The organism is Vibrio orientalis CIP 102891 = ATCC 33934, assembly GCF_000176235.1.
GTDB lineage: Bacteria > Pseudomonadota > Gammaproteobacteria > Enterobacterales > Vibrionaceae > Vibrio > Vibrio orientalis.
Genome location: NZ_ACZV01000003.1, coordinates 1 through 57204 on the forward strand (window position 1 = coordinate 1; position 57204 = coordinate 57204).

Genomic DNA, 57204 nt, shown 5'->3' on the forward strand with positions numbered 1-57204 from the left:
GTGTTGTATGGTTAAGCCTCACGGGCAATTAGTACAGGTTAGCTCAATGCCTCGCAGCACTTACACACCCTGCCTATCAACGTTCTAGTCTCGAACAACCCTTTAGGACCCTCAAGGGGTCAGGGAAGACTCATCTCAGGGCTCGCTTCCCGCTTAGATGCTTTCAGCGGTTATCGATTCCGAACTTAGCTACCGGGCAATGCGTCTGGCGACACAACCCGAACACCAGAGGTTCGTCCACTCCGGTCCTCTCGTACTAGGAGCAGCCCCCTTCAATCTTCCAACGCCCACGGCAGATAGGGACCGAACTGTCTCACGACGTTCTAAACCCAGCTCGCGTACCACTTTAAATGGCGAACAGCCATACCCTTGGGACCGACTTCAGCCCCAGGATGTGATGAGCCGACATCGAGGTGCCAAACACCGCCGTCGATATGAACTCTTGGGCGGTATCAGCCTGTTATCCCCGGAGTACCTTTTATCCGTTGAGCGATGGCCCTTCCATACAGAACCACCGGATCACTATGACCTGCTTTCGCACCTGCTCGAATTGTCATTCTCGCAGTCAAGCGGGCTTATGCCATTGCACTAACCACACGATGTCCAACCGTGTTTAGCCCACCTTCGTGCTCCTCCGTTACTCTTTGGGAGGAGACCGCCCCAGTCAAACTACCCACCAGGCACTGTCCACAACCCCGATTCAGGGGTCAATGTTAGAACATCAACACTACAAGGGTGGTATTTCAAGGACGGCTCCAACGATACTGGCGTACCGTCTTCAAAGCCTCCCACCTATCCTACACATGTAGGGTCAATGTTCAGTGCCAAGCTGTAGTAAAGGTTCACGGGGTCTTTCCGTCTAGCCGCGGGTACACTGCATCTTCACAGCGATTTCAATTTCACTGAGTCTCGGGTGGAGACAGCGTGGCCATCATTACGCCATTCGTGCAGGTCGGAACTTACCCGACAAGGAATTTCGCTACCTTAGGACCGTTATAGTTACGGCCGCCGTTTACCGGGGCTTCGATCAAGAGCTTCGACCGAAGTCTAACCCCATCAATTAACCTTCCGGCACCGGGCAGGCGTCACACCGTATACGTCATCTTACGATTTTGCACAGTGCTGTGTTTTTAATAAACAGTTGCAGCCACCTGGTATCTGCGACTCTCGTTAGCTCCATCCGCAAGGGACTTCACCGACAAGAGCGTACCTTCTCCCGAAGTTACGGTACCATTTTGCCTAGTTCCTTCACCCGAGTTCTCTCAAGCGCCTTGGTATTCTCTACCCGACCACCTGTGTCGGTTTGGGGTACGATTCCTTATAATCTGAAGCTTAGAGGCTTTTCCTGGAAGCATGGCATCAATGACTTCACACCCGTAGGTGCTCGACGTCGTGTCTCAGCCTTAAAAAGAGCCGGATTTACCTAACTCTTAAGCCTACGCACTTGAACCTGGACAACCGTCGCCAGGCCCACCTAGCCTTCTCCGTCCCCCCATCGCAATTATAAGAAGTACGGGAATATTAACCCGTTTCCCATCGACTACGCCTTTCGGCCTCGCCTTAGGGGTCGACTTACCCTGCCCCGATTAACGTTGGACAGGAACCCTTGGTCTTCCGGCGAGGGGGTTTTTCACCCCCTTTATCGTTACTCATGTCAGCATTCGCACTTCTGATACCTCCAGCATGCTTTACAACACACCTTCAACGGCTTACAGAACGCTCCCCTACCCAATGTAGTAAACTACATTGCCGCAGCTTCGGTTTATTACTTAGCCCCGTTATATCTTCCGCGCAGGCCGACTCGACTAGTGAGCTATTACGCTTTCTTTAAATGATGGCTGCTTCTAAGCCAACATCCTAGCTGTCTAAGCCTTCCCACATCGTTTCCCACTTAGTAATAATTTGGGACCTTAGCTGGCGGTCTGGGTTGTTTCCCTCTCCACGACGGACGTTAGCACCCGCCGTGTGTCTCCCGGATAGTACTTACTGGTATTCGGAGTTTGCAAAGGGTTGGTAAGTCGGGATGACCCCCTAGCCTTAACAGTGCTCTACCCCCAGTAGTATTCGTCCGAGGCTCTACCTAAATAGATTTCGGGGAGAACCAGCTATCTCCAGGTTTGATTGGCCTTTCACCCCTAGCCACAAGTCATCCGCTAATTTTTCAACATTAGTCGGTTCGGTCCTCCAGTTGATGTTACTCAACCTTCAACCTGCCCATGGCTAGATCACCTGGTTTCGGGTCTATATCCAGCAACTCGACGCCCAGTTAAGACTCGATTTCTCTACGGCTCCCCTAGATGGTTAACCTTGCTACTGAATATAAGTCGCTGACCCATTATACAAAAGGTACGCAGTCACACCACGAAGGTGCTCCTACTGCTTGTACGTACACGGTTTCAGGTTCTATTTCACTCCCCTCACAGGGGTTCTTTTCGCCTTTCCCTCACGGTACTGGTTCACTATCGGTCAGTCAGTAGTATTTAGCCTTGGAGGATGGTCCCCCCATATTCAGACAGGATATCACGTGTCCCGCCCTACTCGATTTCACTGAATGTGCGTTGTCGACTACGGGGCTATCACCCTGTATCGCCGGACTTTCCAGACCGTTCGTCTAACGCATATAAAGCTTAAGGGCTAGTCCAATTTCGCTCGCCGCTACTTTCGGAATCTCGGTTGATTTCTTTTCCTCGGGGTACTTAGATGTTTCAGTTCCCCCGGTTCGCCTCATTAACCTATGTATTCAGTTAATGATACATGCTTATGCACGTGGGTTTCCCCATTCGGAAATCCCAGACTCAAGTGGTTTTTACTACCTAATCTGGGCTTATCGCAAGTTAATACGTCCTTCATCGCCTCTGACTGCCAAGGCATCCACCGTGTACGCTTAGTCACTTAACCATACAACCCCAAAGAGTTTCGCGAAGCGAATCTTGAGGATGTTGTTAAACAACCAAAGTTGTCTGCATTTTTATACATGTGCAGACTCGATTTTGCCGGACTCAATTTTGAATAGTCACTTAACAGTGACATTCCCAAGAACACTTGAATGTGTTGTATTGGTGTTTGTCATAAAGACAAACATTGAGAACTTTACAATCAACAATACATTGTTGATTTGTCAGCTTTCCAAATTGTTAAAGAGCTAATCACTTCCGAAGAAGTAACCATTTTTAAAAACTCTCAAGAGAGAATGTTTAAAGATGGTATCCCGTAGGGGAGTCGAACCCCTGTTACCGCCGTGAAAGGGCGGTGTCCTAGGCCTCTAGACGAACGGGACACTAAAAAGGGCTCTTAATAAGACATATCAATCTGTGTGGACACTCATCGTGAGTAATCATCGTATAAGGAGGTGATCCAGCCCCAGGTTCCCCTAGGGCTACCTTGTTACGACTTCACCCCAGTCATGAACCACAAAGTGGTAAGCGTTCTCCCGAAGGTTAAACTACCTACTTCTTTTGCAGCCCACTCCCATGGTGTGACGGGCGGTGTGTACAAGGCCCGGGAACGTATTCACCGTGGCATTCTGATCCACGATTACTAGCGATTCCGACTTCATGGAGTCGAGTTGCAGACTCCAATCCGGACTACGACGCACTTTTTGGGATTCGCTCACTTTCGCAAGTTGGCTGCCCTCTGTATGCGCCATTGTAGCACGTGTGTAGCCCTACTCGTAAGGGCCATGATGACTTGACGTCGTCCCCACCTTCCTCCGGTTTATCACCGGCAGTCTCCCTGGAGTTCCCGACATTACTCGCTGGCAAACAAGGATAAGGGTTGCGCTCGTTGCGGGACTTAACCCAACATTTCACAACACGAGCTGACGACAGCCATGCAGCACCTGTCTCAGAGTTCCCGAAGGCACACCAGAATCTCTTCCGGCTTCTCTGGATGTCAAGAGTAGGTAAGGTTCTTCGCGTTGCATCGAATTAAACCACATGCTCCACCGCTTGTGCGGGCCCCCGTCAATTCATTTGAGTTTTAATCTTGCGACCGTACTCCCCAGGCGGTCTACTTAACGCGTTAGCTCCGAAAGCCACGGCTCAAGGCCACAACCTCCAAGTAGACATCGTTTACGGCGTGGACTACCAGGGTATCTAATCCTGTTTGCTCCCCACGCTTTCGCATCTGAGTGTCAGTATCTGTCCAGGGGGCCGCCTTCGCCACCGGTATTCCTTCAGATCTCTACGCATTTCACCGCTACACCTGAAATTCTACCCCCCTCTACAGTACTCTAGTCCACCAGTTTCAAATGCAATTCCGAGGTTGAGCCCCGGGCTTTCACATCTGACTTAATGAACCACCTGCATGCGCTTTACGCCCAGTAATTCCGATTAACGCTCGCACCCTCCGTATTACCGCGGCTGCTGGCACGGAGTTAGCCGGTGCTTCTTCTGCAGCTAACGTCAAGTGAGGCCGCTATTAACGACTCCACCTTCCTCACTGCTGAAAGTACTTTACAACCCGAAGGCCTTCTTCATACACGCGGCATGGCTGCATCAGGCTTGCGCCCATTGTGCAATATTCCCCACTGCTGCCTCCCGTAGGAGTCTGGACCGTGTCTCAGTTCCAGTGTGGCTGATCATCCTCTCAGACCAGCTAGGGATCGTCGCCTTGGTGAGCCCTTACCTCACCAACTAGCTAATCCCACCTGGGCATATCCTGACGCGAGAGGCCCGAAGGTCCCCCTCTTTGGCCCGAAGGCATTATGCGGTATTAGCCATCGTTTCCAATGGTTATCCCCCACATCAGGGCAATTTCCCAGGCATTACTCACCCGTCCGCCGCTCGACGCCCTTAACGTTCCCCGAAGGTTCAGTTAAGTCGTTTCCGCTCGACTTGCATGTGTTAGGCCTGCCGCCAGCGTTCAATCTGAGCCATGATCAAACTCTTCAATTTAAGATTTTGTTCGGCTCAATGAATACTGACTTCAAAACTACTAATGTAATTTTAAAGCTATTATCGTTCCAACAGAACGATAATGAATTGACTGTGCCAAGTCCGAAGACTCGTTTGGTCACTTCGTTTCATTGAAACCTAATTTGATACCGAGGTATCTAATTGGATTATCATCAACGAGTGCCCACACAGATTGATAGGTCTATATTTTTAAAGAGCTTCTCTTCTCTGTGACTTACATCACTTCGGAAGAGGCGGCCATTGTAGCGAGTTAAGTTTTAGTGTCAACCACTTTTTTTAAACTTTTTCTCAAGCGTTTCCGCTTAGCTACTTAACCATGCCAACCTTGCTTGAACCCTTGTGAGCCCTTGCCCTGTCGACGAGGTGGCATTATAGAGATCGCGCTCACATTGGCAAGCGTTATTTTGAAAAAATTGCAAAAACAACGATTAACAGACCAACTTTCATCCAAAGCCTTATTTATCCAACTTTACCCCTAGAAAGCAAACATAATACCCACAGACTTATCCACATTTGCTATTTAAAGATACAAAAAGGGCCGCTTTCGCGGCCCTTCTCTTTCTATATATAAGCAAACAAATCAGATTCCCGAACCATCTTGCTCGCTATTATCTTCATGAAGACCACATTCACGCTTCAAACCAAAGAAGCGGGTTTCTTCTTCCGCCATTCCCGGCTCCCACTTCTTCGTAGTATGCGTATCCCCCACCGACAGATAACCTTCATCCCATAGTGGATGATATGAAAGACCGTTCTCTTCTAAATAGTAGTGAACATCTTTATTACTCCAGTCGATCACTGGTAAGAACTTGAACACACCATTTTGTACCGAGAGAATTGGTAAGTTGGTACGCGATTTAGATTGCTCACGGCGCAAACCCGAAAACCACGTGCCTGCTTCTAGCTCATCTAAAGCACGGCGCATCGGTTCCACTTTATTAATCTTATTGTACTTCTCTATACCATCGATACCTTGCTCCCACAATTTACCGTAACGCGCCTCTTGCCAGTGAGCACTTTCCGCAGAGCGGTACACTTTTAAGTTCAGTGTTAGTTGTTCACTTAACTGGTCAATGAAGCGGTACGTCTCTGGAAACAAGTAACCTGTATCCGTCAAGATAACTGGGATATCTGGTTTCTGCTGAGTGACAAGATGTAGCATTACCGCAGCTTGAACCCCAAAGCTCGATGACACTACAAACGTACCTTCTAGGTTTTCGAGTGCCCAAGCCACTCTTTGCTGGGCCGTTAGCTGTTCTAACTCTGCATTAATTTCTGCAAGACGGAGGATCTGCTCCGTCTTAGTTAATGAGAGGAGTTCTGCTAACTTCGGTTTGGAAGCGACAGAATCAAGCATGTAAATCCCTCTTCGATACTTTTACTTCTTGGATGATGCCAGCTCGGATTGTGAAATCACCAAATCCTTCGTCAGCTTCACGCTCTTTAGCCCAGCGACCAACAAGCTGATCAATTTCTTCAAGTATCTGCTTGTCCGTGATGTTCTCTTTATACATCTTCGGAATACGCGTACCCGCTCGATTCCCACCTAAATGAAGGTTGTAACGACCTGGAGCTTTACCCACTAAACCAATTTCAGCCAACATTGCACGGCCACAACCATTTGGACAGCCCGTGACACGTAGAATAATGTTCTCTTCTTGTGGCAAACCGTGTTTCTCAAGAATACCCTCAACATCAGTGACAAACTCAGGTAAGAAACGTTCCGCTTCTGCCATTGCTAGAGGACATGTTGGGAATGCCACACACGCCATTGAGCTTTTGCGCTGTTCACTAACACTGTCGTCAATCAAGCCATGCTCACGAGCAATCTTCTCTATCTTAGCTTTCTGGCTCTTAGCCACACCAGCAACAATTAAGTTTTGGTTTGCCGTCATACGGAAATCACCTTTATGGATCTTGGCAATTTCAGCAACACCGGTTTTCAGTGGCTTGCCCGGGAAATCCAGTAGGCGGCCGTTTTCAATAAACAGAGCTAGGTGATGTTTACCATCAATGCCTTCTACCCAACCGATGCGGTCACCACGGTCAGTAAACTCGTATGCTCGGCTATCAGCAAACTTCACATCAGCACGCTTTTCTACTTCCGCTTTAAATACATCAATACCAACACGGTCTAATGTGTATTTAGTTTTAGCATTCTTACGGTTTGAACGGTTACCCCAGTCGCGCTGAGTTGTTACCACCGCGGCAGCAACTTCTAACGTTTTTTCTAATGGGACAAAACCAAAGTCATCTGCACGACGAGCATAAGTAGAAGTATCACCGTGAGTCATTGCTAGGCCGCCACCGACTAAGACGTTAAAGCCCACAAGCTTGCCATTCTCACCAATCGCAACGAAGTTTAGATCGTTAGCATGCACATCGACATCATTCTGTGGCGGGATCACAACGGTCGTTTTAAACTTACGAGGTAAATAGGTCTTACCTAGAATTGGTTCGTCATCGTCGGTTGTTTCTACCTTTTCACCATCTAACCAAATTTCTGCATACGCTTTAGTCTTAGGTAATAGATGCTCACTGATCTTTTTCGCCCATTCGTAAGCTTCTTGGTGCAGCTCAGATTCAACTGGGTTAGTGGTACACAGAACATTTCGGTTAACATCACCCGCTGTCGCGATAGAGTCGATACCGATGCTATTCAGTGTTTGGTGCATTAACTTGATGTTTGGCTTCAGTACACCATGAAACTGGAACGTTTGACGAGTTGTAAGGCGAATACTGCCATACAGAGATTGCTCTGTTGCAAACTTATCAATCGCTAGCCACTGCTTTGGCGTGATAATGCCACCTGGCATACGCGCTCGAAGCATCACGTTATGCAGAGGCTCTAGTTTTTGCTTAGCACGTTCGTTGCGAATATCACGGTCATCTTGTTGATACATGCCATGGAAACGAATTAGCTGAAAGTTATCTGCAGTAAAGCCACCCGTAATTTTGTCCTGAAGATCTTGCTCAATCGTTCCGCGAAGGAAATTACTTTGGGTTTTTAGACGTTCGTTATCGGAAAGCTTTCCTAACTCTTGGTCTAACACCACCTGCTTATTATTGTCAGTAGAAAAAGTCATTAGTACACATCCCTTTGGTAACGTTTCGCTTTACGTAACTCATTGATAAATTCTTCGGCATCATCGCGCGACATCTTGCCTTGTTGTTCCGCGACAATTACTAATGCTTCATGGACATCTTTAGCCATTCGAGTCGCATCACCACATACATAGAGGTACGCACCCTCTTGGATCCACTGCCACACTTGTTCTGCATTTTCTAAGATGCGATGTTGTACATAGACTTTTTCAGATTGGTCACGACTAAACGCAACATCTAAACGGTTAAGCACACCTGACTTCAGGTACTTTTGCCATTCAACTTGATATAGGAAATCTTGAGTAAAGGTACGATCACCAAAGAACAGCCAGTTCTTTCCTTCAGCATCACGATTATCACGCTCTTGAATAAAGCTACGGAATGGAGCGATCCCCGTTCCCGGACCAATCATGATTATTGGCGTATTATCATCTTGTGGTAGCTTGAAGTTATTGTTGTTTTCAACAAACACTTTCACTTCACCGCCTTCTTCTAGACGTTGAGATAAGAAACTTGAGGCGCCGCCAAAACGTTTTTCATCACCTTTATCAAATTCTACTAAGCCAACTGTTAAATGAACTTCTTCATCAACTTCTGTTTGGCTAGATGCAATCGAATATAGACGTGGCGTTAAACGACGGAGTAAACCCACTAACTCATCAGCGGAAAGTTTGCTCTTCTTCTCTGCAAGCACATCAACAACTTGAGTATTGCCTGCATATTCGCGAAGCTTATCTTTATCTTCCACCAGCTTCTCTAGCTTTTTACTACCCGATAATTCAGCAAACTTAGTCACAAACTGAGGGTTCGCTGCGGTAATTTCAAACTTGCTGACGAGAGCACTGTGAATTGAAAGGCTCTCACCATCAACTTCAACACTCTCTACACCAGAAAGGCCGACTTTATTAAGGATGGCATTGGCCAGTTCAGAGCTGTTTTCAAACCAAACACCCAACGCATCACCGGGTTGATACGTTAGTCCTGACTCATCTAAGTCAATTTCAACGTGGCGAACATCTTTGCCTGAATCACGACCAGTGATTTTTTGGCTCGTCAGCAAAGTGGCCGTATATGGGTTCTGCTTATTATAAGGAGAGTGACCAGGAGCCGCTTGCCCAACAGGTAATTGAACCACTTCAGCTTCAGCACCTGAAGAAAGTGCCTCTTTTACTTTATCTAGCGCTTTCGCACGCCACTCAGCAGCGGGAGCTTCATAATCCACATCAAGATCAATGCGATCAATAAATGGTGTTGCACCTTGCTTTGCTAAGAACGCATCAAAATCTTTACCAGTCTGACAGAAAAACTCATAGCTCGAGTCACCTAAGCCAATAACACCATATTGAAGGTTTGGTAGCTTCGGTGCTTTCTTTGATTGCAAGAACTCATGCAATTCAATTGCATTATCCGGGGCTTCGCCTTCACCATTGGTTGAAGCGACAAAAATAACATGTGTTTCTTTTGCGAGGTTCTTACCCTTGTAATCACTGGCATCAAAAATCTCAACGGCAATACCTTGAGCTTTTGCTTCTTGCTCAAGCGCTTCCGCCACGCCTTTTGCGTTGCCCGTTTGAGAAGCAAAGATAATTGACAGTTTACCTGCTGGCTTAGCGGCTACTGCTGCCGCTGCCTGATTAATCGGCGCAGATGCCGCCGCTGGTTGAGTTTGTGCTAACCCCCAAAAATAACCACTTACCCACGCAAGCTGTTGTGTTGATAAATCTGCCACAGTTTGCTGTAGCGAGCTTAGCTGCTGATCATTCAACGGCGCTGCGATTGACGGTAGTTCTTGTGGTGTGTTTCCTTGAGAGGACACATTCTTGTTTAAAGACATGGTCTCGACATCCCTATTCATTGCGTGATGATAGATTAACCACTCTCTTTAATAACAAGAAAGAATAGAAGTGAATGTTTTATAACTTTTTGAATTAAAGAATGGAGAAAGTTTCGCCAACCGTGGCTATTTCGCTTCAACACGAACCTGTTTAAAGCCTACTGCCATTGCTGATTTTGAAGCGAGGTCGAGGTCAACATAGTGGCACTCTTCCCCATGCGCGTCTGTCAGGAGCACAAACCCGCCTCGGGCATGACGAAATTCCACGATCCAACTCCCTTCTTGAGCTGAAGGTTCAATAATGGCTTCAATGAGTTGCTGCTCTCGATAAAGGTTTCGAAGTTCAGTAATCGTCATGAGATTCCTTTCTCTGGGGCTAAATACACTATTCCTTACTAAGCATGGTCAATCAGAAAAAAAATGCTAAATGAAATGAGCAGATATAATGAATAGATATAAAAAAACGCCGCTTTAGAAAGCGGCGTTTTAAGCTATTCAGTATCGCAATTAAAATGCGAATTCAGCACCAAGGAAGAAACCATTCGCAAAAATAAATGGCTTACCTAGATCTGAATTTTCATCTGCTGTGAAGATATCTTTAGATTCTAAGTCGATTACACGGTAGCCACCACGAATCGCTAACGTATTTGAACCCAGCGGCAAACGGTACTGCACACCCGCCATTAAATCGGTACTCTTGATGCCACTACTATCACCGAAGTTCATCTCACCGATAATATCGACGTTGGTATTCGGTACCGTTAGCTCAGCATAGCCATACCAAGCCCAAATCGTTTCATCGAAAGTACGCTGCTCACCAGTCACAGCCTCAACATATTTGGTATTGCCTAAATCACTAACCGTAATACCGGCATCAAAGTGCATCAAATCATGCTCAAGGATTCGGTAGTAAAGCGTCACATCTAGCTTATCAAATGCCATGTAATCAGCATCAACCGAACCATAACGGATACGTGCATCTGGCACATACTTAACATCATGCTCAATCGCTGCATAAACGGTTGGCGTGGTAGTGCTATCACGTTTCGCTTCATTGACTTCAGTGCTTGGCCACCACATCTCTGCGCCTAACTTAGTCGTTAGTGATGATTCAGCGAAGGCTGATGTAGAAATAACAGCAGCTAATGCAGCGACGGTTTTCAAACCCATGAGGTGAACTCTCCAAATATTTGCGTCAAGCAGCGTGACCAGACAAGCTGTTGATGGCTAGATAAATATGAAATTGCTCAAATTCTATCATATTCAATCGTCTAGCCAGCAAAATTTATCTTAGCAGATGCAATTATCTCGGTTGAGCGACATGGTTTTTGAAAAACCAGATACCCAGAGCAATAACAATAAGCCACGGGATCAGTTTAATCACAGCGCCAATCATCCCGAGCAGCAACATAACAACCAATGAAAAAGCCACACCAGCAAATACCGTTACCATAGTTACGCCAGTAACCAATAGTGTCGCCACAAATACCAAAATAAAGATCAGTTCAAACATATGATTCTCCTTAGTTCTCACTCAATCTACTTTCAGGATGTATGCCAACTCCAAAAACATTCATAACTAACTGAATTTTAAACAATAAAAAAGAGCGCCAATAAATAGCGCTCTTTTTTATCATTTAGATTGGTAAATTTAACCAAGCTTAGTGGTATTTTTTACACATCTAACTCTTTTGGTATTTTAGCCAATGCCGCTTCAACGACCTCGATACCCGAACCTGGTTTATGAGCATTTTCACTAATGTAACGACGCCATTGACGTGCACCCGGCATGTTTTGGAACAAGCCAAGCATATGGCGAGTGATATGACCTAAGTAAGCTCCATTCGATAGCTGTTGCTCAATATATGGATACATCTCTTCAACCACTTGAGTGCGCTTTTTAACTGGCTTATCTAAACCAAAGATTTGCTGATCGACCTCAGCAAGAATATATGGGTTTTGATACGCTTCACGACCAACCATTACTCCGTCTAAGTGCTGCAAGTGCTCTTTAGTCTCTGCTAGCGTTTTGACACCACCATTAACGGCAATCGCTAAGTGAGAGAAATCTTTCTTTAGCTGGTAGGCGCGTGGGTAGTCCAGTGGTGGGATTTCACGGTTCTCTTTCGGACTAAGACCAGAAAGCCAAGCTTTACGAGCATGGATAGTGAATTGCTCACAACCACCTTTCTCAGAAACGATAGAAACAAAGTCGGTCAGAAATTCATACGAATCCTGATCATCAATACCAATACGTGTTTTAACAGTTACCGGAACATCAACTACATCACGCATTGCAGCAACACAATCTGCCACCAGCTGAGGTTCACCCATTAGACAAGCACCGAAGCGACCGTTTTGTACACGGTCAGATGGGCAACCAACGTTGAGGTTAATCTCATCATAGCCACGCTCCGCCGCCAATTTGGCACAAGTCGCCAAATCCTTTGGGTTTGAACCACCTAACTGAAGCGCAACTGGATGCTCTTCTTGGTTGTACGCTAGGAAGTCACCTTTACCATGAATGATCGCACCTGTGGTGACCATCTCTGTATAAAGCAGAGTTTCGTTAGTCAGTAGACGATGGAAGTAACGGCAATGACGATCCGTCCAGTCGAGCATAGGGGCGATTGAAAAGCGGTTAGCCGCAAATTTACTAGTATTATCAGGTTTCATAAGGTGAGTCTCGCTGTACAGTGAGCATCGTGGTCAAAACAGAATCCGCGATTATACACACAGAATAGAAAACATTCAGGAAAAAGAGTCTAAGCCTATTTGTCGTTCAATTTCCTGAGCAGAACCCTCGACACCCTATCTATTAACCTTCTGATCCTACAATAAAAACAGCAGGTATAGCTTTTAACCACCAGTAACCCTAAAGCTAGGTGAACTCAAAAATCAAAATTAAGCCATTGATTTATAAGGCCATATAACTGAGCGCTAGTACAACAGGTCTGCTTTAGAACTATTTGGCCTACTGGTAACCAAAAGCCCCCAAACTTGAACTTAGAGCAAGTTAAAGTTTATGACGATTGTTCTACGCATTTCACGTACCACAGGACTTATTGATAACTAACGGAATTATTAAGTGCTCAATGCATAAAAAATTACTATCCTAACAGAACGCGAAGTTAGTGATGCAGTAAAGGAACTACCGCAATGCTCAAGGAACAGAATGACAAACCAGTAGTGCTGGTTGTTGATGATATACCCGACAACATACACACCCTATCAGGCGTGTTGTCTGACAACTATAGAATTAAAGCGGCAACCTCTGGAACTAAAGCCATTCAAATTGCTAATAGCAAACCGCAACCTCATCTTATTTTGCTCGATATTATGATGCCTGAAATGGATGGTTATGAGGTATGTGCTCAGCTGAAATCAAATCCAATGACCGCAGATATCCCGATCATTTTTGTCACTGCCAAAGCTGAAGTAGTGGATGAACAAAAAGGTTTTGAGATCGGTGCGGTTGATTACATTACAAAACCGATTAGCCCACCGATTGTACAGGCGCGAGTGAAAACTCATATTGCACTATATGACCAAAGTCTATCCCTCGCCAATCAGGTTCGTGAACGTACGGCACAATTAGAAAGTAGCCGCCTTGAGGTAATTCAACGCTTAGGCCGCGCGGCAGAATACAAAGACAACGAAACAGGTATGCATGTCATACGTATGAGTCACTACTCAAAAATTTTGGCTCAACAACTTGATGTGAGTGAGCGCTGGATTGAACTGGTCTTTCAAGCCTCTCCGATGCATGATATCGGCAAAATTGGCATTCCTGACGCGGTATTACGCAAGCCAGGAAAACTCGACAAAGACGAGTGGGAAGTGATGCAAACTCATGTCCAGATCGGCGCAGACATCATCAATAATGGCGACTCACTGCTACTGCAAATGGCACAAGAGATCGCCCTTTACCACCATGAGAAGTGGGATGGCAATGGTTATCCACATGGCTTAAAAGGTGAAGAGATCCCTCTCAGTGCTCGAATTGTCGCTATTGCTGATGTCTTTGACGCCCTCACCAGTGAGCGTCCATATAAGAAAGCTTGGCCAACCGAAAAAGCCATTGCGCTACTCGAAGAAGAAGCTGGTTCGCACTTTGACCCGACCTTAGTGCCGATTTTTATCGCTCAGCTAGACCAACTACTCGAAATAAAAGAGTCATTTAAAGACGAATTTTGATTTCCCCTATTGAGGTAAGAATGGACTCCGTAAACAACTACTCTTTCGATTCAAAACGCATCCTAGTTGGTTTTATCCTCGCTTCTTTGCTACTGCTTGGTGCAGGAACGATGGGATGGATGAGCTTAAATAATCGCTTTGAGACAATTGACCATTACGCAGGCAATGCTCAGTTACTCTCAACACTAGATAGCATCAAAGTTATCGAACAAAGCTATATTCGTCTTGCCGAGCCTCAGTTGGTGGAAAAGATGGCAAACAACGTAAGCCGAGCAAAGCAGCTTGCGGAAACTGCAGTCAATAACGGAACTCCTGCTTCAACGCCGACCGCTATCGCTCAATACCAGCAGCAGTTTGAACAGTATGTCGATCTTAGTCAGCAAACTCTCCAAGCTAGGCAATCTTTATCAGTCGTAGGAGAAAAAACCGAAAGCTTGGTTCAACAACTGCAAATCGATCACGAGGAGTATATTGAGTCCGGCATCACTGATATCGATCAGCTACGTAGCAAGGTGGATCATGAATCCGACAATGCCATTCAAGCCCATTGGTTAGTGAGTTTGATTGCGAACTCACAGTCACAACAGAAAGCTTACATGGTGACGAACAAGCAAGAGACGTTAAATGCCGCACAGTTTGAGTTAAACAAAGCAGGAAAGTTAGTATCTCAACTAGAACAGCAACTTAATGATGAGCAATCACAAAAGATACTGGCGCTGATAAAAAATTCGAAGAATCGCTACCGTTCAGCGCTGGTGCAACTGCGTAATTGGAGTAACCTCTCTAAGCCATTGCAAGCGAATATCTCTGCGCAAATCGAACGTTCAAGTAACGAGTTACTTCGAGTCTCCATTGAACTCAGAACGCATTTACAAGAGAGGTTAAAAGTCAGTCAACAAGCGGTGTCGACCCTACAAGCAACCATCAGCGATAAATTGTCGATAAGCTCAAACCTATTACTACTGCGCACCGACATCAACAATGCTCAACAAAGCGATAAAGACTATGCCATCGCTCAAGAATCACTGCGCCAAACCACATTGAAACAAGAGGTGCAAAACAACCTTTACGCCGCTCTTCGATTACTTGAAGCGCTGTATGAACAAGTCATCACTCAGGACGAGCAGCTGCAAATTGATACCCTGAGCCAAACTACACAAGACTATCTGAGCTTATTTACTCACTTAACGGCCCTACGTAGTGAAAAGTCGCAACTTGAGTTAGCACTCACTCAAAGCCATCAAGATATTATCAACGCCATTCAGCCAGGCTTTGAAAGCCAACTGGTCGCAGTGGAGGAGTCTGGCAATATCACCACCAACCTAGCGATAGGTGGAGGGATTTTCTTATTTACCCTATTACTGCTCGGATTGCTGGCCAATAAGTCTCATGCGGCCCTAGAGAGATTTGCCGAAAAGCTTGCGGTTGCACGTGACGAAGCCAATTCAGCCAACACCGCGAAATCAGATTTTTTGGCCAATATGAGCCACGAAATCCGTACCCCGATGAACGCGATTATTGGCATGAGTTACTTGGCGCTAAAAACAGATTTAACCAAAGCGCAGCGCAATTATATCCATAAGGTAAAATTGTCTGCTGACTCTCTACTTGGCCTGATTAACGACATTCTCGACTTCTCTAAGATTGAAGCTGGAAAACTCGATATTGAAAATGTCGACTTTCACCTCGAGAACGTACTCGACAACATCACTAACCTTGTTGGACTGAGAGCATCTGAACGCGGGCTTGAGTTACTTATCCATATTGAACGTGACGTACCGACAACCTTAGTCGGTGACCCACTCCGCCTTGGGCAAGTACTGATTAATCTCGCCAACAATGCGGTCAAGTTTACCGAAAAAGGTGAGATAAAGATTTCAGTGCGCGTTGCCAAAAGGCAGGGGGATGACGTCGAACTGGAGTTCAGTGTCGAAGACAGCGGCATTGGCATGACAAAAGAGCAAACGGACAAACTGTTTAGCAAGTTTACTCAAGCCGATAGTTCAACCACCCGTAAGTATGGCGGTACCGGTCTTGGGCTCGCCATCAGTAAAGAGCTTAGCCAATTAATGGGCGGCGATATACGCGTGGAGAGCGAGTTTGGCCAAGGCTCCCGCTTCTCCTTTTCTATTGCGACCAAAGTCAGCCATGCATTAAAGCAAGATAACGTCAGCATGCCCGTTGAGCTGGGTAAATTAAAAGTACTTATCGTCGATGACAATGCCAGCGCTCGAATCATCGTCGAAGACATTTTGCACTCGCTACAATTTGAGGCGCAGAGTGTCAGTAATGTCGATGATGCCCTGAACGCACTAGAGACCGCTAGTCAACAACAAAGTCCTTACGATTTACTGATTTCTGACTGGCAGATGCCGGGCAAAGATGGCATCGATTTAGTCGAGTCGGTCTATCAACGATTTACAGAGAACCACCAGCCTAAAATCCTCATGCTCACTGCCTATGGACGAGAAGACCTCAACGACGCATTTACTCATCGTGGATTAACCACACCAAGCATCCTTGATAAGCCAGTCACCGCTTCTCATCTATTTGATGCGGTTATTGCTCTCTATGGAGTGGCTAATACCCGAATCAGCCGAAGTGAAGCGCAAGAGCAACACCAGTTAGCCAATGTACAGCAGCTTGCTGGCGCACACTTACTGTTGGTCGAAGACAATGCGATAAACCAAGAACTGGCGGTTGAACTGCTCCAAGGACAACAAATTAAAGTTACCATTGCAGTAAATGGTCAAGAGGCGGTCGATTACTATAAACAGCATGACTTTGATGGCATTTTGATGGATTGCCAGATGCCGATTATGGATGGCTACGAAGCCACTCAATTTATCAGACAAACTCTCGACGACCAGATGATGCCAATTATCGCTATGACCGCTAATGTTATGGAACGCGATAAAGTCAAAGCGCAAAATGCAGGAATGAACGATATTATTGCTAAGCCGATTGATGTTGGCAGCATGTTCAGTACCCTCGCAAAATGGGTCACGCCTAAAACACCACTGGCTGCCGTTGCCCAAACCAGTCAGCCACAAGAAACATTGCCTGAGATTGAGGGTATTGATATCCAATCGGGGCTTGCCCGTACTAGCGGTAATACTAATCTATATAAAAAGTTACTGATGCGTTTTGCTGATACCTATATAGATAGCTCAGCAGTCAACCATGCACTGACCAATGATGATTTAGCCGCGAGAAAGCGCAACATACACTCCTTAAAAGGTGTTGCTGGCAATATTGGTGCAGGCAGTGTTCACCAGTTAAGTGCGCAGCTAGAACAAGACCTCGACAATGTGGCTCTTCGACAAGAGCTGCTTAGCGCACTCAGCCAATTAGTCACTCGCATCGAAACTACGCTATTAACTGTGCAAGCCACGCCGCAAGCTCAGAGCACAAAAGCGCACAATTATGAGCCAGACACCTATCAAGAGCTCTTTAATGCTATTGAGCAAAGTGACACATTAGCCGTCACTATCATTAATGGACTGGAATCTGGTGGTCAAATCGGTTTGTCCGCTGGTGAACTTTCGGCACTTAGCCAAGCATTAGAAGAATTTGATTTTGAAAGAGGATTAGAGATCTTAGCCACAAGCCAAAGGTGAGTTATTAGCATTTTACGCTAAGTAGGTATCGTTTTTTTTGTAGATAAGGTAACTTATACGCCTTAAGTTACCTTCAGTTCTATTCATTTCCAGAATGAGTAACTTACTGACACAGCTATTAGATATTACCAAATGAGGAACGATAAACCTCGATAAATGGTATATTATTAAAAATGTCCATTGGTAATGGTGATAAGTTTGGACCTGCAGTTAGTAAAACAAATAGAAGAGATATGCACTGCCCGTGGCGTAAGGCTCACGACTCAACGAAAACGTGTGTTTGAGCTGATTTGTGCGAGCCCGAAAGCATCCAGTGCTTATGAGCTATTAGAAGAATTGAAGCTGAGTGAACCTCAAGCAAAGCCTCCGACGGTTTATCGTGCATTGGACTTTTTGCTCGAACAGGGATTCATCCATCGCGTTGAATCGACCAATAGCTACATCCAATGCTGTTCTTGCAACGCTCATAAACATTATTCGCATCTATTGATATGCGATAAATGCAGTAACGTTATTGAACTACAAGATGATAGTTTGGTAGCCTTGTTGGCAGATAATGCAGAGAAGCACGGCTTTACCATCATTAATCACGTGATTGAATCACACGGTATTTGTCAGTCATGCTCCTCTGACAAAGCGAACTAAAGATATAGAAGAAGATTATGCGCGCTGAATTTGTAAACCCGTTTTTAGCATCATTGATGAATGTTTTAAAAACGATGGCTTCACTGGAATTGAAGCCACAGAAACCTCGTGTAAAGAAAGATGAAATTGCACGTGGGGATGTATCAGGTTTAATAGGGATGGTTGGCACGCAAAGCCGTGGCTCGATGTCTATTACCTTCGATGAGAGTCTTGCTCTAGAGATCATGCAAAACATGCTAGGTGAACGCCCTAACGGTTTAAATGATGAAGTGACCGATATGGTTGGTGAAATCACCAACATGGTGACAGGCGGTGCGAAACGTATCCTTGCGGAAAGTGGTTTTGATTTTGATATGGCAACTCCTGTTGTTGTATCAGGTAAAGGCCATACCATTCGCCACAAATGTGAAGGCTCGATCATCATCATGCCTTTCTCATCTCAGTGGGGTAATGCATTCATCGAGATTTGTTTCGAATAAACGAATGCTTTGATTGAATCAGATATAAAAAACGCTTCCTAAGGAAGCGTTTTTTATTTTTAGCTAATGATGCCACGCTCTTGTAGCGCAACAAGGCAGTCATCAACTAATGCCCCAATGCTTTTTTCACCCGCCAATAAGTCTATTTCCGGGTTAAGTGGCACCTCATACTCAGAGTCGATACCAGTGAAGTTGGTAATTTCTCCTGCTCGAGCTTTCTTATATAGTCCTTTCGGGTCACGCTGCTCACACACATCAAGCGACGTATTAACAAACACCTCGAGAAACTCACTTTCTGGCAGCATTTCTCGCACCAGTTGTCTCTCTGCGCGGTGCGGTGAGATAAACGCCGATAATACAATCAGACCCGCATCGGCCATTAATTTAGCCAACTCACCAATACGGCGGATGTTCTCACGGCGATCTTGTTCAGAGAAGCCAAGATCACTACATAACCCATGACGAACGTTATCGCCATCTAATAGATAGGTATGATAGCCCGACTTCGCTAAGCGAGTTTCCAGTGCACCGGCAACCGTTGATTTGCCAGCACCCGATAATCCAGTAAACCAAAGCACGACTGGCTTTTGATTTTTAAGCCCAGCACGAAAAGCTTTGTCGATTGCATGTTGATGCCACACTACGTTTTCGTCTTTAACGGGAGTCTCCGTCGTCATAATTGCGTCCTTTTAAAACGGGAAGAAGATCGGGATTAGCGTTAACACCAACACGGAGTAAACAATTGAAAGAGGAATCCCGATTCGAACATAGTCCGTTATTTTATAATTGCCCACGCTATAGACCAGCAAGTTGGTCTGATAGCCGTAAGGAGAGATAAAACTTGCGCTGGCACCAAACAGTACTGCCATGATAAAAGGCATCGGGTCGACACCATAACCTACCGCCATGCTGTAGCCGATGGGAAAGGCCAAGGCTGCTGCGGCATTGTTGGTCACAAGCTCAGTTAGAATAAGCGTTAACAAGTAAGTCGCGACCAGTGCACCAAATACCCCCCAGCCGTTAAAGCCTTCAATAAACATCTGACCCAAACTGACGGATAAGCCAGTCGATAACATAAGCTGAGCGATTGAAAGGGCAGAGCCGACGATCACAACAATATCAACCGGGAAACGTCGACGTAATTCACCAAGTTGAATCACACCACTAAATAAAGCCGCCAGTAAAAAGACCGATAGACCTTTAATGAGTGGCACCATATCCAGTAATGCCAATGCAATCACACTCGCAAAGCCCACTAGCACCAGCGAGGATTTATTGGCATCCAAACGAGCACTGGAATCTAAATCATTGATTAAGACAAACTCTTTGCGATGTGCTTGCTTCTCTTGTTCAAAGCGCTTACCCGGTACCAGCACCAAGGTATCGCCCGCATTCAAGGTGATGTTACCTAACCCACCTTGTAAGCGTTCATGACCACGTCGAATCGCGACTACAACCGCATCAAAACGATCACGGAAATGGCTAGACTTTAAGGTTTTATTACAAAAACTGGCCGATGAGCTCACCACTACTTCAACAAAACCCTGACCATTTAAGTGGTGCTGACCAAATAGCGTTAGACCTTGAATTTCTTGCAGCGTCGCGACACTTTCAATATCACCACAGAACAGTAATCTATCTCGAGCTTGCAAGATAAAGTCAGGCTCGACTGATGGCATAGTTTCACCATCGCGGACCACCTCAGCCAAGAACAGTTTTCGTAATGCACGTAAGTTATTTTCACTAATGCTACGGCCAACTAGTGGAGATCCCGGCTCTACCCTCGCCTCTAAGAAATACGGCAGATCGTCCTGACTTTGATCGTCATAATTCGGCAATAGATAGCTCAAAGGGATCAAGATCAACAGGCCGCCGACCAATACAGACAGACCGATCATGGTCGGAGCAAAAAAGCTCAAACTTGGTAAGCCTGCATCTTCAACAAAGCTATTAATGATCAAGTTGGTGGAGGTCCCGATCAAAGTTAAGGTACCACCAAGAATAGCGGTGTATGAGAGCGGAATTAATAGCTTTGACGGTGCATGTTGTTGATTGCGCTTAATCGCACTAATCAAAGAAACAACCACTGCGGTATTGTTAGTAAATGAAGAAAGTAATGCGGTAGATAAACCCAATTTAGCGACAACAGTGCCTAAACAACCAGTGGACAAAGAGCGGCCTACCCAGCTAATTAGGCGGGTTTTTTCTAGCGCTGCTGACGCTAAGATCAGCAGCACTAAAGTAAGTAAGGAAGAGTTAGTGAAATTGGTTGCAACTTCACTAACGTCTATCATCCCAGCAAGAAAGGCAATAAATGCAGCGCCAGCAAAGATATGACTCGGCTTTATTCGCGTTGTCAGTAAGCAAGTCACTATGCCGAGTAAAATTGCCAGTACAAATCCTTGCTGCCACATAATGCTTCCTCGAAACTCTGAGTGTTTACTTAAGCAATTGACTGATATCTTTCGCTTCCCAGTGCGGGAAGTGCTTACGAACCAAAGCATTCAGCTCAAGTTCAAACGCAGAAATATCGGCCGTATTAGTTTCGACACTAGATAGGCTCTCACGCACCAGACCAGCACCGACAGTCACGTTGGTTAGGCGGTCAATGATGATAAAGCCCCCTGTATCTTGGCTCGCAAGATAGTTATCCAGTGCCACAGACTCTGTTAGTGTCCACTCACACAGTCCAATACCATTGAGTGGTAATTCAACCGCACTGTGACTCGAAAGGTTGTTGATATCGTATTGATGACGAATTGCTTCAACGCGACCAACAGTTTTTTTGCCCGCGATCTTGATGTCATACTCACGCCCCGGCTGCAGCGCTTGCTCTGTCATCCATACCACATCCGCAAGCAGGTGATTGCTCGACTCTACCTGTGCACTCTCTAGCACAATCAAGTCACCACGGCTGATATCAATCTCATCTTCGAGCGTCAGCGTTACCGCTAGACCCGCTTGAGCCTGATCTAAGTCACCATCAAATGTGACAATACGAGCCACTTTCGATCTCTTTCCAGAAGGTAGCGCTTTGACTTCATCCCCGACTTTGACTGAACCTGACGCAATCGTGCCAGCAAAGCCACGGAAGTCGAGGTTTGGTCGATTGACGTATTGAACAGGGAAGCGGAACTCACCCACCTCTTTGTCCTGGTCGACATCAACGTTCTCAAGGATCTCGAGTAATGACGGTCCTTCAAACCAGCTTAGGTTTTGACTCGCTTCAACCACGTTATCGCCCTCAAGCGCAGACAATGGCAAAATCTGAATGTCCGTTTCACCTTGTAGGTTTTTCGAAAATTCTAAATACTCGTCACGAATCTGTTCAAAACGCTCTTGTGAATAATCAACAAGATCCATTTTGTTTACCGCGACAACAAAGTGCTTCAGACCTAATAGATTTGAGATAAACGAGTGACGACGCGTTTGATCAAGTACCCCTTTACGCGCATCAATCAAGATCACAGCAAGATCACAAGTTGAAGCACCTGTCGCCATGTTACGTGTGTATTGCTCGTGTCCAGGCGTATCCGCAATAATGAACTTACGCTTTTGCGTCGAGAAGTAACGGTATGCGACGTCAATGGTAATACCTTGTTCACGCTCTGCTTGCAGACCATCAACCAACAGTGCCAAATCTGGACGCTCACCGGTTGTACCCACACGTTGGCTGTCATTGTGAACTGCCGCTAGCTGATCTTCATAAATTTGCTTAGAGTCATGCAGTAAGCGACCAATCAGTGTACTTTTCCCATCATCTACTGAACCACAAGTTAGGAATCTAAGTAGTGATTTGTATTGATGCTGTGTTAGGTATCCTTCAATACCAAGCTCTTCGAGTTGAGCTTCAACTACGCTATTCATTTTCTTTCCTTAGATCCTTGTTAGAAATAACCTTGACGCTTTTTCAGTTCCATCGATCCTGACTGATCGTGGTCGATCGCTCGTCCTTGACGCTCACTCGATGTCGCAACGAGCATCTCTTCAATAATGCCGGTCAGGGTATTCGCTTCTGACTCAATCGCACCCGTTAGTGGGTAGCAGCCAAGAGTTCGGAATCGCACACTTTTCTCTTCGATTTTCTCACCCGGTTGAAGTTCCATACGCTCATCATCGACCATGATCAGCATGCCATCACGATCGACAACAGGGCGTTTATCTGCAAGGTAAAGCGGGACAATTTCGATGTTCTCTAGGTAGATGTATTGCCAGATATCCAGCTCAGTCCAGTTTGACAATGGGAATACACGGATACTTTCACCCTTGTTGATCTGACCGTTATAAGTTTTCCATAACTCTGGACGCTGGTTCTTCGGATCCCAAGTATGATTTTTATCGCGGAATGAATAGACACGCTCTTTAGCTCGAGACTTCTCTTCATCGCGGCGCGCGCCGCCAAATGCAGCATCAAAACCATACTTGTTAAGCGCCTGCTTTAGGCCTTGCGTTTTCATGATGTCAGTGTGCTTTGATGAGCCATGCACAAATGGACTACAACCCATTGCTAGACCTTCTGGGTTCTTATGAACCAAAAGCTCAAAGCCATATTTTTCTGCCGTACGAGCGCGGAATTCAATCATTTCTTTGAATTTCCAATCGGTATCTACGTGCAGTAACGGGAATGGAATCTTACCTGGGTAAAATGCTTTACGAGCAAGATGCAGCATCACCGATGAATCTTTACCTATCGAGTACATCATCACTGGGTTATCAAACTCAGCAGCAACTTCACGGATGATATGAATACTCTCCGCTTCTAGCTGCTTTAGGTGGGTTAAACGTTCTTGGTCCATGTTAGTGCTTCCTTTAAGGCTCATCATGAGCTTCGACTAATCAAATAATGAGTTATGCAAATTGGCGTTGTTGAGATTGTTGCTGTGGCTGTGGCGTGAACCACGCCAGCTTCTCTGACAGTGACACCACTTCACCAATGACGATAAGAGACGGCGATTGCGCGTCTTTAGCAAGTTCAGCAAGTTGAGAGAGCTGACCTTTAAAAATTCTTTGAGTTGCTTGAGTGCCACGCTCAATAATGGCGATCGGCGTCTGTGGGTTACGGCCATGCTCAATCAACTGGTTTTCAATGTATTCGGACTTCATTAGCCCCATATAAATCACCAGTGTTTGATTGCCACGGGCAAGGGTCGACCAATCCATTTGATCACTTTCTGCTTTTAAGTGGCCGGTAATGAACATCGCAGACTGAGCATAATCACGGTGAGTCAATGGAATGCCTGCGTATGCGGTCGCACCCGCTGCTGCGGTAATGCCTGGAATGACTTGAAATGAGATACCAGCATCGGCGAGCACTTCAAGCTCTTCACCACCGCGGCCGAAAATGAACGGATCACCACCTTTAATGCGAACTACGCGATGACCTTGCTTAGCAAAGTCGACTAATAGCTGGTTGGTTTTCTCTTGCGGAACACTATGGTGACCAGCTCGCTTACCGACACAAACTAAAATGGTGTCGCTGGGTACTAGCGCCATTATCTCGTCCGAGACAAGGTAGTCATAGAGAACCACATCGGCTTGCTGCAAAAAGCGAATCGCTTTGAGTGTCAGTAGTTCAACATCACCCGGCCCTGAACCGACAAGCGCGACCTCACCTGGCCCAAGGAGACTCTGCCCTATTGAATTCAGATCCGTTCGATTGCTGCGCTGTGCGTGCTGACTACTCAGTGGGAATTGAGAGATCGTATCCTTGCTCGCCATAATGTCACCCTTTCCATTTCTCTTTGGGCATTATGGCGTTGTAGTTATATTACCGGAAATTCTAAAATTTCATTTTTTATATCAATTTCTGATAAGGGAATTTGTTATAAGTGATTACGAATTGATCATTTTTGAGAGACCCTAGGCAGAACGCCATAAAGTAATTGGTCAAGATCACACTTTACTATTCACTGAAGTCATTGTTTCATTCCGTTTTGTTACATTAAGCGACGTCTAACTTAACGCTATCGGAGCTTAAAAATGAAAGTAGCAGTGAAACCTCTGTCTCTTGCTGTACTAGGTGGTATGTTGACTATGGCTGGCCCAGCTATGGCAGATACAATCAAACTACGTATTGTCGAAACGACTGACATTCACACTAACGTCATGGATTACGACTACTACAAGGACAAACCGTCACAAAAAATTGGTCTAACTCGTGCCGCTACTCTAGTTAAGCAAGCTCGTGCGGAAGTCGAAAACAGCGTTCTTGTTGACAATGGTGACCTTATCCAAGGTAGTCCAATGGGCGACTACATGGCAGATAAAGGCATTGAAGCGGGTGAAGTACACCCAGTTTACAAAGCAATGAACCAGCTAAACTACGATGTCGGTAACATTGGTAACCATGAATTTAACTACGGCCTTGAGTTCCTAGCTGAAACTATCAACGACGCAGACTTCCCATACATCAGTGCTAACGTTTTCGATAAGAAAACCGGTAAGCACTACTTCAAGCCATACATCATCAAATCACACACCTTTAAAGATGTAGACGGCGTTGAGCATGAAATTAAAGTGGGTTACATCGGTTTTGTACCACCACAAATCATGGTTTGGGATAAGAAGAACCTTGAAGGTAAAGTCTTCGCTAAAGACATTAAAGAGTCGGCAGAAGAACTTGTTCCTCAAATGAAGAAAGAAGGCGCTGACGTAATCGTTGCGATCCCTCACTCTGGCGTAGCCTCTGACCCATATAAGCACGGCGCTGAAAACTCGACTTACTACCTTGCAGAAGTTGAAGGCATCGATGCGATTGCGTTTGGTCACTCACACGCCGTATTCCCAGGGAAAGGCTTTGACAACATTCAAGGCGTAGATAACCAAAAAGGTACTATCAATGGTGTGGCATCAGTAATGCCGGGTCGCTGGGGTAGTCACGTCGGTGTTATCGATCTTGAACTAAAAGAGAAAGATGGCAAGTGGACTGTGGTTGACGGTCAATCTGAAGCTCGCCCTATTTTTGACAAGGCTAACAAGAAACCTCTAGCGGAAGCAGACGCTGATATGGTTAAAGCACTAGAAGCTGACCATAAAGGCACACGTGAATTCGTTAACCAGCCAATTGGTAAAGCTAATGATGTGATGTACAGCTTTTTAGCACTGGTTCAAGACGACCCAACAGTACAAATCGTTAACCTAGCACAAAAAGATTATGTTGAGCGCTTCATCCAAGGCGACCCTGACCTATCTGATATCCCAGTGCTTTCTGCTGCCGCGCCATTTAAAGCGGGTGGCCGTAAAAATGATCCAGCAAACTTCACTGAAGTTGAATCTGGTCAGCTTACCTTCCGTAACGCAGCCGACCTTTACCTATACCCGAACACGCTCGTTGCAATGAAGGTAACCGGTAAAGAAGTGAAGGAGTGGCTAGAATGTACTGCAGGTCAATTTAAGCAAATCGACGTTAACAGCACTGAGCCTCAAAGCCTGATCGACTGGGATGGCTTCCGTACTTATAACTTCGACGTTATTGACGGCCTGAACTACCAAATCGATGTGACCAAGCCAGCGAAGTACGATGGTGACTGTAAGCTAGTTAACGATGATGCTGAGCGTATTGTTAATCTGACTTACCAAGGTAAGCCAATCGATATCAAGCAGGACTTCATCATCGCAACGAACAACTACCGTGCATACAGCAACAAGTTCCCAGGCACTGGTTCTGAGTTTGTCGCTTTCGATTCACCTGATGAAAACCGTTCTGTTGTGGCATCTTACATTACTCGTGTAAGTAATGAGAAAGGCGAATTCACTCCTAGCGCAGACAACAACTGGACATTTGCACCAATCAAATCAGATAAGAAGTTAGACATTCGCTTTGAGACTTCACCAAGTGAGAAAGCAGCTAAGTTCATTGACGAGAAAGGTCAATATCCAATGAAACGTGTCGCGACTGACGACGTGGGCTTTGCGGTATACCAGATCGACCTGCAGAAATAATATGATTTGCTAAATGAGTCAAAGCCGCAATTTCGATTGCGGCTTTTTTGTCTTCTCTCCTCGCTCACACCCAGATAAAGATTTGCGCTACACTCTTGGCTATCACTTTTATCCATGTAACTTGATCATGTTTGACGCTTTCCAACAGCAGTTGGCTAATAACGGCTTTACCCAACCAGAAATTACGCAGCTATCTGACAGTGCACACTTTATTGAGCTTCCTACTCGCCATATTTTGCTTCATCAAGGCGAAGTCGCCTCTGAAATACACTTTCTTATTCAAGGTATCTGCCACTCGGCCTATTTAACCGATAAAGGCAAAGAATTTAGCAAAGAGTTCTATTGGGAAAATGACTGGATAATTGGTTTTGAAAGCCTCATCAAACAGCAACCATCACCTTATTTACTTGAATCTCTTACACCGTGTTCAATTCTGTCACTGCCGATTGAAACATTGCGTGTTTGGCGCGAGGAAAAACACAGTATTTATCTTAAATTGCTCGAAACTCAACTGATGTACAAAGAAAACAAAGAGCGTTTTATGCTGCTCTATAGCGCTGAAGAACGTTATGAACTGTTCGGCCAGCACTACCCCGAGCTACTTGAGCGATTAAATGATTACCAAATTGCGGCGTATTTAGGTATCACTCCCATCAGCCTTAGTCGGATCAAAAATCGCCAGTAAAGTTAACAATTGTTAATGCAGCCGAAGTAGTGACTTGCTAGATTCGCTTTATCACTTCTTGAAGACGAAACCGTATGATCACTTGGCAACTTACCCCTTTTTCAGATTTAACCACCAATCAGCTTTATCAACTTATCAAGCTCAGAGTTAATGTATTTGTCGTTGAACAAACCTGCCCTTACCCTGAGCTTGATGACAAAGACCACCAAACCGGCGTCTACCATCTATTAGGTTACCAAGGTGAAGAGTTGATAGCCTGCGCTCGCTTACTGCCAAGCGGCATCAGCTACCCATCGGTCAGTATTGGTCGTGTAGCAACTGCCCAAGCTAAACGCGGTGGCGGACTCGGTCATCAACTGCTACAACAGGCGCTGCAAGGGTGTGAATTATTGTGGCCTGGTGAGAGCATCGAAATTGGCGCACAAGAGCACCTCGCTAGTTTCTACGCCAAACATGGCTTCGTCCAAACGTCAGCAATGTATCTTGAAGACGACATACCGCATATCGATATGAAGTTGGATAAGTAATACGATGCGTTCAGCCACCTACTCTGCAATCCTACTTTTAGTATTCGGTAACCTGGCTGCGTCGTTATCCGACGTGGCGGTAAAATTACTTCATGGAGAGGTGTCTGCGTTTCAATATATTTTTATTCGTCAGTTATTATCGACATTGGTTATTGCGCCATTTTGGTGGCGACAGAGCAAACAAAAACGCGCACTGACACACCCCAAAATAAACCTATTACGGGCTCATCTGATCATCATAGGTAGCGGCTGTATGGTCGTCGCAATTACCCATCTAACATTAGCGACGGCCAACGCAGTATTCTATGCTGCGCCCCTAGTCATGCTGCCGTTATCTGCTCTATTGCTGAAAGAAAAGCCTAGCTTGCGTCGTGTCGTAGCGACACTGTTTGGCTTTCTAGGAGTGATGGTCGTGTTAAGACCCACAGAATTTCATTGGGCTGCAATGTTTGCACTCGGCACAACACTGACCTTAGTATTATTCAACATAACTGCGCGTAAGCTGCCAGCAAGCCAAAGTGTTGTTAGCACACTGTTTTGGACATCGCTGCTTTCTTTGCCGGTATCGGTGCTATTAGCCGCCTTCCATTGGACAACAATAACACTCAATCAAATCCTACTTATTTTAACCAGTGCGGGGCTGATACTGGCCTATAATGGACTGGCTGTAATGGCTTATCAACGCGCTCCAGCGAATAACATTGCTGTGGCTGAAAATTCGGGACTAATATTTGTTGCGCTGTTTGGCATAGCTTGGTTTAACGAAGTGCCTAACTGGCTAACGACATTAGGGATAGTGATGATCATACTCCCCCTAATGCCTTGGAAGGGATTGCTCGATGGTCTAAAACATCGTGGTGGTTACTTACTACGACCAAAGCCACCATCAGATAAACGGAAAAACATAACCGATTGATTATTTTTCTCTAGCTGTAGGATATCAAGCTGACCACTATCTTCGAGCTTAAATCGTACCAACTGGCCCTGCTTAATTCGGCTAAGGGGCTTATCTGAACCTTCGACTTTAACCAGAGCATTCAAGTCAGACATCGCTAAGCCATTGTTACGGAAAACCTGTGCCAGCGTATCACCACTTTTCACTTCATACTCTTTCCAAGCATCTGAAGCCAACGACTGTTGTTGGGCATTTTTTTGTTCGCTTAAGCTACGAGTATTGATATTCACTTCAACTCGCTGAGATGGCGTGGCAGTTTCCTCTTGTTGTTGAGGTTCTGGTAGAGGGATGACAAGCAATATTAGCAACAGAGGAACCAACACCGTCAGTGCACGTTGGTGCAGTTTTGGCAACATATTCCATTTGGTCAACACTTGCTGTTTAATCTGTTGCCAATCAATCGAGCTGAACTTTTGTTTCGCTAGATCTAGGTAATCCACTTGTTGCTTCTTTTTCTTTCTGCGATTCATCGCACCTTCTCTCCAAACGGGCTGCGCTACCAGTATAAAAAATCAAGACCTTATGAGTATAGGAATTTTCGCACGAGCAGGTCATTACTCGCCAAAAATTGACAAATAGCATGCTGAAAGTCGATCTAAATCTCACATTACAGCTACCCACCGCGTATCCGCCCACTGGCATTTCATCAAGCGGCCATTACTGGTATCCTTTACCCTTTATACACCATATAAAGAGAGACACCATGTCTGAAGTTAAATTTGAGACTGTAGAGCAGAAAGCAAGCTACGGTATCGGTCTACAAATGGGTCAGCAGCTAGCTGGTTCTGGTCTTGAAGGTCTAAACGTTGACGCTATCGCTGCAGGTATCGCAACAGCACTAGTTGGTGAGCAACCAGCTATCGAAATCGACGAAATCAACAACGCACTACAAGAGCTACACACTCGCGTAGAAGCGGCACGTCAAGAAGCAGCTAAAGCAGCAGCAGCTGACGGCGAAGCGTTCCTAACAGACAACGCTCTACGTCCAGAAGTGACGGTACTTGAGTCTGGTCTTCAGTACGAAATCATCACTGAAGGTACTGGTGAGATCCCAACTTCAGACAAGCAAGTACGTGTTCACTACCACGGTGAGCTAACAGACGGTACTGTATTCGACAGCTCTGTTTCACGTGGTCAACCTGCTGAGTTCCCAGTAACTGGCGTAATCAAAGGTTGGGTTGAAGCACTTCAACTAATGCCTGTAGGTTCTAAGTGGAAACTATACATCCCTCAAGATCTAGCATACGGTGAGCGCGGCGCGGGTGCTGCTATCCCTCCATTTGCTGCTCTAGTGTTCGAAGTAGAACTACTAGACATTCTTTAATCCATAGCGATTAATCATAAATAAAGCGGCGATACTTAGGTATCGCCGTTTTTATTTATAGAATTAACATGTCCATAGCATTTCACGCACCATTAGGTATATGATTCCGAATGATATTAAACAAATTATAAGGAAATGATATGCAAAAACGCGTCCTAGTCACTACTGCACTAGCTATCGCCCTAGTAGGATGTCAGTCGACAAGTGAGCAATCACAAACAGAAACGACTTCTACCAGTTCAGCATACAGTTCACTTGCAACAGCTGCTCTCACAGGAGCTCTCAGCGCTTGGGGCCAACAAGGTGCTGCTAATACAGATCTTGCAGGGCAAATCCAAACAGCAACCAATGTCACATCAGACCAAGCCATTGGTGGTGTGGGTTCTCTATTAGCACTAGCGCAGAACTCTTTAGGCTCAAGTCAGAATCAAGAACTAGGCTCTTTGATCCCAGGCTATGATGTTCTCGAAAGCACTGGCTTATCTAAAATGATCACCGACAGCGGCGCGGTAGAGAGTGCATTTTCAGCTTTAGGTATGGATCCTGCGCTAGTGAGTTCGTTTGCACCTTTAATCATCAATGCGCTTCAAGCTCAAGGTGCAAGCAGTGCACTAACTTCTGCGCTATCTGGAATTTGGCGATAAGGAAAGCGGGTAATTTCATTGAGAAGAGGTCGATAAGAATATCGGCCTTTTTAATGGAAAAGTGGAATTACAGACACAAAAAAGCCGAGCTAATGCTCGGCTTTCTTTGTTCTTACGAACTGAGATTACTCAGCAGCTTCTTCAGCAGCTGGACGATCTACAAGCTCAATGTAAGCCATTGGAGCTTTATCGCCAGTACGGAAACCAGCTTTTAGGATACGAGTGTAACCGCCCTGACGAGCAGCAAAACGTGGACCTAGTTCGTTAAACAGTTTTGCAACTACTTCGTTGTCACGAGTACGTGCAAATGCTAGACGACGGTTAGCAACGCTGTCAGTCTTAGCTAGTGTAATCAAAGGCTCAACTACGCGACGTAGCTCTTTTGCTTTTGGCAGTGTAGTCTTGATAACTTCATGACGTACTAGAGAGCTAGCCATGTTGCTAAACATCGCTTTACGATGTGAGCTATTGCGGTTGAGTTGACGACCACTCTTACGATGGCGCATGACCTAATCCTTCTAACTTTATCGATTAATCTTCAGCGATAGACGCTGGTGGCCAGTTTTCTAGGCGCATGCCCAGAGACAGACCACGTGATGCAAGTACGTCTTTAATCTCAGTAAGAGATTTTTTACCAAGGTTAGGCGTTTTAAGTAGCTCAACCTCAGTACGCTGTACAAGATCACCGATGTAGTGAATCGCTTCTGCTTTCAGACAGTTAGCAGAGCGAACTGTTAGTTCAAGATCGTCTACAGGACGCAGTAGGATCGGATCGAATTCTGGCTTCTCTTCCTTCTCCTCAGGTACACGTACATCACGAAGATCTACGAACGCATCCAATTGTTCAGCTAGGATAGTAGCTGCACGACGGATTGCTTCCTCAGGGTCTAGAGTACCGTTCGTTTCCATATCGATAACAAGCTTGTCTAGGTCTGTACGCTGCTCTACACGAGCTGCTTCAACAGAGTAAGCAATCTTGTCTACTGGGCTGTACGTAGCGTCAACCAGTAGGCGACCAATTGGACGCTCATCTTCTTCAGTATGGATACGAGCCGAAGCTGGAACATAACCACGACCACGTTCAACTTTGATACGCATAGCGATCTCAGCGTTGTCATCCGTTAGGTGACAAATAACGTGTTCAGGGTTAGCGATCTCTACATCACCATCATGGGTGATGTCACCTGCAACCACAGGGCCCGAGCCTGATTTATTCAAAGTAATGAACACTTCATCTTTGCCTTCGGCAACGCGTACAGCTAGACCTTTAAGGTTTAGTAGGATTTCAAGAATATCTTCTTGAACGCCTTCTTTAGTGCTGTACTCATGAAGTACGCCTTCAATTTCTACTTCTGTTACAGCACAACCTGGCATAGAAGATAGAAGAATTCGGCGAAGTGCATTACCAAGAGTATGGCCAAAACCACGCTCTAATGGCTCAAGAGTTACTTTTGCGTGAGTCGTGCTAACTTGTTCGATGTCAACAAGACGTGGCTTAAGAAATTCTGTTACAGAACCCTGCATTGTGTCCTCTCTTTAGTTTAACCTTACTTAGAGTAAAGCTCGACGATCAATTGTTCGTTGATGTCAGCAGATAGATCTGAACGCTCAGGCATACGCTTGAACGTAGCTTCCATCTTACCAGCATCTACTTCAATCCAAGTTGGTTTTTCACGTTGTTCAGCAACTTCTAGAGCCGCTTTAATACGAGATTGCTGTTTAGCTTTCTCGCGGATAGAAACAACGTCATTAGCCGCAACTTTGAAAGAAGGAATGTTTACAACTTTACCGTTAACTAGGATAGCTTTGTGGCTAACTAGCTGACGTGCTTCTGCGCGAGTTGCGCCAAAGCCCATGCGGTAAACTACGTTATCAAGACGACCTTCAAGAAGCTGAAGCAGGTTTTCACCTGTGTTGCCTTTAAGACGTGCAGCTTCTTTGTAGTAGTTACGGAATTGTTTTTCTAGAACGCCGTACATACGACGAACTTTTTGCTTCTCACGAAGCTGAACGCCATACTCAGATAGACGACCGCGACGAGCGCCGTGTACACCTGGTGCGTTATCAATTTTACACTTGGTATCGATCGCGCGTACACCAGACTTAAGGAATAAGTCAGTACCTTCGCGACGGCTAAGCTTCAGCTTAGGACCCAAATATCTTGCCATGATCTTTCTCCAGTAATCTAAAAAACGTTATACGCGACGTTTCTTAGGTGGACGACAACCGTTATGAGGGATTGGTGTAGCATCAACAATGTTTGTGATGCGGAAACCAGCAGCGTTCAGTGCGCGAACAGTAGATTCACGACCTGGACCTGGACCCTTAACCATAACTTCCAAGTTCTTTAGACCGTACTCTTTAGCCATTTCAGCACAACGCTCTGCTGCAACCTGTGCTGCGAACGGAGTAGACTTACGAGAGCCACGGAAACCTGAACCACCTGCAGTAGCCCAAGCTAGTGCGTTACCTTGACGGTCAGTAATGGTTACGATTGTGTTATTGAAAGAAGCATGGATGTGCGCAACACCGTCTGCAACTTGTTTGCGAACGCGTTTACGCGCGCGAGTTGGTTGTTTAGCCATTGTACTCTACCTTCCCGACTATTTCTTGATCGGCTTACGCGGACCCTTACGGGTGCGAGCATTGGTTTTAGTACGCTGTCCACGTAGTGGTAGACTGCGACGATGACGAAGACCACGGTAACAGCCAAGGTCCATAAGACGCTTGATGTTCATTGATACTTCACGACGTAGATCACCCTCTACAGTGTATTTAGCTACACCATCACGCAGTTGATCGATCTGTTCTTCAGATAGTTCACTGATCTTAACATCTTCAGCAATACCCACTTCAGCTAGGATAGCTTGAGAGCGAGTCTTACCGATGCCGTAGATTGACGTTAGTGCAATCACAGCATGTTTTTGATCAGGAATGTTAATGCCTGCTATACGGGCCATTATTCACTCCTAGTGTTTCATAAAAGAATTAGCCGCAGCAAAGCCCGTGATGGATACGCTGCGGGATACTACTTCTTTTGCACGCAAAAGGTAGGCCGAGGAATATACTCGACACTACCTTATATTACAAGTAAAAATTTCTGCTAATTAGCCTTGGCGCTGCTTGTGCTTTGGCTCACTGCAAATCACGCGAACAACACCGTTACGCTTGATAACTTTACAGTTACGGCAGATTTTTTTAACGGAAGCACGAACTTTCATTGCTAAACTCCGTAAATGAAATCTGAGTCTACCGCCGAATTAACGGCCATAGCCTTTCAGATTTGCTTTCTTCAACACAGAATCATACTGTTGAGACATCAGATGAGTCTGTACCTGTGCCATAAAGTCCATGATAACAACAACTACGATTAGTAGTGATGTACCGCCGAAGTAGAAACGTACGTTCCACGCGACCATCATAAACTCTGGAATCAGACAGATAAAGGTAATGTAAAGCGCACCAGCAAGGGTTAAACGCGTCATCACTTTATCAATGTACTTAGCTGTCTGTTCACCTGGGCGGATGCCGGGTACGAATGCACCGGACTTCTTCAAGTTATCCGCTGTTTCACGCGGGTTGAAAACCAACGCCGTGTAAAAGAAACAGAAGAAAATAATCGCTGCTGCATAAAGCATTACATACAGAGGTTGACCTGGGCTAAGAGCCAAAGACACGTCAGTTAACCAACCGAACGCGCTGCTCTCACCGTTCTGACCAAACCACTGAGCCAGTGTTCCTGGGAACAGGATAATGCTTGAAGCAAAGATTGCTGGAATAACACCTGCCATATTAATCTTAAGTGGCAAGTGAGTGCTTTGCGCAGCAAATACCTTACGACCTTGTTGACGCTTTGCGTAGTTAACAACGATTCGACGCTGACCACGCTCCATGAAAACAACGAAGTAGATAACTGCGAAAGCTAGTACAGCAATCAACAGCAGAAGAAGTACATGCAATTCACCTTGACGCGCTTGCTCGATTGTTTGACCGATTGCAGAAGGCAATCCAGCAACAATACCTGCAAAGATTAGTAACGAAATACCGTTACCAATTCCACGCTCTGTAATTTGTTCACCTAACCACATTAGGAACATGGTGCCGGTTACTAAACTTACGGTCGCAATTAGCGTAAACATGGTTTGGTTGATAACAACCAGATTATCGACCATGTTTGGTAGGCCTGTTGCGATACCAATAGCTTGGAATGTTGCAAGTACAAGCGTGCCGTAGCGTGTATATTGGCTGATCTTACGACGGCCTGCTTCACCCTCTTTTTTGAGTTCAGCTAACGCTGGATGAACTACAGTTAGCAGTTGGACAACAATAGATGCCGAAATATACGGCATGATGCCCAACGCTAATATAGATGCACGCTCAAGAGCACCACCGGAGAACATGTTAAACATTTCTACGATGGTACCTTTTTGCTGTTCGAACAAATCGGCAAGTACAGCAGCGTCAATACCAGGGATCGGCACAAAAGAGCCTGCTCGGAATACTAAAAGTGCACCAATTACGAATAATAAGCGCGACTTTAGTTCACTTAAGCCGCTCTGAGCACTACGAAAATCTTGACCTGGTTTCTTAGCCATCTGTACCTCGTTCCTCGAGATTATTCCTCGATTTTACCGCCTGCAGCTTCGATTGCAGCTTTAGCGCCTTTAGTCACACGTAGACCTTTAACAGTCACTGCTTTGTTAATTTCACCAGATAGAACAACTTTTACAAATTCGATGTTCTTAGTGATAACGTTAGCAGCTTTAAGGCTGTTTAGATCTACTACGTCACCAGTTACTTTCGCTAGCTCAGCTAGACGAACTTCAGCAGACACTAGGCTCTTACGAGAAGTGAAACCGAATTTTGGTAGACGTTGTTTTAGAGGCATCTGACCGCCTTCAAAACCTGGACGAACTGAACCGCCAGAACGTGACTTTTGACCTTTGTGGCCACGGCCACCAGTCTTACCTAGGCCAGAACCAATACCGCGACCTACGCGCTTAGCAGTAGTCTTAGCACCAGCAGCTGGTGATAGAGTATTCAAACGCATTCTGATTACTCCTCAACTTTAACCATGTAGTAAACCTTGTTGATCATGCCGCGCACGCACGGAGTATCTTCAAGTTCTACTGTGTGGTTGATTTTACGAAGGCCTAGACCTTTAAGACACGCTTTGTGCTTAGGTAGACGACCAATTGAGCTTTTAGTTTGAGTTACTTTAATAGTTGCCATCGTGTGCTTACTCCGAAATAGATTCAACAGTTAGACCACGTTTAGCAGCAACCATTTCTGGCGACTTCATACCGCTTAGGCCATCGATCGTTGCACGAACGATGTTGATAGGGTTCGTAGAACCGTATGCCTTAGAAAGTACGTTGTGTACACCAGCAACTTCAAGAACTGCACGCATCGCACCACCTGCGATAACACCAGTACCTTCAGCAGCAGGCTGCATGTAAACTTTAGAGCCCGAGTGGCGACCTTTCACCGGGTGGTGAAGAGTGCCTTCGTTAAGCGCGATCGTAGTCATGTTACGACGTGCTTTTTCCATTGCTTTTTGAATCGCTGCAGGTACTTCACGAGCTTTGCCGTAACCGAAACCTACGCGACCGTTACCGTCACCAACTACTGTTAGTGCAGTGAAGCTCATGATTCGACCACCTTTAACCGTCTTAGATACACGGTTAACTGCGATTAGCTTTTCTTGCAAATCATTCGCTTGAACTTGTTGTTCTTTAGCCATCTTCCAACCCTACCTTAGAATTTCAGACCAGCTTCGCGAGCAGATTCTGCTAGCGCCGCTACTCGACCGTGGTATTGGAAACCAGAACGATCAAATGCAACTGATTCTACGCCTTTTTCAAGAGCGCGCTCAGCAACAGCTTTACCTACTGCTTTAGCTGCATCGATGTTACCAGTGTTCTTAACTTGCTCACGGATCGCTTTTTCTACAGTAGAAGCTGCTGCGATAACCTCAGAGCCGTTAGCTGCAATCACCTGTGCGTACACGTGACGAGGAGTACGGTGTACTACTAGGCGAGTTGCACCCAGTTCTGCAATCTTACGACGTGCGCGTGTAGCACGACGGATGCGAGATGCTTTCTTATCCATAGTGATACCTTACTTCTTCTTAGCTTCTTTAGTACGCACATTTTCATCTGCGTAACGAACACCTTTACCTTTGTAAGGCTCAGGCTCACGGTAAGAACGAATGTCAGCCGCAACCTGACCAACAAGTTGTTTGTCACAACCAGTGATCACGATTTCAGTTTGGCTTGGACATTCAGCTTTAATACCCGCTGGCAGCTCGTGCTCAACAGGGTGTGAGAAGCCAAGTGTTAGACCTACAGCGTTGCCTTTAATAGCAGCACGGTAACCAACACCTTTAAGAGTTAGCTTCTTAGTAAAGCCTTCAGTAACACCAACAACCATGTTGTTAACTAGAGCGCGAGCAGTACCTGCTTGTGCCCATGCATTAACAACACCTTCGCGTGGACCGAAAGTAAGATTGCTTTCTTCCTGAGCTACAACTACAGCGTTGTTAAGAACGCGTGATAGTTCGCCTTTAGCACCTTTTACAGTGATTTCTTGGCCGTTTAGTTTCACCTCTACGCCAGCTGGAATAGCGACAGGTGCTTTAGCAACACGAGACATAATCTACTCCTTATTAAGCTACGTAAGCGATGATTTCACCACCAAGACCTGCTTTGCGTGCAGCGCGGTCTGACATAAGACCCTTGGAAGTTGAAACGATAGCAACACCAAGACCACCCATTACAGAAGGAAGATTGTCTTTCTTCTTGTAAACACGTAGACCTGGACGAGAAACACGTTTAAGTTGCTCGATTACTGGTTTAGCTTGGAAGTACTTAAGAGTAACTTCAAGCTCAGGTTTAACTTCGCCTTCAACAGCGAAATCAACGATGTAACCTTCAGCTTTTAGTAGTGCAGCAATTGCAACTTTAAGCTTTGAAGAAGGCATTTTAACAGCAACTTTGTTTGCTGCCTGACCGTTACGAACGCGGGTCAGCATATCCGAAATCGGATCTTGCATGCTCATATGATTTACTCCAAATGATTAAGTGGCAATTACCAGCTAGCCTTACGAAGTCCAGGAATCTCGCCTTTCATGCAAGCTTCACGAACTTTGATACGGCTTAGACCGAACTTACGTAGGTAACCGTGTGGACGACCAGTTTGGTTGCAACGGTTGCGCTGACGTGATGCACTTGAATCACGTGGAAGAGATTGCAGTGTAAGAACTGCGTTCCAACGATCTTCTTCAGATGCGTTTACATCGCTGATGATAGCTTTAAGCGCTGCACGCTTTTCAGCGAACTTAGCTACAAGCTTCGCACGTTTTGCTTCACGTGCTTTCATTGAATTTTTAGCCATAACAGTAACCCTTCACCTTACTTACGGAATGGGAAGTTAAAGGCAGCCAGCAGAGCTCGGCCTTCCTCATCAGTACCAGCAGACGTCGTAATAGTGATGTCTAGACCGCGTACTTTATCAACTTTATCAAAGTCGATTTCCGGGAAGATGATTTGCTCGCGAACGCCCATGCTGTAGTTACCGCGTCCGTCAAAAGACTTAGCGCTAACGCCACGGAAGTCACGTACTCGTGGAAGAGCGATGTTAATCAAACGCTCAAGAAAATCCCACATACGTTCGCCACGCAAGGTTACTTTACAACCGATAGGGTAGCCTTCACGGATTTTGAAACCTGCAACAGATTTACGCGCTTTAGTGATAAGTGGCTTTTGACCAGAGATCGTTGCCATATCAGCAGCTGCGTTTTCTAGCAGTTTCTTATCGTTGATTGCTTCACCAACACCCATGTTTAGGGTGATTTTCTCGATTCTAGGGACTTGCATGACGCTTGTGTAGCTAAACTGTTTGGTCAGTTCAGCGACTACAGACGACTTGTAGTAATCATGCAGTTTCGCCATAGTAGAACTCCAAATTACTTCTATTAGTTAGAAACGATTTCGTTGTTAGATTTAAAGAAACGTACTTTCTTACCATCTTCAAAACGGAAACCGATACGGTCAGCTTTACCAGTAGCTGCGTTGAAAATCGCCACGTTAGAAACGTCGATTGCTGCTTCTTGCTCTACGATACCGCCTTGGATACCCATAGCTGGAACAGGTTTCTGATGTTTCTTAACTAGGTTGATACCTTCAACGATAACTTTACCAGTTGCTAGAACCTTAGTTACTTTACCTTTCTTGCCTTTGTCTTTACCAGCAAGAACGATTACTTCGTCATTACGACGGATTTTAGCTGCCATTTCTACGTGCTCCTTACAGAACTTCTGGAGCCAGTGAAACGATCTTCATGAACTTATCGCCACGAAGTTCGCGTGTCACAGGACCAAAGATACGTGTACCGATTGGTTGCTCAGTGTTGTCGTTCAACAATACGCAAGCGTTTCGGTCGAAGCGAATGACAGAACCGTCAGGACGACGTACGCCTTTACGGGTGCGCACTACCACCGCCTTCAGAACGTCACCTTTCTTAACTTTACCGCGAGGAATTGCTTCCTTAACAGTAACTTTGATAACGTCACCGATATGTGCATAACGGCGGTGAGAGCCACCCAGAACCTTAATACACATTACGCTGCGTGCGCCTGAGTTATCAGCTGCGTCCAGCATACTTTGCATTTGGATCATGTTAGTGCTCCGCTAAATATAAAAAAAACTAGACCCTCTCGGGTCGGGCTGCCTCTTTAAAAGGGACGCGAATTGTACCACCCTTTTTTAAGATTGGGTAGTCAAAAAATAAACGGCTCCAAAAATAATTTTGGAGCCGTTTAATTTCATAGAATTAGCTAAGATTAACCTTTAGCTTTTTCTAGAACTTTTACCAAAGTCCAAGACTTAGTCTTAGACATTGGACGACACTCTGCGATTTCAACGTTGTCGCCTAGGCCACATTCGTTGTTCTCGTCATGTGCGTGTACTTTAGTCGTGCGCTTTACGTATTTACCGTAAATTGGGTGTTTAACCATGCGCTCGATAGCAACTACGATAGACTTGTCCATCTTGTCGCTAACTACACGACCTTGTTGAGTACGTTTTACTTCGCTCATTATGCGCCTGCCTTCTCAGTCAAAACAGTTTTCACACGTGCGATATCACGGCGTACAGCTTTCAGAGTATGAGTTTGCTGTAGCTGACCAGTCGCAGCCTGCATGCGCAGGTTGAACTGTTCACGTAGCAAATTCAATAGCTCAGCGTTAAGCTCTTCAACGCTTTTCTCGCGTAGATCTTGTGCTTTCATCACATCACCTGCTTAGTTACAAATGTAGTTTTGAATGGCAGTTTACGAGCCGCTAGGCGGAACGCTTCACGTGCCAATTCTTCAGGTACACCACCCATTTCGTACATAACCTTACCAGGTTGGATTTGGGCTACCCAGTACTCAACGTTACCTTTACCCTTACCCTGACGAACTTCAAGTGGTTTTTCTGTGATAGGCTTATCTGGGAACACACGGATCCAGATTTTACCTTGACGCTTAACGTGACGTGTCATTGCACGACGTGCCGCTTCGATTTGACGAGCAGTCAGACGACCACGGCCAGTAGCTTTAAGACCGAATTCGCCGAAGCTTACATCAGTACCTTTAGCTAGACCACGGTTACGACCAGTCTGAACCTTACGGAACTTAGTACGTTTAGGTTGTAGCATCTGTCGACTCCTTACTTACGGCCTTTGCGCTGCTTCTTAGGCTTGTCGCCTTTAGGCTCTACAGCGTTAGCTGCTGGCATACCGCCTAGGATCTCACCTTTGAAGATCCAAGTCTTAATGCCGATCACACCGTATTGAGTGTGAGCCGAAGAAGTTGCGTAATCAATGTCAGCACGTAGAGTGTGTAGAGGTACACGACCTTCACGGTACCACTCTGAACGTGCAATTTCAGCGCCGCCTAGACGACCGCTTACTTCTACTTTGATGCCTTTAGCGCCTAGACGCATAGCGTTTTGTACCGCGCGCTTCATAGCACGACGGAACATAACACGACGCTCTAGCTGAGACGCGATGCTATCACCAACAAGCTGTGCATCTAGCTCAGGCTTACGTACTTCAGCGATGTTAATCTGCGCTGGTACACCTGCGATTTTAGCTACAGCTGTGCGTAGTTTTTCTACGTCTTCACCTTTCTTACCGATTACTACGCCTGGACGAGCAGTGTGAATAGTCACACGGATGCTCTTAGCAGGACGCTCGATAACGATGCGTGAAAGTGATGCTTTTTTCAGTTCACTTGTAAGGAACTGACGTACCTTGAAGTCGCCGTCTAGGTTGTCAGCGAAATCTTTGGTGTTAGCAAACCATGTAGCATTCCAAGGCTTAACGATGCCTAGACGAATACCATTTGGATGTACTTTTTGACCCATTGCTTACTCTCCTAGTCTCTTAGCGATCTGCAACAACAACAGTGATGTGGCTAGAACGCTTCAAGATACGATCCGCACGACCTTTAGCACGAGGCATAATACGCTTCATGATCGGGCCTTCATCTACGAAGATTTTTGCGACATTTAGATCGTCGATATCTGCGCCTTCGTTGTGCTCCGCGTTAGCGATAGCTGACTCAAGAACTTTCTTGATCAGTTCAGCAGCTTTTTTGTTGCTGAAAGTCAGGATTTCTAGAGCCTGGTCTACAGATTTACCACGAATTTGATCCGCAACTAAGCGAGCTTTCTGAGGCGAAATGCGAGCAAAGTTATGTTTAGCTAGTGCTTCCATCATCTACTCCTTAACGCTTCTTCGCTTTCTTATCCACGACATGGCCGCGGTAAGTACGAGTTGGTGCGAATTCACCCAGTTTGTGACCGATCATTTCTTCGGTAACGAAAACTGGTACGTGCTGACGACCATTATGGACAGCGATGGTCAAACCAATCATTGATGGGATGATCATTGAACGACGGGACCAAGTCTTAATAGGCTTTTTGTCTCCGCTTTCCACCGCTTTCTCTACCTTCTTCAGCAAGTGTAGGTCAATAAATGGACCTTTCTTGAGAGAACGTGGCATGGCGATTCCTCTTTATATAGATTACTTGTTACGACGACGTACGATGTACTTGTCAGTGCGTTTGTTCTTACGAGTCTTGAAGCCTTTAGTTGGCTGACCCCATGGTGAAACTGGGTGACGACCACCAGAAGTACGGCCTTCACCACCACCGTGTGGGTGGTCTACTGGGTTCATTACCACACCGCGAACGGTTGGACGAACACCGCGCCAGCGGTTAGCACCAGCTTTACCAAGTTCACGTAGCATGTGCTCAGAGTTACCAACTTCACCGATTGTTGCACGGCCTTCAGAAAGTACTTTGCGCATTTCGCCAGAACGTAGACGGATAGTTACGTATGCACCGTCGCGAGCAACGATTTGAGCATATGCACCAGCCGAACGAGCTAGCTGACCACCTTTACCAGGTTTTAGTTCAACGTTGTGTACAGTTGAACCTACTGGGATGTTACGCATTGGTAGAGTGTTACCAGCTTTGATTGGTGCATCAACACCTGACTGGATAGCATCACCTGCGTTAACACCTTTAGGTGCTAGGATGTAACGACGCTCACCGTCTGCGTACAGAACTAGAGCGATGTTAGCGCTACGGTTTGGATCGTATTCAAGACGCTCAACTTTCGCCGGGATACCGTCTTTAGTACGTTTAAAGTCAATTACACGGTAGTGGTGCTTGTGACCACCGCCGATGTGACGTACTGTGATACGACCGTTGTTATTACGACCACCATTCTTAGAGTTTTTCTCTAGAAGAGGTGCGTATGGCTTGCCCTTGTGTAGGTCAGCGTTAACAACTTTAACAACGTGACGACGACCAGGGGAAGTCGGCTTACATTTAACAATAGCCATTCTTAACTACTCCTGTTATTCCGCGCCGCCAACGAAGTCAAGATCTTGACCTTCTTTCAGAGTAACGTACGCTTTCTTAACGTCGCTGCGGCGACCTTGGCGTAGACCCTGACGTTTGGTCTTACCCTTAGTAATAAGAGTATTTACAGACTTAACTTCAACTTCAAATAGCTTTTCTACAGCTGCTTTGATCTCTTTTTTAGTTGCATCTTTAGCTACTTTGAAAACGATAGTGTTCGCTTTCTCAGCTGCCATAGTTGCTTTTTCAGAGATGTGCGGTGCACGTAGAACTTTTAGGATACGCTCTTCAGTGATCATGCTAGCATCTCCTCTACTTGTTTAACTGCATCAGCAGTAATTACAACTTTGTCAAACGCAATTAGAGAAACTGGATCAATACCAGCTACGTCACGAGCGTCAACTTTGTATAGGTTACGAGCAGCTAAGAATAGGTTCTCATCTACTTCGCTAGTCACGATTAAAGCGTCAGTTAGCTCAAGCTCTTTAAGCTTAGCAACTAGTTCTTTAGTCTTTGGTGCTTCTACTGAGAAGTTATCAACAACGATTAGACGCTCTTGACGAACTAGCTCAGAAAGAATGCTCTTCATAGCACCACGGTACATTTTTTTGTTTACTTTTTGGCTGTGATCTTGTGGTTTCGCAGCAAAAGTAACACCACCTGTACGCCAGATTGGGCTACGGATTGTACCAGCGCGCGCACGGCCAGTACCTTTTTGACGCCATGGCTTAGCGCCACCGCCAGAAACTTCTGAACGTGTTTTCTGAGCACGAGTACCTTGACGAGCACCTGCTGCAAACGCAACAACTACTTGGTGTACAAGAGCTTCGTTAAACTCACGTCCGAAAGTAGTTTCGGAAACAGTTAGTGCATCAGCACCTTTAACCATTAGTTCCATTACTTACTCCTGAGACGTTATGCTTTAACAGCTGGTTTAACGATCACGTTACCGCCAGTTGCGCCTGGTACTGCACCTTTAATAAGAAGCAGATTGCGCTCAGCGTCAACACGTACGATCTCTAGGTTTTGAGTCGTTACACGCTCAGCACCCATGTGACCTGCCATTTTCTTGCCTTTAAATACGCGACCTGGAGTTTGACATTGGCCAATAGAACCAGGAGCACGGTGAGACAATGAGTTACCGTGAGTCATATCTTGAGTACGGAAGTTCCAACGCTTAACAGCGCCTTGGAAGCCTTTACCCTTAGATGTACCAGTAACGTCTACTTTCTTAGTATCGTTGAATAGTTCAACTGTTAGCTCAGCGCCAACTGCGAACTCTTCACCGTTTTCCAAACGGAATTCCCAAAGACCACGACCAGCTTCAACACCAGCTTTAGCAAAGTGACCTGCTTCTGGCTTAGATACGCGGTTAGCTTTCTTAGCACCAGTAGTTACCTGGATTGCTGCGTAGCCGTCTGTATCAAGTGTTTTAACTTGAGAAACACGGTTAGCTTCAACCTCAACAACAGTTACTGGGATAGAAACGCCTTCTTCAGTAAATACGCGGGTCATGCCCACTTTACGACCGATTAGACCAATCATTCTTCTAATCTCCCTTAACCTAGGCTAATTTGAACGTCAACGCCCGCAGCAAGGTCTAGACGCATTAGAGCATCAACAGTTTTGTCTGTTGGCTCAACGATGTCGATTAGACGCTTGTGAGTACGAATTTCGTACTGGTCACGTGCTTTCTTGTTAACGTGTGGAGAGATAAGAACTGTGAAACGCTCTTTACGAGTAGGTAGTGGGATTGGACCACGAACCTGTGCGCCAGTGCGCTTAGCTGTTTCAACGATTTCCGCTGTAGAAGCATCGATTAGTTTGTAATCGAAAGCTTTTAGGCGGATACGGATACGTTGGTTCTGCATGAGACAGAGCTCCAATATTAAAAATTACACAAACAATATCGCCACTCAGACTCGTGAAGACGAGAGAATGTACGATTGATTTATGTGAAACCGTAACTTCCAAGATTAGGAAGTATTGTCAGTTAATTTTCGATCAACTACCCCTATATACCAGAATCACGTCTGGGGATAGTTATTCCGAAGAATAAGTAGCTAATTGTATTAACCGCGAACATAAGCTGAGTCTACATTACCTAATAAATACGGAGATTTATTAGCTCCTCTTTCGCTCATTGGTTCACAACTGGATTAACCAGTGGGCTGCATTATACAGATCACAGTTTCACATGCAAGTGCTGTTTGAAAAATAAACGCAAATGGTGAAAAAAGGAAACGGTAGAGTTTAGGTTCTATTTAAGCGAGTCAAAATCTTTGTGAGATTCCCTACTCCCTCATTCTTCGGTCTATGGAATGACATGCCTTAAGGCTCAAAACAAAAAAGCGCAGACTGAGCTAACAGTCTGCGCTTTATAGATAAGGTTGGTGAACCGTTATTCTAGGCGCTGACGTACCGCTTCAAACAGACATACGCCAGATGCGACGGATACGTTCAAGCTAGATACACTACCCGCCATCGGGATCTTGATCAGGTCATCACATGTTTCACGAGTCAGACGACGCATACCGTCCCCTTCTGCACCCATCACAATAGCCAATGGGCCTGTCAGTTTAGCTTGATAGATATCATGGGTCGCTTCACCCGCAGTACCAACAAACCAAATACCCTGTTCTTGCAGTGTACGCATTGTACGAGCTAAGTTAGTCACACGAACTAGAGGTACACTTTCTGCAGCACCACAAGCCACTTTACTTACTGTCGCGGTAATGTTTGCTGATTTGTCTTTCGGTACGATAACCGCAGCAACACCCGCAGCATCGGCATTACGTAAACACGCGCCTAAGTTATGTGGGTCAGTCACACCATCTAGAACAAGTAGTAGTGGCGCCTCATGCTTAGCAAGAATGTCATCGAGATCATTTTCGTTAAGCTGTTTTGCAGGCTTAACACGGGCCATGATGCCTTGGTGATTTGCACCACGTGCTTTGTCATCCAGTGTCTTACGCGTCATCTGTTGAATCGAGACACCACACACTTGTAGCTCATTTAGAATCGGCATTAGACGGTCATCTTGACGACCCTTTAATACAAATGCTTCGATAAAGCGCTCTGGTTCACGCTCTAGTACCGCTTTTACTGCGTGAATACCGTAGATAAATTCGTTACTCATTTAAAAACCTGTTGGGTTAAATTCTTTACTGCGCCGCTTTATTGGTGCGCTTGGTTTTCTTTGGCTTGCTGCCTGGCTTCTTCTTACGAGCCTTAGTCACTTTAGGCTTTTTCGCCGGACCTTTTGACTCTGGCTTTTCAGGTCGCTTGGTCGGCTCTACCTCAGGGCTCGCTTTCGCGCCTCTACCCTTAGTTGCAGCACGCTTTTTCTCTTTGGCTTTTCTCTTCGCCTCTGCCGCTCGCTTCTTGGCGGTCTTTCCTTCGCCGCGTAGCTTACGACTTGTTTCAACTAATTCAAAGTCAATTTGGCGATCATCAAGGTTAACCGCTAGCACTTTCACTTTAACCGCATCACCTAATCGGTAGATTGCGCCAAAGCTTTCACCGATAAGTCTTTGACCAATTGGATCAAACTGGTAGTAATCGTTGGCTAGTGCGGAAATGTGTACCAAACCGTCAATGTGCAAATCCGTCAGTCGCACAAAGAAACCGAAGCCGGTGACATTAGCAATCACCCCATCTAGCTCTTCACCGACATGGTCCTGCATGTATTCACACTTAAGCCAATCGGATACTTCACGGGTTGCGTCATCCGCACGACGTTCAGTGGTTGAACATTGCTCACCGTAAAAATCCATATCATCAAATGAATAGTGGTAGCCACCGGTTGGAGTCCAACGATCTTTCAGCGTGCCATTTTCCTTGGCGATAAGGTATTTGATCGCGCGGTGAAGGAGTAAATCAGGGTAGCGACGAATTGGTGAGGTAAAGTGCGCATAACGCTTTAATGCCAAACCAAAGTGGCCACAGTTATCTGCGTTGTACACGGCCTGCTTCATCGAACGAAGCAGCATGGTTTGGATTAGCTCTTTATCTTGACGTTCAGCAATCAGCTTAACCAGATCCGCGTAGTCTGTTGGTGATGGTTCTAAACCACCATTTAAGTGCAGGCCTAGCTCACCAAGGAAATCACGGAAACCTTGCAAGCGAAGTTCACCTGGAGATTCGTGAATACGGTATAGCGCCGCCTCTTTCGCTTTCTCGACTAAAGACGCAGATGCGATGTTGGCCAGAATCATACACTCTTCGATCAGCTTGTGCGCATCGTTACGAATGACGGGCTCAATGCTGTCGATTTTACGTTCTGCATTGAAGATGAATTTGGTTTCGACAGTTTCAAACTCAATCGCGCCACGATTATCACGCGCATGCTTGAGCACTTTGTACATGTTGTGCAGCTCTTCAAGATGTGGGACCACAGCTTGGTAACGAGTGCGCAGTTCTTCATTCCCTTCTAGAATGTCGTGTACTTTGTTATAGGTTAGACGAGCATGAGAGTTCATCACCGCTTCGTAGTGTTTATAGCCCGACAACTTACCCGTTTCCGAGACCGTCATCTCACACACCATACATAGTCGGTCAACTTGTGGGTTGAGTGAACATAAGCCGTTCGATAACACCTCAGGTAGCATTGGCACCACTTGTGATGGGAAGTAAACCGAGTTACCACGGTTAATCGCTTCCTTATCTAACGCTGAATCTGGGCGAACGTAATAGCTCACATCAGCAATCGCAACCCATAAACGCCAGCCGCCACCTTTCTTCTTCTCACAATAAACCGCATCATCGAAGTCACGAGCATCTTCACCATCAATGGTTACCAGCGGCAAGTCACGTAAATCAACACGACCGACTTTCGCCTCTTCTGGTACTTCTTCACCCAGGCCTTCGATCTGTTTATCAACCGCCTCAGGCCATTCATGTGGGATCTGGTGAGTGCGAATCGCAATCTGTGTTTCCATACCCGGAGCCATGTTCTCACCAAGTACTTCAACCACTTTACCCATCATGCCACGCGAACGTGAACCTCGGTCGGTAATTTCAATCACCACCACATTGCCCATACGAGCGCCTGCACGCAGTTCATTTGGGATCAAAATGTCTTGGCTGATACGTGAATCATCAGGCACAACATACGAATAACCGTACTCCAAGAAGAAGCGCCCCACGATTTGAGTTTGACGCTCTTCTAAAACGCGCACCAATCGCCCTTCCTTACGGCCACGTTTTGAGTTATCTGTTGGCTGCACCAGCACATAGTCACCATGGATGATATTCTTCATCTGGTGATGCGGCAGCACGATGTCATTATCCTTGCCAACACTGCCTTCCGGACGTACCCAGCCGTGGCCATCTTTATGACCAATCACATAGCCTTTGATCATTTCTAGTTTTTCAGGCAATGCATAACACTGGCGACGAGTAAACACGAGCTGACCATCACGCTCCATAGCACGAAGCCGACGACGCAGTCCTTCGTAGTGATCTTCTCCTGAGAGCTTAAGTGCATCAAACAGGTCATTGCGGTTCATCGGAACCCCTGCTTGGCTTAAGAACTCAAGAATATACTCTCGGCTTGGGATCGGATTTTCATAATTTTCCGATTCACGAGCTGCAAATGGGTCATTATGGGTATTGTCTGACATAGGCGCGCCTAATTAAGAAGGAAGGGAATTAAATCTAGTATATCCGAGTCCCCGTTGTAGGCACAGGTAAGTCGAGTTAAATTCCTCATTTTTCCTTACCTTTTTCATAACTTGGCATCTCTTTTAACATTCCTTTATGCCATACGATAAAGATCACAATTCGATGCAAGTGACAGAGCAAACGATTGCAACAGGTAAAGAAAGGGGTATGATTCAGAAAAATTTTACTCCCCCTTTTTACTACAGGTATCCCTATGAGTATCAAGCGCACACTCCTTGCGACCGCTATCGCAAGTCTAGGTCTGTTTTCAATGTCAGTGTCAGCCGCTGAAAAAGCCGATCTAATGATCACAGACGCCATGGTATTAACCATGAACCAAGATAAAACGGTTTATCAAAGCGGTACTGTAGTCATTAAGGACAATAAGATCCTTGCCGTTGGTGATGCATCACTCGAAAAGCAATACGACGCTAAAAAAGTATTGGATGTCGATGGCGATATCGTCATGCCGGGCCTAATTAATACTCATACCCACGTATCGATGACTGTATTCCGCTCACTGGCGGATGACGTGCCAGATCGTCTACACCGTTATATTTTCCCTCTAGAAGCGAAGCTCGTTTCACGTGATATGGTGCGCATTGGCGCCAACCTGGGTAACGTTGAAATGGTTAAGGGTGGTGTCACGACTTACGCTGATATGTACTACTTCGAAGATGAGGTCGCTAAAACCGTCGACCAAATTGGTATGCGCGCAATACTGGGCGAGACAGTGATTAAGTTCCCGGTCGCTGACGCGGCTAACGCAGAGGAAGGCATCAAGTACGCACTTAACTTTATCGAAGAGTACAAAGATCACCCACGTATTACACCCGCATTTGCCCCGCATGCGCCATACACCAACACCACAGAAGTTCTGCAGAAAATAGCAAAACTCTCTCTTGAGCTTGATGTACCTGTGATGATTCACCTTGCAGAATCACACCGCGAAGAAGAGAAAATTGCCGCGCGTGCTGATGGTATGTCACCCGTTCAGTACATGGATAGCATTGGCGCACTAAACAAAAACCTCGTTGGTGCACATATGATCTTAGTGGATGATCAGGACATCGAGCTGGTTAAGAAGTCTGATATGGGTGTTGCACACAACATGAGTGCTAACATCAAATCAGCGAAAGGCGTTTCACCAGCACTGAAGATGTACGACCAAAACGTACGTATTGGTTTGGGTACGGATGGCCCAATGTCAGGCAACACTCTAAGTACCATTGATGAGTTTAACCAAGTGGCAAAAGTACACAAACTGGTTAACCAAGATCGAGCGGCGATGCCTCCAATCAAAGTCATCGATATGGCGACGATGGGCGCTGCAAAAGCACTGCATATGGAAGACAAAATTGGCTCACTAGAAGCTGGCAAACTTGCAGACATTATTGTTGTTGATACCAAAGCGCCAAACATGGTTCCTGTCTACAACCCATATTCAGCGTTAGTTTACTCAGCCAACTCAGGCAATGTTCGTCATACGATTGTAGATGGCAAGATTCTAATGAAAGACCGCAACATGCTAACGGTTGATGAAGATAAGATCCGCGAAGAGGCGTCAGAGTTTACCAAAGTTGTCCGCGAGACAGTTATCGAATCGGGCGAAGTGGTTCAGTAACGATTAACCAATAATAACAATGCCCAGCAAGTGCTGGGCATTTTTGTTTCTAGTGCAACCGACCGAGTGCAGTAAGCCAGTTGTTTTCGATAATTTATATCTTTACCAGAACGTATCGCGTTTCTTTGCTCGTGCAATGATATTCTGTGGCATACGCCTTTCTAGCCCTTGCCTCAAGACACTAATACGTTTGTGGGTTCTTTGGTCAGCAGTGACCGAGTTATATAACCAGCGATAGGCATCTTCGTAATCAAGCGGACTACCGTAGTCACGCAGCAACAACTCAGCAAGATGAATACGCGCATTCAAGTTCCCCATAGCCGCTGCTTCACGCAGATAGGGAATCGCACGTTCTTTGTCTTGCTGTACGATGGTACCACGAGAGTAATAACGACCAATCTGTTCAAGCGCGGCAGGTAAACCTTGATGAGCGGCATTTTCCATATAGTAAAGGCCAAGCTCAACATCCTGCTCCACACATACGCCCCACGCTAGCATGTCACCATACAAAAATTCATACGCAGGTAAGCTAATGCGAGTGGCACGCGCCACGATATCTTCAACTAGCTGACAGCTGTCAGCCTTGACTCGTTCTAAATGTTGGTTGTTATTAATCAGTTTAATTAGTTCAGCTTCGGTATAGATAGGGATTGGCTCACCTATATCCGGCGAATCATTCGCCTGAACAACCGATGCGCTCAACGCCAATACCATCGAAGCCGCTAATTTCCTTAGCTTCATTTTCTGCACTCTTTACTTCGATTTCTTCTCTGCCACCAAATAGACTCATTTGGCAGTCAGTGAGTTATTCGCCACTTAATGCGGCAAGCTTGATACCTGTATCGGCAAGCATTGATAACTCTTTAATCAAAATTGCCGCCTGTTGGCAAATTGTTGCCGTAAGCGCCTAAGATCGCAAGAAAAAAAGCTCAAAAAAAAGCCAGCGATGAACGCTGGCTTTTTTAACTGTCTGAACAATCAGAGATTAAGCACCGTATGGGTGAACCTTGATGATTGTTTCGTTACGGTCAGGACCTGTAGAGATAATGTCTACTGGTACACCCGTTAGTTCTTCGATACGTTTGATGTAATCAAGAGCGGCTTGTGGAAGCGCATCGATTGATTTAGCACCAAATGTTGTCTCAGACCAACCAAGCATTGTTTCGTAGATAGGCGTTGCTTCTTCGAATGACTCTGCAGCCATTGGAGAAACTTCAAGGATAGCGCCATCTTTCATCTTGTAACCAGTACAGATCTTGATCTCTTTAAGACCATCAAGAACGTCTAGTTTAGTTAGACACATACCTGTTAGAGAGTTGATTTGGATTGCACGACGCATTGCGACTGCATCAAACCAACCTGTACGGCGTAGACGACCAGTCGTTGCGCCAAACTCGTGGCCAACATCACCTAGGTGTTTACCAACTGGGTCTTGCTTATCTAGACCGTCGTATAGTTCTGTCGGGAATGGACCTGAACCAACGCGAGTGCAGTATGCCTTAGTAATACCAAGGATGTAACCGATGTGACGAGGACCGAAACCAGAACCTGCAGCAACACCACCAGCAGTCGTGTTAGAAGAAGTTACGTATGGGTAAGTACCGTGGTCGATATCTAGTAGCGTACCTTGAGCACCTTCGAACATGATCTTGTCGCCGCGCTTACGTGCTGCGTCTAGTTCGTCAGTTACGTCCATAACCATTGAAGTTAGTAGATCTGCGTAACCCATGCACTGCTCAAGAACTTCATCGTAGCTAACTGTTTCAGCTTTGTAGAAGTGCTCTAGTTGGAAGTTATGGAATTCCATTACTTCTTTTAGTTTCTCAGCGAACATCTCTTTATCGAAAAGATCGCCAACGCGTAGACCGCGACGAGCAACTTTATCTTCGTAAGCTGGACCGATACCACGACCCGTTGTACCAATAGCTTTCGCGCCACGAGCGATTTCACGCGCGTTGTCGATAGCGATATGGTAAGGAAGAATTAGAGGACAAGCTTCAGAAACGAAAAGACGCTCGCGCACTGGGATACCGCGCTCTTCTAGAGGCTTCATTTCTTTAAGAAGTGCTTCAGGCGATAGTACAACGCCGTTACCGATAACACATTTTACGTTATCGCGTAGGATGCCTGATGGAATTAAGTGAAGAACGGTTTTTTCACCGTCAATTACAAGAGTGTGACCAGCATTGTGACCGCCTTGGTAGCGAACCACATATTTTGCATCTTCAGTTAAAAGGTCAACAATTTTACCTTTACCTTCGTCACCCCATTGGGTGCCCAGAACGACTACGTTATTTCCCATCTTTCCAGTATCTGTTGCTAGTTAAAAATGGATTCTAGCACTGAATCACATTTCTTGCAGTCATTTTTTAAGCATGCAAGCGTAATATGGTGGAAATCCATTGCGGCTATATTTAACACCGAAATAAATCAGTTAGTTAAGTTTAAGCTATGGAAGGTTGTACTGCCTTGAGGTTATTCGTCAGCATATATTTTAACGCTGAATTGGCCATCAACGTCGATCCCAGCCCGGTACATTCCCGAACTGTTCATTGCGAAATGAAGCTCACCTTGTGCATCAATTGCAATCAGGCCACCCTCACCGCCCATCTGTTTCAGTTCACCTTGAATAACGCTCTCACAAGCAGCGTGCACATCTTGTTTTAGATAGCGCATTCTTGCGGCAACATCACCAGCCACGGTTTTACGAATAAAGTACTCGCCCATTCCAGTGGTTGAAACGGCAACATTTCCATTTTCAGCATAGGTACCCGCACCAATAATCGACGAATCCCCCACTCGGCCATATTTCTTGTTGGTCACGCCGCCCGTACTGGTCGCAGCAGCAAGGTTACCCTGCTGGTCGAGTGCTACCGCGCCCACAGTGCCGTATTTTTTATCATCTGGGTATTTAGACTCCGACAAAGCAAACAGCCCCTTCTCTTTCATCGACAAAAGCTGGTCATAACGGCGGTCAGTAAAGAAATAGTCTTGCTCGGTAAACTGGTAGCCATGTTCAAAAGCAAACTCTTCAGCGCCTTCCCCTACCAACAAGACATGATTGCTCTTGTTCATCACATCACGGGCCAACTCGATTGGATTTTTGATATGACGAACACCGGCCACTGCACCTGCATCAAGCTCTTTGCCATGCATCACCGAGGCATCCATCTCGACCATCTCTTTGTGGGTCAGCACAGAACCTTTACCAGCATTAAAGTTCGGCGAGTCTTCCAACACTTTCACCGCGGCGACAACCGCATCCAGTGCATCACCAGATTGAGCTAAAATGCTATGCCCAGCGCGAACCGAAGCTTCAAGATCCGCTATGATCGAAGCCTTTAATTCATCGCTCATTTGCTCACGTAAAATGGTTCCGGCTCCGCCATGAATGGCGATTGAGAATGGTTGGCTCATTGGTGGGTCTCCATCGATATCCTGACCTTGTAGTCATTTTAATAACAAAAAAGGCGTTTCCCGTACAGCGGGAAACGCCTTTTAATATTCTAGCAATCAACTAACGAATTAGTGAGAACCGCAGCTACCGCCACCGCAGCAACCGTCTTTCTTCTCTTCACCGTGGTCATGGCCTTCGCCGCCACAACAACCGCCTTCATGATCGTGGTCGTGACCACAGCCACCAGCTTGGTGTACGTGACCGTGCTCGATCTCTTCTGCTGTTGCTTCACGTAGTGCAACTACTTCAACATCAAATGTTAGAGTTTGGCCAGCAAGCATGTGGTTACCATCTACAACGACTTCGTCACCGTCTACTTCTGTTACTTCAACAGGGATTGGACCTTGGTCAGTATCTGCTAGGAAACGCATACCTACTTCGATCTCTTCAACACCTTGGAACACGTTAGCAGGAACACGTTGAACAAGTGCGTCGTTGTGCTCGCCGTACGCTTCTTCTGGAGAAACCGTTACAGAGAACTTAGCGCCCGCTTCCTTACCTTCTAGTGCTGTTTCAAGACCAGTGATTAGGTTGTTGTTACCGTGTAGGTAATCTAGAGGCGCATCAGTTGTTGATTGATCAACAACAACACCGTCTTCTAGTTTTACTTGGTAAGCAAGACTTACTACTACGTTCTTTTCAATTTTCATATTTACTCCAAGGAGAATAAAGGACCGTTGCAATCACAACAGTCTGCAAACTTTCTACGTCGGTTATTATGGGGATGATTTAGAGAAACTCAATCAATCCGGTTTAAAAATACCGATCATTTCTTGGCCACTGTGTTCAGCGGTCTCCACAGATTCTGGTGTTCTCTGGTCTTGATGACCACATTCAACACACTCTACTAACTCAATATTGTTCTCTATCCACCAGCGTAGTGTGTCTTGCTGAGTACACTTAGGGCAACTGGCGCCTGCGATAAATCGTTTCTTCATCTGTTTATTTCACTAATCTATTCCCAGAAGTTCTTCGCTTGTTGGTCACTTTCCATTTCTCGACCAAAAATCTCTTCCAGTTCTTTACGGGCTTCTTTGGCTCTTTGGGCCAATTGTTTGTCATCGTTATGCTGAGGTAACAACTCCTTGAGCATAGCATTATCGAGCTTTCTAAAATGCGCTTCCGCTCGCTTTGCTTGATATGGGTGCATACCTAAATCAATTAACGCCTGACGACCCAAGTCTAAAGCACCAAGGAAAGTCTCACGCGAATAGCTTTCCACACCATGGCTAAGCAATTGATATGCTTCGACACGGCTGCGAGCACGAGCAAGTAACTTAAGGTTAGGGAAGTTGGTCTTACACAACTCGATGATCTGCATGATTTCATCTGGTGAATCGGTACAGATGATCATCGCTTCGGCTTTGTCTGCACCTGCTGCGCGTAATAAATCAACCTGAGTCGCATCGCCATAAAACACTTTATAGCCATATTTACGCAGCAGTTGAATTTGGCTGGCATCACTTTCTAACACCGTCACTTTGATTTTGTTGGCATACATAAGTCGACCAATAATCTGACCAAAGCGACCGAAGCCTGCGATGATAACGCGTGGCTGTTTGTTGATGATGTCGGACTTCAGCTCAGCAGCGGTCTCAGCATTTAGCCCTCGCGCATACCATTTGCTTTGCGCCATCAGCAGCAGAGGCGTGGTAACCATAGACAAACTCACCACCACGAGTAGGAATGCGGTTTGCGATTGGTTAAGCAAGCCTTCACTTGCCGCCGCCGTAAAGATAACGAACGCGAACTCGCCACCTTGGCTTAATATCGCCGCCATCTTACTGCGCGACTTAGCCCTGCTACCTGCGAATCGAGCCAAGAGATAAAGAATCATCCCTTTAACAATCACAAGACCTACCACCGCAGAAAGTACAGCCAAAGGTTCTAGTGCCAATAGGCCGAGGTTTACTGCCATACCAACTGCAATAAAGAACAAGCCAAGCAGCAATCCTTTAAACGGTTCAATCGCAATCTCTAACTCATGGCGATATTCACTTTCCGCAAGCAGTACCCCAGCGAGGAAAGTACCTAGTGCCATCGACAACCCTAGCTGCTTCATCATTAAGGCAATACCAATCACCAACAGCAAAGCGGCAACCGTGAATAGTTCGCGTACTCCACTTAGCACGACATAACGAAACAGAGGTCGCAATAGGAAATGACCACCTACCAATAAACCGCCAACACCCGCTAGCATCCATAGAGCGTCAAGCCAGTCACCCGCGGTGTTACCCGCCAAAATGGGCAGTAGGGCCAACATCGGGATCACTGCGATATCTTGAAACAGTAACACTGCAAACCCTGACTGTCCGGCTTCTTTAGCACCAAGTCCCTGCTCTTCAATCACGCGCAGCGCAATGGCGGTAGAAGAAAGCGCCAAGCCCATGCCGATCACTAAGCTGGTTTGCCATGAGGTACCGGCGATATACGCGACACTGGCGAGCACTAAGGTCGTCACCACCACCTGCGCACCGCCCAGCCCGAGTATCGGCCCTTTCATTTGTAGCAATTTTTTCGGATTCAGTTCGAGACCAATTAAAAACAGCAGCAGCACCACACCAAACTCGGCAAAGTGAAGGATCGCATCGACATCACTGATAAGACCTAGGCCCCAAGGACCAATCGCGACCCCCGCAAGTAAGTAACCAAGTACTGAGCCTAAACCCAATCTTTGAGCAAGTGGAACAGCGACAACTGCAGCGGTTAAGAAAATCGCACTGCTTTGAAGAAAATCATTTTCTAATGCCATGCTACCCTCCTACTTGTTCCGAATAAGCCACCAGTGGATCATTTAGCCATTGACGATACTGCTCGGCGTGTTGATAGCGCTCCATTTCAGAAACATTACGTGCCCAGTAAAGCACCAAGGGTTCAATCCAATGCATCTGACACAGCGCCGCCGTTAACTCGAACGGCTGTAAGATCTGTGAAAGCGGATAGCGGTTATAGCCCCCCTGACCAAATGCCTCTTCTTTGCCGCCGGTGGTGATAACACTACGCCAATATTTTCCTTTTAACGCTTCACCGTTACCAAATGCAAAGCCTTTACCTATTACTCGATCTAGCCACTCTTTTAATAAAGCCGGGCAAGAGTACATATAGAGGGGATGATGAAAGACGATCACATCATGCTCATTGAGCAACTTATGTTCCGCACTGACATCAATAAAGAAATCTGGGTAGTGGGCATAAAGATCATGCACAGTGACATGCTCAAGAGATTCCACTTTCTTAAGCATCATTTGGTTGGCAACAGAGTCTCGCGATTCTGGGTGTGCGTAAATCACCAATACCTTAGGTATATCGGAAGGTAAATTCTGCATTCCTTGGACAGCAATCCTTATATTATTCATAGCCGAAGACGACTGTATTTATTGTAATTTATCGTTATCAGTTTGTTATACGTTGTTAGCCACAATAACGCAACGATCGACATAGCTAGTCAAGTAACCTACTATTCGACGCAATACGAGCAAAGACAAAGCACAAGATTATGATTACCTTCTCTGGCATTCAGCTTCTACGCGGTGGCAAACCACTGCTTGAACAAGCCTCTGCAACCATTCACCCCGGCGATAAAGTCGGCCTTGTGGGTAAGAACGGTTGTGGCAAATCCACTCTATTCGCCCTAATTAAAGACGAACTTTCTATTGATGCTGGTAATTTTAGC

Annotated in this window: 62 protein-coding genes, 1 tRNA gene and 2 rRNA genes (1 of these 65 only partly in view); 12 read left to right on the forward strand and 53 right to left on the reverse strand. The window is 45.8% G+C overall.

Annotation, left to right across the window (positions count from 1 at the left end):
• Positions 1 to 7: 7 nt before the first annotated feature.
• The 10 genes from VIA_RS02050 to dusA all read right to left on the reverse strand — a co-directional run bounded on the left by VIA_RS02050 (position 8) and on the right by dusA (position 12531).
• Positions 8 to 2898, reverse strand: a 23S ribosomal RNA gene (locus VIA_RS02050).
• A 303-nt stretch (positions 2899 to 3201) separates the two neighbouring features.
• Positions 3202 to 3277 (reverse strand) — tRNA-Glu (locus tag VIA_RS02055).
• 65 nt (positions 3278 to 3342) lie between these two features.
• Positions 3343 to 4895, reverse strand: a 16S ribosomal RNA gene (locus tag VIA_RS02060).
• Together the 16S and 23S rRNA genes with 1 tRNA gene alongside form the textbook arrangement of a ribosomal RNA operon.
• Before the next feature lie 601 nt (positions 4896 to 5496).
• Positions 5497 to 6273 (reverse strand): phosphoadenylyl-sulfate reductase, encoded by a 777-nt coding sequence (locus VIA_RS02065; protein WP_004410343.1) that lies wholly within the window; start codon positions 6271 to 6273, stop codon positions 5497 to 5499.
• Positions 6266 to 8002 carry an assimilatory sulfite reductase (NADPH) hemoprotein subunit gene (cysI, locus tag VIA_RS02070; protein WP_004410344.1) on the reverse strand — a complete coding sequence of 579 codons (1737 nt, stop codon included), beginning with the start codon at positions 8000 to 8002 and terminating at the stop codon, positions 6266 to 6268. The genes VIA_RS02065 and cysI overlap by 8 nt, the downstream gene beginning before the upstream one ends.
• On the reverse strand, positions 8002 to 9855 hold the full coding sequence (locus VIA_RS02075; protein ID WP_004410347.1) for an assimilatory sulfite reductase (NADPH) flavoprotein subunit: 1854 nt from the start codon (positions 9853 to 9855) through the stop codon (positions 8002 to 8004). The genes cysI and VIA_RS02075 overlap by 1 nt, the downstream gene beginning before the upstream one ends.
• A gap of 126 nt (positions 9856 to 9981) precedes the next feature.
• On the reverse strand, positions 9982 to 10212 hold the full coding sequence (locus tag VIA_RS02080; protein WP_004410349.1) for a hypothetical protein: 231 nt from the start codon (positions 10210 to 10212) through the stop codon (positions 9982 to 9984).
• Between the two features lie 150 nt (positions 10213 to 10362).
• On the reverse strand, positions 10363 to 11025 hold the full coding sequence (locus tag VIA_RS02085) for a TIGR04219 family outer membrane beta-barrel protein (protein ID WP_004410351.1): 663 nt from the start codon (positions 11023 to 11025) through the stop codon (positions 10363 to 10365).
• A 133-nt stretch (positions 11026 to 11158) separates the two neighbouring features.
• Positions 11159 to 11368, reverse strand: a complete 210-nt coding sequence (pspG, locus tag VIA_RS02090; protein ID WP_004410353.1) for an envelope stress response protein PspG — start codon at positions 11366 to 11368, stop codon at positions 11159 to 11161.
• A 161-nt stretch (positions 11369 to 11529) separates the two neighbouring features.
• Entirely contained in the window at positions 11530 to 12531 is a 1002-nt protein-coding gene (gene dusA, locus VIA_RS02095; RefSeq protein ID WP_004410359.1) for a tRNA dihydrouridine(20/20a) synthase DusA, read from the reverse strand.
• Positions 12532 to 13014: 483 nt separating this feature from the next.
• Between dusA and VIA_RS02100 the strand changes: the two genes are divergently transcribed.
• The 4 genes from VIA_RS02100 to VIA_RS02115 all read left to right on the forward strand — a co-directional run bounded on the left by VIA_RS02100 (position 13015) and on the right by VIA_RS02115 (position 18796).
• On the forward strand, positions 13015 to 14052 hold the full coding sequence (locus VIA_RS02100) for a response regulator (RefSeq protein ID WP_004410362.1): 1038 nt from the start codon (positions 13015 to 13017) through the stop codon (positions 14050 to 14052).
• Between the two features lie 20 nt (positions 14053 to 14072).
• Positions 14073 to 17672 carry a response regulator gene (locus VIA_RS02105; protein WP_004410365.1) on the forward strand — a complete coding sequence of 1200 codons (3600 nt, stop codon included), beginning with the start codon at positions 14073 to 14075 and terminating at the stop codon, positions 17670 to 17672.
• Positions 17673 to 17852: 180 nt separating this feature from the next.
• A complete protein-coding gene (gene zur / locus VIA_RS02110) occupies positions 17853 to 18317 on the forward strand; it encodes a zinc uptake transcriptional repressor Zur (protein WP_071816269.1) in 465 nt (154 codons plus the stop codon).
• Positions 18318 to 18334: 17 nt separating this feature from the next.
• Positions 18335 to 18796: a chemotaxis protein CheX gene (locus tag VIA_RS02115; RefSeq protein ID WP_004410369.1), complete on the forward strand. Its 462-nt coding sequence runs from the start codon at positions 18335 to 18337 to the stop codon at positions 18794 to 18796.
• A gap of 59 nt (positions 18797 to 18855) precedes the next feature.
• Here VIA_RS02115 and cysC read toward each other — a convergent pair whose 3' ends face one another.
• From cysC to cobA, 5 genes are read right to left on the reverse strand one after another with little or no spacing between them, the layout of a single operon-like run.
• Complete coding sequence (cysC, locus tag VIA_RS02120; protein WP_004410372.1) at positions 18856 to 19473, reverse strand: adenylyl-sulfate kinase; 618 nt, start codon at positions 19471 to 19473, stop codon at positions 18856 to 18858.
• 12 nt (positions 19474 to 19485) lie between these two features.
• Entirely contained in the window at positions 19486 to 21210 is a 1725-nt protein-coding gene (locus VIA_RS02125) for an SLC13 family permease (protein ID WP_004410374.1), read from the reverse strand.
• Between the two features lie 25 nt (positions 21211 to 21235).
• On the reverse strand, positions 21236 to 22663 hold the full coding sequence (gene cysN / locus VIA_RS02130) for a sulfate adenylyltransferase subunit CysN (RefSeq protein WP_004410377.1): 1428 nt from the start codon (positions 22661 to 22663) through the stop codon (positions 21236 to 21238).
• A gap of 20 nt (positions 22664 to 22683) precedes the next feature.
• Positions 22684 to 23616, reverse strand: coding sequence for a sulfate adenylyltransferase subunit CysD (gene cysD, locus VIA_RS02135; protein WP_071816271.1), 933 nt, complete (start codon positions 23614 to 23616; stop codon positions 22684 to 22686).
• Positions 23617 to 23644: 28 nt separating this feature from the next.
• Positions 23645 to 24514, reverse strand: a complete 870-nt coding sequence (cobA, locus tag VIA_RS02140) for a uroporphyrinogen-III C-methyltransferase (protein ID WP_004410381.1) — start codon at positions 24512 to 24514, stop codon at positions 23645 to 23647.
• A 261-nt stretch (positions 24515 to 24775) separates the two neighbouring features.
• Between cobA and cpdB the strand changes: the two genes are divergently transcribed.
• The 4 genes from cpdB to VIA_RS02160 all read left to right on the forward strand — a co-directional run bounded on the left by cpdB (position 24776) and on the right by VIA_RS02160 (position 28865).
• A complete protein-coding gene (gene cpdB / locus VIA_RS02145) occupies positions 24776 to 26737 on the forward strand; it encodes a 2',3'-cyclic-nucleotide 2'-phosphodiesterase (RefSeq protein WP_004410388.1) in 1962 nt (653 codons plus the stop codon).
• Between the two features lie 127 nt (positions 26738 to 26864).
• Entirely contained in the window at positions 26865 to 27422 is a 558-nt protein-coding gene (locus tag VIA_RS02150; RefSeq protein ID WP_174269818.1) for a Crp/Fnr family transcriptional regulator, read from the forward strand.
• A gap of 74 nt (positions 27423 to 27496) precedes the next feature.
• Positions 27497 to 27949 carry a GNAT family N-acetyltransferase gene (locus VIA_RS02155; protein WP_004410393.1) on the forward strand — a complete coding sequence of 151 codons (453 nt, stop codon included), beginning with the start codon at positions 27497 to 27499 and terminating at the stop codon, positions 27947 to 27949.
• A 4-nt stretch (positions 27950 to 27953) separates the two neighbouring features.
• Positions 27954 to 28865 (forward strand): DMT family transporter, encoded by a 912-nt coding sequence (locus VIA_RS02160; protein WP_040896641.1) that lies wholly within the window; start codon positions 27954 to 27956, stop codon positions 28863 to 28865.
• Here the strand turns inward: VIA_RS02160 and VIA_RS02165 are convergent.
• Positions 28811 to 29374, reverse strand: coding sequence for a LysM-like peptidoglycan-binding domain-containing protein (locus VIA_RS02165; RefSeq protein ID WP_004410398.1), 564 nt, complete (start codon positions 29372 to 29374; stop codon positions 28811 to 28813). The two genes, VIA_RS02160 and VIA_RS02165, sit on opposite strands and share 55 nt — an antisense overlap.
• A gap of 233 nt (positions 29375 to 29607) precedes the next feature.
• Here VIA_RS02165 and bamJ point away from each other — a divergent pair, with 233 nt between their 5' ends.
• Both bamJ and VIA_RS02175 read left to right on the forward strand, forming a co-directional pair.
• On the forward strand, positions 29608 to 30228 hold the full coding sequence (bamJ, locus tag VIA_RS02170) for a BamJ family beta-barrel-assembly machinery protein (protein ID WP_004410401.1): 621 nt from the start codon (positions 29608 to 29610) through the stop codon (positions 30226 to 30228).
• Positions 30229 to 30368: 140 nt separating this feature from the next.
• Entirely contained in the window at positions 30369 to 30872 is a 504-nt protein-coding gene (locus tag VIA_RS02175; RefSeq protein WP_004410403.1) for a DUF2780 domain-containing protein, read from the forward strand.
• A 125-nt stretch (positions 30873 to 30997) separates the two neighbouring features.
• Here the strand turns inward: VIA_RS02175 and rplQ are convergent, their stop codons facing one another.
• The 30 genes from rplQ to rnr all read right to left on the reverse strand — a co-directional run bounded on the left by rplQ (position 30998) and on the right by rnr (position 48410).
• A complete protein-coding gene (gene rplQ / locus VIA_RS02180) occupies positions 30998 to 31378 on the reverse strand; it encodes a 50S ribosomal protein L17 (protein WP_004410405.1) in 381 nt (126 codons plus the stop codon).
• 25 nt (positions 31379 to 31403) lie between these two features.
• Positions 31404 to 32396 (reverse strand): DNA-directed RNA polymerase subunit alpha, encoded by a 993-nt coding sequence (locus VIA_RS02185; RefSeq protein WP_004410407.1) that lies wholly within the window; start codon positions 32394 to 32396, stop codon positions 31404 to 31406.
• Positions 32397 to 32419: 23 nt separating this feature from the next.
• On the reverse strand, positions 32420 to 33040 hold the full coding sequence (rpsD, locus tag VIA_RS02190) for a 30S ribosomal protein S4 (protein ID WP_004410410.1): 621 nt from the start codon (positions 33038 to 33040) through the stop codon (positions 32420 to 32422).
• A 27-nt stretch (positions 33041 to 33067) separates the two neighbouring features.
• Entirely contained in the window at positions 33068 to 33457 is a 390-nt protein-coding gene (gene rpsK / locus VIA_RS02195) for a 30S ribosomal protein S11 (protein ID WP_001118870.1), read from the reverse strand.
• 18 nt (positions 33458 to 33475) lie between these two features.
• Positions 33476 to 33832, reverse strand: a complete 357-nt coding sequence (rpsM, locus tag VIA_RS02200; RefSeq protein ID WP_004410414.1) for a 30S ribosomal protein S13 — start codon at positions 33830 to 33832, stop codon at positions 33476 to 33478.
• Between the two features lie 147 nt (positions 33833 to 33979).
• On the reverse strand, positions 33980 to 34093 hold the full coding sequence (gene rpmJ, locus VIA_RS02205; RefSeq protein ID WP_000868186.1) for a 50S ribosomal protein L36: 114 nt from the start codon (positions 34091 to 34093) through the stop codon (positions 33980 to 33982).
• Positions 34094 to 34132: 39 nt separating this feature from the next.
• Entirely contained in the window at positions 34133 to 35467 is a 1335-nt protein-coding gene (secY, locus tag VIA_RS02210) for a preprotein translocase subunit SecY (protein WP_004410423.1), read from the reverse strand.
• Positions 35468 to 35487: 20 nt separating this feature from the next.
• The gene (gene rplO, locus VIA_RS02215) at positions 35488 to 35922 is read right to left on the reverse strand and encodes a 50S ribosomal protein L15 (RefSeq protein WP_004410426.1); all 435 of its coding nucleotides are present in this window, start codon (positions 35920 to 35922) and stop codon (positions 35488 to 35490) included.
• 5 nt (positions 35923 to 35927) lie between these two features.
• A complete protein-coding gene (rpmD, locus tag VIA_RS02220) occupies positions 35928 to 36104 on the reverse strand; it encodes a 50S ribosomal protein L30 (RefSeq protein WP_004410429.1) in 177 nt (58 codons plus the stop codon).
• A 7-nt stretch (positions 36105 to 36111) separates the two neighbouring features.
• A complete protein-coding gene (gene rpsE / locus VIA_RS02225) occupies positions 36112 to 36615 on the reverse strand; it encodes a 30S ribosomal protein S5 (RefSeq protein WP_004410433.1) in 504 nt (167 codons plus the stop codon).
• A gap of 14 nt (positions 36616 to 36629) precedes the next feature.
• Positions 36630 to 36983, reverse strand: a complete 354-nt coding sequence (rplR, locus tag VIA_RS02230) for a 50S ribosomal protein L18 (protein ID WP_004410436.1) — start codon at positions 36981 to 36983, stop codon at positions 36630 to 36632.
• Between the two features lie 9 nt (positions 36984 to 36992).
• On the reverse strand, positions 36993 to 37526 hold the full coding sequence (gene rplF / locus VIA_RS02235; protein ID WP_004410437.1) for a 50S ribosomal protein L6: 534 nt from the start codon (positions 37524 to 37526) through the stop codon (positions 36993 to 36995).
• 13 nt (positions 37527 to 37539) lie between these two features.
• Positions 37540 to 37932: a 30S ribosomal protein S8 gene (gene rpsH / locus VIA_RS02240; RefSeq protein WP_004410440.1), complete on the reverse strand. Its 393-nt coding sequence runs from the start codon at positions 37930 to 37932 to the stop codon at positions 37540 to 37542.
• Positions 37933 to 37961: 29 nt separating this feature from the next.
• Entirely contained in the window at positions 37962 to 38267 is a 306-nt protein-coding gene (gene rpsN, locus VIA_RS02245; protein WP_004410442.1) for a 30S ribosomal protein S14, read from the reverse strand.
• Positions 38268 to 38284: 17 nt separating this feature from the next.
• The gene (rplE, locus tag VIA_RS02250) at positions 38285 to 38824 is read right to left on the reverse strand and encodes a 50S ribosomal protein L5 (RefSeq protein ID WP_004410443.1); all 540 of its coding nucleotides are present in this window, start codon (positions 38822 to 38824) and stop codon (positions 38285 to 38287) included.
• Between the two features lie 23 nt (positions 38825 to 38847).
• Positions 38848 to 39165, reverse strand: a complete 318-nt coding sequence (gene rplX, locus VIA_RS02255; protein ID WP_004410445.1) for a 50S ribosomal protein L24 — start codon at positions 39163 to 39165, stop codon at positions 38848 to 38850.
• Positions 39166 to 39178: 13 nt separating this feature from the next.
• Positions 39179 to 39550 (reverse strand): 50S ribosomal protein L14, encoded by a 372-nt coding sequence (gene rplN / locus VIA_RS02260; protein ID WP_004410450.1) that lies wholly within the window; start codon positions 39548 to 39550, stop codon positions 39179 to 39181.
• Positions 39551 to 39714: 164 nt separating this feature from the next.
• Positions 39715 to 39969 carry a 30S ribosomal protein S17 gene (gene rpsQ, locus VIA_RS02265; RefSeq protein WP_004410455.1) on the reverse strand — a complete coding sequence of 85 codons (255 nt, stop codon included), beginning with the start codon at positions 39967 to 39969 and terminating at the stop codon, positions 39715 to 39717.
• Positions 39969 to 40160: a 50S ribosomal protein L29 gene (rpmC, locus tag VIA_RS02270; protein WP_004410456.1), complete on the reverse strand. Its 192-nt coding sequence runs from the start codon at positions 40158 to 40160 to the stop codon at positions 39969 to 39971. The genes rpsQ and rpmC overlap by 1 nt, the downstream gene beginning before the upstream one ends.
• Entirely contained in the window at positions 40160 to 40570 is a 411-nt protein-coding gene (gene rplP / locus VIA_RS02275; protein ID WP_004410459.1) for a 50S ribosomal protein L16, read from the reverse strand. Before rplP ends, rpmC begins: the two co-directional genes overlap by 1 nt.
• A gap of 11 nt (positions 40571 to 40581) precedes the next feature.
• Positions 40582 to 41280, reverse strand: coding sequence for a 30S ribosomal protein S3 (rpsC, locus tag VIA_RS02280; RefSeq protein WP_004410461.1), 699 nt, complete (start codon positions 41278 to 41280; stop codon positions 40582 to 40584).
• A 19-nt stretch (positions 41281 to 41299) separates the two neighbouring features.
• Positions 41300 to 41632, reverse strand: coding sequence for a 50S ribosomal protein L22 (gene rplV, locus VIA_RS02285; RefSeq protein WP_004410462.1), 333 nt, complete (start codon positions 41630 to 41632; stop codon positions 41300 to 41302).
• Between the two features lie 10 nt (positions 41633 to 41642).
• Positions 41643 to 41921, reverse strand: a complete 279-nt coding sequence (rpsS, locus tag VIA_RS02290) for a 30S ribosomal protein S19 (RefSeq protein ID WP_004410465.1) — start codon at positions 41919 to 41921, stop codon at positions 41643 to 41645.
• 21 nt (positions 41922 to 41942) lie between these two features.
• A complete protein-coding gene (gene rplB, locus VIA_RS02295) occupies positions 41943 to 42767 on the reverse strand; it encodes a 50S ribosomal protein L2 (RefSeq protein WP_004410474.1) in 825 nt (274 codons plus the stop codon).
• A gap of 15 nt (positions 42768 to 42782) precedes the next feature.
• The gene (rplW, locus tag VIA_RS02300; protein WP_004398471.1) at positions 42783 to 43085 is read right to left on the reverse strand and encodes a 50S ribosomal protein L23; all 303 of its coding nucleotides are present in this window, start codon (positions 43083 to 43085) and stop codon (positions 42783 to 42785) included.
• A complete protein-coding gene (gene rplD, locus VIA_RS02305; RefSeq protein ID WP_004410477.1) occupies positions 43082 to 43684 on the reverse strand; it encodes a 50S ribosomal protein L4 in 603 nt (200 codons plus the stop codon). The genes rplW and rplD overlap by 4 nt, the downstream gene beginning before the upstream one ends.
• A gap of 17 nt (positions 43685 to 43701) precedes the next feature.
• On the reverse strand, positions 43702 to 44331 hold the full coding sequence (gene rplC / locus VIA_RS02310; RefSeq protein WP_004410480.1) for a 50S ribosomal protein L3: 630 nt from the start codon (positions 44329 to 44331) through the stop codon (positions 43702 to 43704).
• Between the two features lie 14 nt (positions 44332 to 44345).
• Positions 44346 to 44657 (reverse strand): 30S ribosomal protein S10, encoded by a 312-nt coding sequence (gene rpsJ / locus VIA_RS02315; protein WP_004410492.1) that lies wholly within the window; start codon positions 44655 to 44657, stop codon positions 44346 to 44348.
• Between the two features lie 530 nt (positions 44658 to 45187).
• Positions 45188 to 45925 (reverse strand): 23S rRNA (guanosine(2251)-2'-O)-methyltransferase RlmB, encoded by a 738-nt coding sequence (rlmB, locus tag VIA_RS02320; protein WP_004410493.1) that lies wholly within the window; start codon positions 45923 to 45925, stop codon positions 45188 to 45190.
• Positions 45926 to 45950: 25 nt separating this feature from the next.
• A complete protein-coding gene (rnr, locus tag VIA_RS02325) occupies positions 45951 to 48410 on the reverse strand; it encodes a ribonuclease R (RefSeq protein ID WP_004410494.1) in 2460 nt (819 codons plus the stop codon).
• 254 nt (positions 48411 to 48664) lie between these two features.
• On the opposite strand from rnr, the gene VIA_RS02330 reads away from it, so the two are divergent.
• Positions 48665 to 50074 carry an amidohydrolase gene (locus tag VIA_RS02330; protein WP_004410495.1) on the forward strand — a complete coding sequence of 470 codons (1410 nt, stop codon included), beginning with the start codon at positions 48665 to 48667 and terminating at the stop codon, positions 50072 to 50074.
• 102 nt (positions 50075 to 50176) lie between these two features.
• Here the strand turns inward: VIA_RS02330 and motX are convergent, their stop codons facing one another.
• The 7 genes from motX to kefG form a co-directional block, all read right to left on the reverse strand.
• Positions 50177 to 50815, reverse strand: coding sequence for a flagellar protein MotX (motX, locus tag VIA_RS02335; protein ID WP_004410496.1), 639 nt, complete (start codon positions 50813 to 50815; stop codon positions 50177 to 50179).
• A gap of 244 nt (positions 50816 to 51059) precedes the next feature.
• Positions 51060 to 52376, reverse strand: coding sequence for an adenylosuccinate synthase (locus VIA_RS02340; protein ID WP_004410499.1), 1317 nt, complete (start codon positions 52374 to 52376; stop codon positions 51060 to 51062).
• Positions 52377 to 52549: 173 nt separating this feature from the next.
• Positions 52550 to 53491, reverse strand: a complete 942-nt coding sequence (locus tag VIA_RS02345; protein ID WP_004410500.1) for an isoaspartyl peptidase/L-asparaginase family protein — start codon at positions 53489 to 53491, stop codon at positions 52550 to 52552.
• A gap of 108 nt (positions 53492 to 53599) precedes the next feature.
• The gene (slyD, locus tag VIA_RS02350) at positions 53600 to 54181 is read right to left on the reverse strand and encodes a peptidylprolyl isomerase (RefSeq protein WP_004410501.1); all 582 of its coding nucleotides are present in this window, start codon (positions 54179 to 54181) and stop codon (positions 53600 to 53602) included.
• Between the two features lie 93 nt (positions 54182 to 54274).
• Positions 54275 to 54469, reverse strand: coding sequence for a YheV family putative zinc ribbon protein (locus tag VIA_RS02355; RefSeq protein WP_004410504.1), 195 nt, complete (start codon positions 54467 to 54469; stop codon positions 54275 to 54277).
• Positions 54470 to 54486: 17 nt separating this feature from the next.
• A complete protein-coding gene (kefB, locus tag VIA_RS02360) occupies positions 54487 to 56283 on the reverse strand; it encodes a glutathione-regulated potassium-efflux system protein KefB (RefSeq protein ID WP_004410506.1) in 1797 nt (598 codons plus the stop codon).
• Between the two features lies 1 nt (position 56284).
• The gene (gene kefG / locus VIA_RS02365; RefSeq protein WP_004410507.1) at positions 56285 to 56857 is read right to left on the reverse strand and encodes a glutathione-regulated potassium-efflux system ancillary protein KefG; all 573 of its coding nucleotides are present in this window, start codon (positions 56855 to 56857) and stop codon (positions 56285 to 56287) included.
• Between the two features lie 170 nt (positions 56858 to 57027).
• On the opposite strand from kefG, the gene VIA_RS02370 reads away from it, so the two are divergent.
• Positions 57028 to 57204, forward strand: the 5' end (the start) of a protein-coding gene (locus VIA_RS02370) for an ABC transporter ATP-binding protein (protein WP_004410509.1). The gene runs 1746 nt beyond the window's last position; only the first 177 of its 1923 coding nucleotides appear in the window; the start codon lies at positions 57028 to 57030; its stop codon lies beyond the right edge, outside the window.

Bases quoted from the DNA above. Each gene is read 5' to 3' on its own strand.
- VIA_RS02065 (WP_004410343.1), bottom strand. From the start codon at position 6,273: ATGCTTGATTCTGTCGCTTCCAAACCGAAGTTAGCAGAACTCCTCTCA.
- cysI (WP_004410344.1), bottom strand. From the start codon at position 8,002: ATGACTTTTTCTACTGACAATAATAAGCAGGTGGTGTTAGACCAAGAG.
- VIA_RS02075 (WP_004410347.1), bottom strand. From the start codon at position 9,855: ATGTCTTTAAACAAGAATGTGTCCTCTCAAGGAAACACACCACAAGAA.
- VIA_RS02080 (WP_004410349.1), bottom strand. From the start codon at position 10,212: ATGACGATTACTGAACTTCGAAACCTTTATCGAGAGCAGCAACTCATT.
- VIA_RS02085 (WP_004410351.1), bottom strand. From the start codon at position 11,025: ATGGGTTTGAAAACCGTCGCTGCATTAGCTGCTGTTATTTCTACATCA.
- pspG (WP_004410353.1), bottom strand. From the start codon at position 11,368: ATGTTTGAACTGATCTTTATTTTGGTATTTGTGGCGACACTATTGGTT.
- dusA (WP_004410359.1), bottom strand. From the start codon at position 12,531: ATGAAACCTGATAATACTAGTAAATTTGCGGCTAACCGCTTTTCAATC.
- VIA_RS02100 (WP_004410362.1), top strand. From the start codon at position 13,015: ATGCTCAAGGAACAGAATGACAAACCAGTAGTGCTGGTTGTTGATGAT.
- VIA_RS02105 (WP_004410365.1), top strand. From the start codon at position 14,073: ATGGACTCCGTAAACAACTACTCTTTCGATTCAAAACGCATCCTAGTT.
- VIA_RS02115 (WP_004410369.1), top strand. From the start codon at position 18,335: ATGCGCGCTGAATTTGTAAACCCGTTTTTAGCATCATTGATGAATGTT.
- cysC (WP_004410372.1), bottom strand. From the start codon at position 19,473: ATGACGACGGAGACTCCCGTTAAAGACGAAAACGTAGTGTGGCATCAA.
- VIA_RS02125 (WP_004410374.1), bottom strand. From the start codon at position 21,210: ATGTGGCAGCAAGGATTTGTACTGGCAATTTTACTCGGCATAGTGACT.
- cysN (WP_004410377.1), bottom strand. From the start codon at position 22,663: ATGAATAGCGTAGTTGAAGCTCAACTCGAAGAGCTTGGTATTGAAGGA.
- cysD (WP_071816271.1), bottom strand. From the start codon at position 23,616: ATGAGCCTTAAAGGAAGCACTAACATGGACCAAGAACGTTTAACCCAC.
- cobA (WP_004410381.1), bottom strand. From the start codon at position 24,514: ATGGCGAGCAAGGATACGATCTCTCAATTCCCACTGAGTAGTCAGCAC.
- cpdB (WP_004410388.1), top strand. From the start codon at position 24,776: ATGAAAGTAGCAGTGAAACCTCTGTCTCTTGCTGTACTAGGTGGTATG.
- VIA_RS02150 (WP_174269818.1), top strand. From the start codon at position 26,865: ATGTTTGACGCTTTCCAACAGCAGTTGGCTAATAACGGCTTTACCCAA.
- VIA_RS02155 (WP_004410393.1), top strand. From the start codon at position 27,497: ATGATCACTTGGCAACTTACCCCTTTTTCAGATTTAACCACCAATCAG.
- VIA_RS02160 (WP_040896641.1), top strand. From the start codon at position 27,954: ATGCGTTCAGCCACCTACTCTGCAATCCTACTTTTAGTATTCGGTAAC.
- VIA_RS02165 (WP_004410398.1), bottom strand. From the start codon at position 29,374: ATGAATCGCAGAAAGAAAAAGAAGCAACAAGTGGATTACCTAGATCTA.
- bamJ (WP_004410401.1), top strand. From the start codon at position 29,608: ATGTCTGAAGTTAAATTTGAGACTGTAGAGCAGAAAGCAAGCTACGGT.
- VIA_RS02175 (WP_004410403.1), top strand. From the start codon at position 30,369: ATGCAAAAACGCGTCCTAGTCACTACTGCACTAGCTATCGCCCTAGTA.
- rplQ (WP_004410405.1), bottom strand. From the start codon at position 31,378: ATGCGCCATCGTAAGAGTGGTCGTCAACTCAACCGCAATAGCTCACAT.
- VIA_RS02185 (WP_004410407.1), bottom strand. From the start codon at position 32,396: ATGCAGGGTTCTGTAACAGAATTTCTTAAGCCACGTCTTGTTGACATC.
- rpsD (WP_004410410.1), bottom strand. From the start codon at position 33,040: ATGGCAAGATATTTGGGTCCTAAGCTGAAGCTTAGCCGTCGCGAAGGT.
- rpsK (WP_001118870.1), bottom strand. From the start codon at position 33,457: ATGGCTAAACAACCAACTCGCGCGCGTAAACGCGTTCGCAAACAAGTT.
- rpsM (WP_004410414.1), bottom strand. From the start codon at position 33,832: ATGGCCCGTATAGCAGGCATTAACATTCCTGATCAAAAACATGCTGTG.
- rpmJ (WP_000868186.1), bottom strand. From the start codon at position 34,093: ATGAAAGTTCGTGCTTCCGTTAAAAAAATCTGCCGTAACTGTAAAGTT.
- secY (WP_004410423.1), bottom strand. From the start codon at position 35,467: ATGGCTAAGAAACCAGGTCAAGATTTTCGTAGTGCTCAGAGCGGCTTA.
- rplO (WP_004410426.1), bottom strand. From the start codon at position 35,922: ATGCGTTTGAATACTCTATCACCAGCTGCTGGTGCTAAGACTACTGCT.
- rpmD (WP_004410429.1), bottom strand. From the start codon at position 36,104: ATGGCAACTATTAAAGTAACTCAAACTAAAAGCTCAATTGGTCGTCTA.
- rpsE (WP_004410433.1), bottom strand. From the start codon at position 36,615: ATGGCTAAAGAACAACAAGTTCAAGCGAATGATTTGCAAGAAAAGCTA.
- rplR (WP_004410436.1), bottom strand. From the start codon at position 36,983: ATGGATAAGAAAGCATCTCGCATCCGTCGTGCTACACGCGCACGTCGT.
- rplF (WP_004410437.1), bottom strand. From the start codon at position 37,526: ATGTCTCGTGTTGCTAAAGCACCTGTCGCTATTCCAGCTGGCGTAGAG.
- rpsH (WP_004410440.1), bottom strand. From the start codon at position 37,932: ATGAGCATGCAAGATCCGATTTCGGATATGCTGACCCGCGTTCGTAAC.
- rpsN (WP_004410442.1), bottom strand. From the start codon at position 38,267: ATGGCTAAAAATTCAATGAAAGCACGTGAAGCAAAACGTGCGAAGCTT.
- rplE (WP_004410443.1), bottom strand. From the start codon at position 38,824: ATGGCGAAACTGCATGATTACTACAAGTCGTCTGTAGTCGCTGAACTG.
- rplX (WP_004410445.1), bottom strand. From the start codon at position 39,165: ATGGCAGCTAAAATCCGTCGTAATGACGAAGTAATCGTTCTTGCTGGT.
- rplN (WP_004410450.1), bottom strand. From the start codon at position 39,550: ATGATCCAAATGCAAAGTATGCTGGACGCAGCTGATAACTCAGGCGCA.
- rpsQ (WP_004410455.1), bottom strand. From the start codon at position 39,969: ATGAGCGAAGTAAAACGTACTCAACAAGGTCGTGTAGTTAGCGACAAG.
- rpmC (WP_004410456.1), bottom strand. From the start codon at position 40,160: ATGAAAGCACAAGATCTACGCGAGAAAAGCGTTGAAGAGCTTAACGCT.
- rplP (WP_004410459.1), bottom strand. From the start codon at position 40,570: ATGCTACAACCTAAACGTACTAAGTTCCGTAAGGTTCAGACTGGTCGT.
- rpsC (WP_004410461.1), bottom strand. From the start codon at position 41,280: ATGGGTCAAAAAGTACATCCAAATGGTATTCGTCTAGGCATCGTTAAG.
- rplV (WP_004410462.1), bottom strand. From the start codon at position 41,632: ATGGAAGCACTAGCTAAACATAACTTTGCTCGCATTTCGCCTCAGAAA.
- rpsS (WP_004410465.1), bottom strand. From the start codon at position 41,921: ATGCCACGTTCTCTCAAGAAAGGTCCATTTATTGACCTACACTTGCTG.
- rplB (WP_004410474.1), bottom strand. From the start codon at position 42,767: ATGGCTATTGTTAAATGTAAGCCGACTTCCCCTGGTCGTCGTCACGTT.
- rplW (WP_004398471.1), bottom strand. From the start codon at position 43,085: ATGATCACTGAAGAGCGTATCCTAAAAGTTCTACGTGCACCGCACATC.
- rplD (WP_004410477.1), bottom strand. From the start codon at position 43,684: ATGGAACTAATGGTTAAAGGTGCTGATGCACTAACTGTTTCCGAAACT.
- rplC (WP_004410480.1), bottom strand. From the start codon at position 44,331: ATGATTGGTCTAATCGGTCGTAAAGTGGGCATGACCCGCGTATTTACT.
- rpsJ (WP_004410492.1), bottom strand. From the start codon at position 44,657: ATGCAGAACCAACGTATCCGTATCCGCCTAAAAGCTTTCGATTACAAA.
- rlmB (WP_004410493.1), bottom strand. From the start codon at position 45,925: ATGAGTAACGAATTTATCTACGGTATTCACGCAGTAAAAGCGGTACTA.
- rnr (WP_004410494.1), bottom strand. From the start codon at position 48,410: ATGTCAGACAATACCCATAATGACCCATTTGCAGCTCGTGAATCGGAA.
- VIA_RS02330 (WP_004410495.1), top strand. From the start codon at position 48,665: ATGAGTATCAAGCGCACACTCCTTGCGACCGCTATCGCAAGTCTAGGT.
- motX (WP_004410496.1), bottom strand. From the start codon at position 50,815: ATGAAGCTAAGGAAATTAGCGGCTTCGATGGTATTGGCGTTGAGCGCA.
- VIA_RS02340 (WP_004410499.1), bottom strand. From the start codon at position 52,376: ATGGGAAATAACGTAGTCGTTCTGGGCACCCAATGGGGTGACGAAGGT.
- VIA_RS02345 (WP_004410500.1), bottom strand. From the start codon at position 53,491: ATGAGCCAACCATTCTCAATCGCCATTCATGGCGGAGCCGGAACCATT.
- slyD (WP_004410501.1), bottom strand. From the start codon at position 54,181: ATGAAAATTGAAAAGAACGTAGTAGTAAGTCTTGCTTACCAAGTAAAA.
- VIA_RS02355 (WP_004410504.1), bottom strand. From the start codon at position 54,469: ATGAAGAAACGATTTATCGCAGGCGCCAGTTGCCCTAAGTGTACTCAG.
- kefB (WP_004410506.1), bottom strand. From the start codon at position 56,283: ATGGCATTAGAAAATGATTTTCTTCAAAGCAGTGCGATTTTCTTAACC.
- kefG (WP_004410507.1), bottom strand. From the start codon at position 56,857: ATGCAGAATTTACCTTCCGATATACCTAAGGTATTGGTGATTTACGCA.